Here is a 56,630-nt window from a genome sequence, read left to right as displayed (position 1 = left end):
TAATGGGTGTAGCTGACGAGTACTAATCGGTCGAGGGCTTATCCTACGGTTTGCTTACGAAGCAGACCAAACGGCAAGCCGCACAGGCAATGAGAATTTCTAAGCGCATATGCGTTTCGCATCCGGTTTTCAGGGCGCAAGCTCTGTGAACATACGCTCTCATAGCTCAGTAGGTAGAGTGCATCCATGGTAAGGATGAGGTCACCGGTTCGATCCCGGTTGAGAGCTCCAGTTTTATGGCCCGTTGGTCAAGCGGTTAAGACACCTCCCTTTCACGGAGGTAACGGGGGTTCGATTCCCCCACGGGTCACCATACATACGGAGGCTTAGCTCAGCTGGGAGAGCATCTGCCTTACAAGCAGAGGGTCGGGGGTTCGATCCCCTCAGCCTCCACCATCCTTTATCTTATCCGTTGGGGATTAGCCAAGCGGTAAGGCAACGGACTTTGACTCCGTCATTCCTAGGTTCGATCCCTAGATCCCCAGCCATTTGGTTTTATCAGCCGGCTAGACACTGGCCATCTGCGCGTATGGCGGAATTGGCAGACGCACCAGACTTAGGATCTGGCGGGCAACCGTGGGGGTTCAAGTCCCTCTACGCGCACCAAATTCATAACTTCTCGGAATCCCTTGATGCATAAGGGATTTTTTTATTTGTGGTTTTAAGCGGAGGGTTCATTTGGGGGCTCATTTAGGGGCTTGTATGTTCGCTTATTCTGACCATGGGAGCGGCGTGGGAGCGAACTTAACCTCGCTTCCCCGGTCGCGGGTTAGATCGATCGAACTTTTCAGCGGTAGCCTTGCGCGCCTCCTTTGTGACGTGGGTGTATAGATCGGCGGTCATTAGTATTGGGAGCGTCGAAGCCTGCTTGGATCTTCTTCAGGTCCGTATCACCACTGGGATGGATAAGTAAAATAAATTGGCTTACCGAATCCTACGTGAAAGACCTATCGGCGACCGTTCGTACATTACCACTTATCCTGCGCCTGAAAGAAATTCTCCTTCTATTCACGTTCTTAAATTCTCAGTTCGTCCATGAAGGTCAGTGCAAACAACTCACCGCGAATTGGGGCGCCCTCGGTATATTGACCGGGGCGGTCCGTTTTTCGTCGTGCTATACCACCAAGGTGCTGCTTGATCGATGGCTGCTCGGCCTGCCGACGGACGTTTACGCCATCTTGGTCGGCTGGGCCAGCCTGACGCTTACGCAGATCGCCTTGGGGCTTCACCGTTCGAATAGCGGCTTCTATAATGTTCTATCCGGGGCAAACGGCCTGCTTGTGGCGCTCGCAGCGGGTCAGATGCACAACAAGATATTGAATCCGCCGGGCACCACGGCGACCGAGACGAAGACCGGGGCGCTTATCGTGACAGAGACCAAAACCAAGGGGGATGTCACATGACTGCTACTACAGCCGAGAGGACAAGCGCTGGGCGTCCGTATAGTATACGCGGCGCGGCGATCCTTCGTAGACGATCGGGTCCAGCGCTTGCGTGCCGACGTCGTTTGCGATGGTCGCCAGCGAGTACGAGGGGCGGGGCATCTTGCCGCCTGAGACCGCCGCCCTCGCCGTTTAACGTGGGTGCCAAACGTAAATAGTGGTACCGCCTAAAGCTACTTCAATGTTATCGCTCGCTCTATGGACTGACGTCCAAGCTCACCGGCAGCCTGTCCGATGCGAAGGCGGCGCTCGCGGCTAGCGCGCTCGTAATTGCCACAATGGGGCCTGGACCCTAACCGGCGGCGGCCATACGTTCTGATGGTCGGCATTGACGGGAAATGGATCAAGGACTACGACCCGAACCAGGACAACAAAATACGGCAAGGACGGGCTTATCGATCAAGGCGTCAAGAAGGACGGCAAGATTTGAGTCCTGAATCTGTATACCGTACAGAAGGACGGCAGGATCGGATTTTTCCACGACCGAAGGAGGAACCCGAAAAGTAAAGCGAAAGCCAACCGCTTAGCTAACGTCTTACGTAGAGCGAGTGGTCAGAAGGAGCAATAACAGCAAACCCCCGCCTATCCAACAGTAGGCGGGGGTATAAAGGTGCGCAAAATTTAAAGTGATAGAGCAAGGTCAGACAATACGGGCAGGAGCTTGATGAAATGGGAATAAGACGGCATTCATATTAATTAACAAGCGCTAAATCCAGCGGCTAAAATAATGACCAGCAGTATATAAAGGACAAGCACGAAAGCTGCGCCTCCGCCATAACCTGCTCCACCAACTGCACAACCCATACAACCCACCTCCAACGTTGTTGTTTATTACGCTGTTAGCTTATGCGCGTTAAAATAGATTGCTTAGTCATTCGCACAGAAGACCGAAACTTATTCCCTCTACGCGTATCAACTTTATTATCTAATCGTCGAAGCCTTTGATGGGTTACCGTCAAAGGCTTTTTGCATTGTATGGCGTTTAACATGATCCTCATTAAAGATAAGCTTCATTAATGCTTGCGTGAGAGCTGCATGGATATGAGCCGTAAGAAACACTCCTACGGCTCTGCGGCAATTCTTCATGCGGCTGACGATTTACTTCTGAAGGATTAAGCTGCCGAAGTATTCGCTCCGGTGGAAATCCGGTTCTTCCTCCGTAATAGGGGACCAAGCGCCGTAATGCGGACGCGGCGTGTGGTCTCCGCATTTATAGAAATTACCCTTCATCGCCATGAGATCGGAGGCGGCGAAGCCGGGGAACCAATCCGTAAGAACCGTAAAAGGAATGCGGAAGGAAAGCTGCCAATAAACTTGGCCTTGTTCATCCCGTAGACCCCGCTCAGCATGTGTGCCATACAACTCAGGTTGATGGCCAGGGGTCGGATCCCTGTCATTTCTGTCAACGCCGAGGCCGAGCAGCATAGAGCCAAGCGAGTTGAATTCAAAGTTTAAATAGCGTGCGTCCCGGTTCGGTAAGGGCTGCAGGAAGAATTCTACGCAGCTATCCTGGTAGACGGCGGGATTGAATCCTTCGTTATGTACGGCGACAGGGTCGGCTTCGTACGTCCGAAAACGTGCGAAAATGGCCTCGTCCGTGAAATAAAGACGTACCTGAACCTCTGGCCGGTAGGGATCGTCGGATTCTTCCCATAGGAAGTGAGAAATCCGTAACGAAGGAAGCGCGTCCCATTCCGCGTCGTCAATCTCCTCGGTACGATAAGGGATCGTATAGTTATCTGCCATCTCTAAACGCCTCGCTTCCGTAAGATGAGCTGCATAAGTCAAGTGTACCTTGCGCCTCGTACCCGCACAATGAGAATTCCAGAGACTTCCGGAAATCCAGTCGCCCAAGGCGTCCGACACCCTGTATAATAGACGGCATGGCAGATTCAGGGATTGATTCATGAGGTGAGAGATGAGCCGTACCAAAGAAAACCCAAAGCAAGACCGTCAATATGGCGTCATGATCAAACGTTATTTGCTCCCGGAGTGGCGGCCGTTGGTCTGGCTTGGGGTGCTCCTGCTGTCGTCGATCGCGCTGCAATTGGTCAATCCGCAGATCATCCGTTATTTTATCGACACAGCGCAGGGACAAGGCAGCCTGACACCGCTCTATTACGCGGGGGGATTGTTCATCGCCTTCTCTCTGATCCAGCAAGGGGTATCCGTCGCCGCCTCCTACTTCAGCGAAAATCTGGGCTGGAAGACGACCAACAAGCTCCGCGTCGATCTGGCAGCGCATTGTCTGTCGCTCGACATGTCGTTTCACAAGAAGCACACGTCAGGTTCGCTTATCGAACGCGTGGACGGGGACGTCAATGCGCTTGCGCAATTTTTCTCCAGCTTCATGATCAACTTAGCGGGCAACGGGCTGCTGACGTTGGGAATTCTCGTGCTGCTGTTCCGCGAAAATATCTGGATCGGCATCGTGATGGCCGTGTTCGTCGTCGGGAGCATGTGGGCGATCCAGCGTATCAGACAGTTTGCCGTGCCCATTTGGACGCGGTGGCGGCAGGTCAATGCCGAATATTACGGCTTCATCGGCGAGCAGCTCGAAGGCACCGAGGATACGCGGGCCAACGGCGCGGTCGGCTTCGCGATGAGCCGTTTCTACGAGCTGACCCGGCGGATGCTGCCGATGCGCGTTCGCGCCTTCCTGGGTTACTTCCTCATGTGGAGCACGACGATTCTGGTATTTGCGCTCGGCAATGCCGCGGCCTTCATCGTGTGCGCGTTCCTATGGAAAAGGGGAGAACTTACGATCGGATCGGCGTATCTTGTGTTCTACTACACGGAGCTGCTGGCCAAGCCGATCGAGAAGATCCGTACGCAGCTCGAGGACTTGCAAAAGGCGGACGCAAGTCTCGTACGCATCGGCGAACTGCTGGCTACGCGCTCCGCCGTCCAGGACGGCCCAGGCGCGTCGCTGCCACGCGGACCTGCGACGGTCGATCTGCGCGGCGTAACCTTCGCATATGAGGACGACGGGCCTGCGACGCTGCGAGACGTGAACCTCACGCTCGAGAGCGGCCGAACGCTAGGCCTGCTGGGCCGGACAGGCAGCGGCAAGACGACGATCGCTCGCTTGCTGCTCCGGTTCTACGACCCGCAGCAGGGCGCCGTCCTGCTGTCCGGTACCGACATCCGCAGCTTCAAGCTCAGCGAGCTGCGTTCCCAGGTGGCGATGGTCACGCAGAATATCGAGATACTCGCCGGCACGGTGAGGGATAACCTGACGCTGCTCGACGATCGGATTCCTGACAGCCGCATTCTGGAAGTCATCTCCGATCTGGGATTGGACGCATGGTTCGCAGGTCTGCCGGACGGCTTGGATACGCACCTCTCCTCCGGCGGCGCGGGACTGTCCGCGGGGGAAGGGCAGCTGCTTGCCTTTGCGCGCGTGTTCCTGACCGACCCTCGACTGGTGATCCTGGACGAGGCATCGTCGAGACTGGATCCGCTCACCGAGAGCCGGATCGAGGCAGCCGTGGACCGGCTGCTGAATAACCGGACCTGCATCATCATCGCCCACCGGCTGGCGACGATCCAACGGGCGGACGACATTGCGATTCTGGAGCAAGGGCAGGTCGTCGAGCACGGCAAGCGCGCGCAGCTCGCTGAAGATCCGGCATCCAGATTTAATCGGATGCTGGCCGTCGGCATGGAGGAGGTGCTCGTATGAAGACAAGTACGTTTTTCTGGCGTTTGCTGGGCTACCGGCCCGGCTTGTACCTGCTGAACCTGCTGGCATGGACGCTTATTCATATGGCGCCGCTGGTGCCGGGTTTGCTGACCAAGGCCTTTTTCGACCACCTGGAGGGCACGCATCCGTTCCCCTACGGCGCTACGGCGATTGCGGCGCTCCTCGTAGCCGCCGCGCTGGCGCGGATCGCTCTTATCTATTGCGGGTTCCTGACGGACGTCGCGTTCCGCTTCCGATTGGCCGCGCTGCTCCGTCGCAATCTGCTGGCGCACGTGCTTCGGGCGCCGGGCGCGCGGGCGATCCCCGGGTCTCCTGGCGAGGCCATCAGCAACTTCAGAGACGATGTCGAGCAAGCCGAGGAAGCGACGAGCTGGTCTGTAGATACGCTGGGACTCGTCGGGTTCGTAGTGGCGGCCAGCTGGATACTGCTCTCGATCGACGCCCAATTGACGGTCATCGTGTTCGTACCGCTTATCCTAGTCGTCACCGCTGCGCAGATTGCGACGGCCCGCATACGCAAGTATCGCGAGGCCAGCCGGGAGTCGACGGCTCAAGTAACGGGCGCGATCAGCGAGATGTTCGGCAGTGTGCTGGCCATCCAGGTTGCCGGGGCGGAGCAGCGGATCGTCGACCGGTTCGCGAGACTGGGCGAGAGCAGACGTCAGTCGATGATCCGAGACAAGCTGCTGACTGAGACGCTCTCCTCCGTATTCAATAACTCCGTGAATCTCGGGACGGGCATCATTCTGCTGCTGGCGGGCTTCAAGATGAGGGGCGGCAGCTTCACCATCGGCGACTTTTCATTATTCGTATATTATCTGACCTTCGTGACGCAGCTGATCTCCAACGTGGGCAACTTCATGACCTACTACAAGCAGATGGGCGTCAGCTTCGACCGCCTCAAGGAGATGCTGCGTGGCGCGTCGCCGACGCTGCTCGTAAAGAAGGCCTATATCGGTCTTGGCAAGAAGGAAGGGCGGCGGACAGCGGACGGCGAGAGGGTACGAGAGGAGCGTGCAGCGAGGCGGCATGAGGGTGAACCGCTCGCGCCGTCCATACAGGCAGAGCCCCTGCGCGAGCTTGATGCGTCCGGCCTGACCTACCGGTATCCGGATACGGGACGCGGCATCGAGGAGATCGATCTGACGCTGCCGCGCGGATCGTTCACCGTCGTCACCGGTATGGTCGGCTCCGGCAAGACGACGCTTCTGCGGACGCTGCTCGGATTGCTGCCGGCCGAGCGAGGCACGATCCGATGGAACGGCGAGCCGGTCGCCGAGCCGGCGGACTTCTTCGTGCCGCCGCAGAGCGCGTACACCGCGCAGATCCCCAGGTTGTACAGCGCCACGCTGCGCGACAACATCCTCCTGGGAGCGCTGTCGACTCCCGACGAGCTTGCGCGCGCCCTACATACGGCGGTGCTGGAGGAGGACGTGGCCAGGCTGAGGGACGGCCTCGAGACGATGGTAGGCCCGCGCGGCGTGAAGCTGTCCGGCGGCCAGGCACAGCGTACGGCAGCAGCGCGCATGCTCGCTCGAGACGCGCAGCTGTACGTCTTCGACGACCTGTCCTCGGCGCTTGACGTGGAGACAGAGCGTAAGCTTTGGGAGCGTTTGTTCGAAGCGAAAGGAAATACCACCTGCCTCGTCGTCTCCCATCGCAAAGCGGCCCTCGCGCGCGCAGACCGCATCGTGCTCCTGCGCGAGGGAAGGATCGAGGCACAAGGTACGGCTTCTGAACTGCTCGCGGCCAGCGAGAGCTTTCACAAGCTCTGGCAAGGGGAGAGTCCGGAGGAAGAAGGGTAACCTAAATGGACGAGGAGGCTGGACAGATCATGGAAAACAAAGAGCGCTTTACCGAACGAGTGGAAACGTACGTGAAATACAGGCCGAGCTACCCGGAGGCGGCTATCGACTACTTGTATAAGGAAGCGGGCTTGGCGCGGGAGTCTCAGGTCGTCGACATCGGCGCGGGCACGGGCATCTTCTCGCGGCTGCTGCTCGAGCGGGGCACGTCCGTCACGGCCGTCGAGCCGAACCGGGCCATGCGGGAGGAAGCGGAGCGGGCGCTGGGCGGGTACCCGGGCTTCCGAGCGGTGAACGGGGCGGCGGAGCAGACCGGTTTGCCGGACGCCTCGGCCGACTTTATCGTCTCCGCGCAAGCCTTTCACTGGTTCGATCAGGCTGCGGCGAAACGGGAGTTCGGCCGGCTGCTCCGTACGGACGGCAAGGCTGCCCTGATCTGGAATACGCGGCTGACGAGCGGTTCCCCGTTCCTCGAGGCGTACGAGGCGCTACTGCAGCGCTTGGGTACCGATTATGCGATGGTGAACCATCGCAATATTACGCCGGAACAGCTTGCGGCTTTCTTTAAGCCGGGCACGAAGCGCGAAGCGCGGTTTCCCAACCGTCAGCTGTTCGACTTTGACGGCTTGAGCGGGCGGCTGCGTTCCTCCTCGTACACGCCGGTGCCGGGCGACCCGAACTACGAGCCGATGCTGCGAGACCTGCAGGCCATCTTCGACCGCTACCAGCAGGATGGACACGTGTCTTTCGATTATGAGACCGAGATATATTGGGGCAGCGTATAACCACGGCCGGCACGCGCGACGGGGAAGGGCCAGAGAGATTCGTGGCCCTTCCGGCGGCTGTCGGAGCGAACTGCGAATGCATCCACAGGGGCAAATAAAGCATTTTTCACTTTTTTTAAAATTCCGCTTGCATTTGTTGCGGGGATTTGCTAATATAAAAAAGTCGCTTTTGGGGGAACGCGCTAACGAGGGCGAAGCAATACATCGCCCCCCATCTGACTGCAATGCGCGGAAATAGCTCAGTGGTAGAGCATCTCGTTGCCAACGAGAAGGTCGCGGGTTCGAATCCCGTTTTCCGCTCCATGATATGCGCCCTTAGCTCAGCTGGATAGAGCGTCAGACTACGAATCTGAAGGCCGGGAGTTCGAATCTCTCAGGGCGCGCCATTTTCATAATAACGGGACGTAGCTCAGCTTGGTAGAGCACCTGGTTTGGGACCAGGGGGTCGCATGTTCGAATCGTGTCGTCCCGACCATTTTTTTGCGGGTGTAGTTCAATGGTAGAACCTCAGCCTTCCAAGCTGATGGCGTGGGTTCGATTCCCATCACCCGCTCCAACACCTTTTGCAGGCATTGGCCTTGCCCATCAAGGCTTTTTATTTTGTCTACATATGCGGAAATAGCTCAGTGGTAGAGCATCTCGTTGCCAACGAGAAGGTCGCGGGTTCGAATCCCGTTTTCCGCTCCATATCGAACATCGCATCCGCCTAAGGGCGGATTTTTTGTGTCCACTTACCTCGCTCGGTTATGAGAGGGGCCAGTCGGCGTTTATGATATACTGAATTCCGTTAAAAGGAGGCGTCCAAATGCTGGGACATATTTTTGCGGCCTTGGTGGCTGCGGAGCACGTTTACATTTTGATTCTCGAAATGTTCCTTTGGACCACGCCCCGAGCGATGAAGTCGTTCGGTACGACGCCGGAGACGGCCCAAACGACGAAGTCGCTGGCTGCGAACCAGGGGCTGTACAATGGGTTTCTGGCGGCCGGATTATGCTGGGGGCTGCTGCACCCGAACGGCCAGACCGGGCAGCAGATCGAGGTCTTTTTCCTCGTCTGCGTGTTGGTCGCCGCCGTATTCGGAGGCCTGACGGCGAAGCGCTCGATTCTGCTGGTGCAGGGGCTGCCGGCTCTGGTCGCCTTGGCGCTGGTGCTCTGGACTTAGCGCGGCACCAGCGCCGAAAGGCTTATTCGTAGACGCGGTGCCATACGCCGGCGTACTCGGGCACGATGCGCGAGCCGGCAGCCGCGATCTTGTCCCCGGTCTCGTCGCCGAAGAAGAAGCGCGCCAGGCGCTCGGCCTCGGTTGCGTCCGAGAACGTGTAGTCGAACGGGAAGCACGCATGGGAAAAGCCGTGCGCCTGCTCGAGCGCGGCATAATAGGGGAGCAGGAATGCGGGCGGGTTCGGCGCCGCAAAGCCGGTGCCCATCGTCTCGAAAATGACGAGGGTGCCGCCGGGCCGCAGCACGCGGCGAATCTCGCCCAGAATGCTGGCGAGCGCCGAGCCGTCCTGATCGACTCCCGCGCCGGCCGAATAGGCGATGCTCCAGCCCGAGACGACCAGGTCCGCGCTGGCATCCTCCGCGGGGATGCGCAGGTGGCTGCCCTCGGCGGTGCGCCAGTTGCGGGCGCCGGACGCCGCCAGCTTGGCAGCGGCCACCTCGAGCATGGCTGGCGACAGATCGACGGCTAGCACGCTGCCGGCCCTGGCCGCGAGCGGTACGGTCAGCCGGCCGCTGCCCGCGCCGAGGTCGATGACGTCCAGTCCGGCCAGCGGGCGGATCGCGTCGATGCGCGCGCCGAGCGAAGGCTGGGCGGAGATCAGCCGGTCGTACAGTTCGGCCTGGCTGCGGTAGATCTCAGCGTGATTCGGTTCGGACGGGGATGAAGATGCTGCGGAATTTGATGAAGTCATGTCAGTGGGCCTCCATTATTACATAGTAGGTATATTTTACATGGATAGAGCGTCCGCCGGATAGAGGCGGTCTCAAGCGGCGTAAGCCGCGCCGCCCAAGCTTTTCCTTCGCATCCGAAGCGGGTACATTATTTTTGCGGGCGCGAGCGGAGGGGCAGATTTTATAAGGCTTTTGTAGTATGATGTTTAGAAGATTGTTTAGCGTCGCAAGTCAAGATTTTGAGGTGAATGGGATGACAGAAATGGCTACGCAAAGCCGCTCCTCGACCAACCACTTGCTGCGCCGGGACGTGCGGTTCCTGGGCAACATTCTGGGCGAGGTGCTGGTGCACCAGGGCGGCCGCGAGCTGCTCGACCACGTAGAGAAGATCCGGGAGACGAGCAAGGCGCTCCGCGCGGAATTCGTGCCCGAGCTTTACGAGGAATTCGTCAATACGATTACGGGGCTGGAGCCGGGCGTGCGCCATCAGGTGATCCGCGCGTTCGCGATCTACTTCCAGCTCGTGAATATCGCCGAACAGAACCACCGCATCCGGCGCAAGCGCGACTACGAGCGCTCCGCGGGCGAGGCGGTCCAGCCGGGCTCGATCGAGAGCGCGATCCTGGAGCTGAAGGACAAGAATCTTCCGCTGAACGAGGTGCAGGAGCTGCTGTCCGGCATCTCGCTCGAGCTGGTCATGACCGCGCATCCGACCGAGGCCATGCGCCGTGCGGTGCTCGACGTGCACAAGCGCATCGCGAGCGAGATGATGGAGCTGGACAATCCGTCGCTCACCCACCGCGAGCGCGAGCGCCTGCGGGAGCAGCTTCGCAACGAGGTGCTCACGCTCTGGCAGACCGACGAGCTGCGGGACCGCAAGCCGACGGTCATCGACGAAGTGCGCAACGGCATGTACTTTTTCCACGAAACGCTGTTCAACGTGCTGCCGGACGTCTACGACGAGCTGGAGCGTTGCCTGGCCAAGTACTACCCCGAGCAAAAGTGGCATGTGCCGACTTACCTGCGCTTCGGCACCTGGATCGGCGGCGACCGCGACGGCAACCCGTCCGTCACGGCCGACATTACCTGGCGTACGCTGGGCATGCAGCGCAACCTGGTTATTCACAAGTACGAGACGCTGCTTAAGGCGCTCATGCGCAAGATGAGCTTCAGCACGACGATCGTCGACGTGAACCCGGAGCTGCTCGAGTCGATCGAGCAGGAGCGCGAGCAGGTCGAGCTGCGCACGGTGGACCGCTGGACCAACGACAACGAGCCTTACCGCATCAAGATTACTTATATGATCCAGAAGCTGCAGAACATGCGCGAAGAGAAATTCAAGGGAACGACCCAGCGCTATCACCAAGTGTCGGAATTCATCGCCGACCTGCAGCTGATCGACCGCAGCCTCCGTCACCACTATGCGGACTTCGTCGCCGATACGCACCTGAAGAAGCTGATCCGTCAGGTCGAGCTGTTCGGCTTCTATCTGGCCGCCCTCGACGTGCGTCAGCACTCCCAGGAGCACGAGAACGCGATGACCGAGGTGCTGGCGAAGGCAGGCGTCACGGATCGCTACAACGAGCTCGGCGAGCAAGAGAAGATCGAACTGCTGCACGGCATTCTGTCGGATTCGCGTCCGCTGCTGCACGCGACGGCTTCGCTCAGCGAGGGCACCAAGGAATGCCTGGAGGTATACCGGACGATCTATCGCGCGCAAGAGGAATTCGGCGAGAGCTGCATCACGACGTACCTGATCAGCATGACCCGCGGCGCGAGCGATCTGCTCGAGGTGATGGTGTTCGCGAAGGAAGCGGGCCTCGTGCGCCGTACGCCCGAGGGCAAGCTCATCAGTTCCGTGCAGTCGGCCCCGCTCTTCGAGACGATCGACGACCTGCACGCGGCGCCGGAGATCATGAAGACGCTGTTCGATCTGCCGGTGTACCGCGAGGCCGTGGCGTCCCGCGGGGACATGCACGAGATCATGCTCGGCTACTCCGACAGCAACAAGGACGGCGGCATGGTCACGGCGAACTGGGAGCTGCGCGTCGCGCTCAACAAGATTACCGAGACGGCGGGCGAATACGGCGTGAAGCTGAAGTTCTTCCATGGCCGGGGCGGAGCGCTCGGGCGCGGCGGCATGCCGCTGAACCGCAGCATTCTCGCGCAGCCGCCGCACACGATCGGCGCGGGCATCAAGATCACCGAGCAGGGCGAGGTGCTGACGTCCCGTTATTCAATGGAGGGCATTGCTTACCGCAGCCTGGAGCAGGCGACGAGCGCGCTCGTGAAGGCGGCGTACCTCGCGAAGCATCCTTCGCTGGACCAGACGGCCGACGCGCGCTGGGAGGAGATCCTCCCGTCGATCTCGGAGACGGCGCAGACCAAGTATCAGGACCTGATTTTCCGCGATCCGGGCTTCATGACCTTTTTCAAGGAATCGACGCCGCTGTCGGAGGTCGGAGAGCTCAACATCGGCTCCCGTCCGTCCAAGCGCAAGAACAGCGAGCGGTTCGAGGATCTGCGCGCGATTCCATGGGTATTCGCCTGGACGCAGAGCCGCTATCTTCTTCCTGCCTGGTATGCAGCGGGCACTGCGTTCGAGAAGTACGTGGCCGGCGATCCCGCCAAGCTCGAGACGCTGCGATGGATGTACCGCGACTACTCATTCTTCGCGACGCTGGTCGACAACCTGCAGATGGCGCTGGCCAAGGCGGATCTGCTGATCGCGCGGCAGTACGCCGACATGATCAAGGACGACGAGATCCGCACGCGGATCTTCACGCTCGTCGAGGAAGAGTACGACCGCACCAAGAACATCCTGCTGGAGATCACCGGCCAGGAAGAGATCCTCGACAACGTGCCGGTCATCCAGGAGTCGATCCGGCTGCGCAACCCGTACGTCGATCCCCTCAGCTACCTGCAGGTGCAGCTGCTGAGCGAGCTCAGGCAGCATAGGGACCGGGGCGAGGACGATACGGAGCTGCTCCGCGAGGTGCTCCTCACGATTAACGGCATCGCCGCCGGCCTGCGCAATACGGGCTGATACGCGACAGTCGCGACGATAGGCACGACGGGCCCGGGCACATGCCCGGGTCCTTTTTTCTGCCGCAGGGGAATGCCGGAGCAAGTTTGCCCGAGGATAGCCCAGGGGATGCTATCATCCGTCGCGGTGGCTACGCATGCCGTCGTATGTCCGCGTCTTGCTTTTTTGATACATGTGCATTACCATTTTCTTGATCGCATCATGCGAAGGGTCTTCCCGACCCTGCCAGGCTACGGCGTCCGCTCGCGAGCACGCGATGCCGAAGGGGACGATACGGGCGAGCGCCGGGCGACCGGCGAAGAAGGTGAGGGTTGTAACGGTGAAGCCAATGGAGACGCGACTAGCGAAGCTGGCCCGCAAAGGGGATCAGCGCGCGTTCGCGGAGATCGTGGATTTGTACAAGGACAAGCTGTACCATCTGGCCTACCGGATGATGAATAACCGCCAGGAGGCGGAGGACGTCGTGCAGGAGTGCTTCCTGCGCGTCTATCGCAATCTGGACCGGTACGACGAGAACCAGAAGTTCTCCACGTGGATCTACCGGATCGCGACCAATCTGTGCATCGACCGGCTGCGCAAGCGCCGTCCGATCTACTCGCTGGACGCCGAGTCGTCGGACCACGAGGGTCTCGACGGCTATGCCATGCTGCCGAGCGACGACCGCACGCCGGAGAGCGAGCTGATCCTGTCGGAGACGCAGCGGATTATCCGGGACGCCATCGACACGCTGCCGGTGAAGTACAAGTCGGTGATGGTGCTCCGTTATCTGCAGGACATGTCGCTGCAGGAGATCTCGGACGTGCTGGACATGCCGGTGACGACGATCAAGACGCGGGTTCACCGGGGCCGCGAGTTTATGCGCAAGAAGCTGGAGCACAAGCTGTAACGCCGTTACGCGGCGGTTCTCCCGTCCGATTGGATACGGTCCGTGAGGCTGCCGACGCCGCCCATTTTTCCGCTAAATATGAAACCGCCCCGAGTCGCGGTACGTACAGTATAGAAGCATTCGCAAAGGAGGCTGTATGTTCTCCTGTGCAGAAAGGGATGGCTATCATGAAGTGCAACGATGCCGTTAAGCGGATGCACGATTATCTCGACGGGGACCTGCCCCGGGACGAGTCCGTGCAGCTGCAGCAACATCTTCGCGATTGTCCGGCCTGCGACGCGCGCTACCAGGCGCTCGAGCGGGCGGAAGCTCTGATATATGCCCAGCCGGTCCCGACTGCGCCGGACCATCTGACCGACGCCATCATGGCCTCGCTCCCCAAGAAGCGGAGTCCGCGGGCCTGGACGTCCTGGGTGCAGCGGCATCCGGCTGCCTCGGCGGCGGCGATCTTCCTGGTCGTCATGCTGTCCAGCTTCGTCGCCATGTGGAATCAGGACGATCAGCTCAGCCTGAGCGGAGACCTGTCGCACGTGGTGATCGAGGGCAACAAGGTCATCGTCCCCGCCGGCCAGAAGGTCGAGGGCGATCTGACGATCAAGAACGGCGAGGCCGAGGTGCTCGGCGAGGTCGAGGGCAATCTGACGGTCATCGACGGCAACGTGACGCTGGCGTCGACCGCGCATATCGCAGGCAAGGTGAAGACCGTGGACAGGGCGCTCGACTGGGCATGGTACAAGGTAACGACCTGGTTCGACACGGTGGCTTACGGGACTTGACGGCCGCCGTGGGCGGCCGAAGAGGCGGCCTCCCTGGACATCGGGGAGGTTTTTTTGTATTCTAAACAGGATTTAGAAGATCGTTTATAGAAAACAATATATACATATCCTAAGCGCAATCTGACAAGATTCGGGAAACCCGATCGAGACGCCAGACGGGGGGTGCGTCTTGGATTACTTCGAAAACTTAACGGTGTGGGGCGCCGTCAAGGACGCCGCCGACATCCTCATCGTCAGCTACCTTATATACAGAATGATCCTGCTGGTCCGCGGCACCAAGGCGGTGCAGCTGCTTAAGGGCATCCTGCTGCTCGTACTCACCTGGGCGCTGAGCACCTGGTTGAACCTGTTCACGCTCAAGTGGGTGATGAACCAGCTATTCCCGTTCGGGATCATGACGATCCTGATCATCTTCCAGCCGGAGCTCCGCCGGGCGCTCGAGCAGCTGGGGCGCGGCACGCTCTTCAGCCGTTCCTCCCAGGAGGAGCACGATATCAGCCATCCGATCAACGAGGTCATCAAGTCCGTCCAATATCTGGCGCGGCGCAAGATCGGCGCGCTGATCGTGTTCGAGCGGCGCACGGGACTCGGCGACTATATCGAGACGGGCATCAAGATGAAGTCGGCGATCAGCTCGGAGCTGCTGATCAATATCTTTATTCCAAATACGCCGCTGCACGACGGCGCCGTCATCGTGAGCGGCGGCGAGATCATGGCGGCGGGCTGCTATCTGCCGTTGTCGGAGAACCCGTTCATCTCCAAGGAGCTCGGCACGCGCCATCGCGCGGCGATCGGCATCAGCGAGGTGTGCGACGCGATCTCGATCGTCGTCTCCGAGGAGACGGGCCACGTGTCGCTCGCGCTGAACGGGCAGATCGTGCGGGACATCAAGGAGGAGTCGCTGATCTCCAAGCTGTTCGACGAGCTGCGCCAGAACAATGCGAAGAAGGCGCGGCGGAGCTGGAGCATCCCCTGGAAGTTCTGGGATAGGAAGGGCGGTGACGGCCATGGATAAGTGGCTCAGCCATCCGAACGCCGTGCGTCTCATCTCGCTCGCCCTCGGCATCCTGCTGTGGGCGGTCGTGCACTTCAATCCGGATTCCACGCCGAACAACGTCGCTTCGCTCATCGAGACCCGCACCTTTAACGACGTGAAGGTTCAGGTGCGCGGGCTGGACGAGCAGAGCTACGTCCTGAAGAGCATGGATCCGACCAAGGTCAAGCTGATCGTGCGCGGGACGCCGAGCGACCTGCTGGCCGCCCGCGCGGACGGCGGATATATCGTCGAGGCGGACTTAAGCACCGTCAAGGCGGGCACGCATACGATAACGCTAAGAACGGATCTGCCCAGGAGCATCCAGACCATACAGGTCGAGCCCTCGACCGTGACGGTCGTGCTGGAAGAGCTGCAGACCAAGGAATTCGAGGTCCAGGTGACGCCGACGGGCACGCCCAAGGAAGGGTACAAAGCGGGCGCGCCGATCCTGCGTCCGACCAACCGCGCGCACGTCACGCTGCCGGCGAGCGAGATGGACCGGGTCGACCATGTCGGCGGTTCGATCTCGATCGAGGGCGCGGACGCGACGCTGAAGGACAAGAGCGTGAAGCTGGTCGCCTACGACGGCTCCGGCCAGGAGATTCCGGGCGCCGAGGTCGATCCCGCCGTGCTCGAGGTCGAAGTGCCGATCACCAATCCGTTCAAGCAGGTGCCGATCCAGCTCAAGCTGACCGGACAGCTGCCGGCCGGCCTCAGCATCGCCAACCTCGGCCCGAGCGCGGAGCAGGCGACGATCTACGGGCCGCAGACGGAGCTGGACAAGATCGACTTTATCGAGGCGGACCTTAATCTGTCCGAGGTGACCAAGTCGGGCAAGGTCGAGATTCCGTTGAAAAAGACGGGCGCGATCACGGAAGTGTCGCCGGCTACGATCACGGTCGACGTGCAGGTCGTGCTCACGCAGACCCGATCGATCCAGGGGCTGCCGGTGACCGTGAAGGGACTGGGCAGCGGCTTGGCGATGAAGATCACCGATCCCGCGAGCGGGCAGGTGGACATCACGTTCAAGGGCGCGCCGGCCGTACTCGACAAGCTGCAGCCGGGAGACGTCAGCGTGGAAGCGGATCTCAGCGGGCGCGGACCCGGCACGTATACGATCCCGCTTAACGTGAACTCGCCGCGCTTCGTCGACCAGATCGGCGGCAATACGTCGATCGCGGTCGAGATCTCGAGCGTCGGCACCGAGCCTACGCCGCCGCCCGGCTCGCCGCCGCCGGACGAGGCGGCCTCCGGCGCAGGGATCACGCCGGAGGGCAGCGGATCGCCGGACGCGGAGGAGGAGGGGGCGAGCCCAAGCGCGTCGCCCAGCGGCTCGCCCGCCGGGACGCCTAGCGGCTCTCCGACGCCTACGCCTAATCCGACGCCGACGTCATCTCCTACGGATGGCGGATAGGCCGTGGCCGCGTAGGCAGACACCAGACAGGCGGGAAGACCCGTCTCCGTCAGGCATATGAAATGGGATAGAAGGAGCAACGACAACCATGGGGAAATATTTCGGAACGGACGGCGTGCGGGGCGTAGCCAACTTGGAGCTCACCGCCGAATTAGCCTATAAAATCGGCCGCTGCGGCGGCTATGTGCTCGCGGGGGGCGCGCAGCGGCCCAAGGTCATCATCGGCCTCGACACGCGGGTATCCGGCGCGATGCTGGAGAACGCGCTGGCGGCGGGACTGCTGTCGATCGGCGCGGACGTAATCCGCCTCGGCGTCGTCAGTACGCCGGCGGTCGCTTATCTGACGCGCACGCTCGGCGCCGACGCAGGCGTCATGATCTCGGCCTCGCACAATCCGGTGCAGGATAACGGCATTAAGTTTTTTGGCGGCGACGGCTTCAAGCTGCTCGACGAGAAGGAAGCCGAGATCGAGCGGCTGCTCGACGCCGAGGAGGATACGCTGCCGAGGCCGATCGGCAAGGATCTCGGCACGGTCACGACGGATCTGGCGCTGAAGCGCATGTACGTCGATTACCTGAAGCTGACGGTGAATCACGCGTTCGCGGGTCTCAAGATCGTGCTCGACTGCGCGCACGGGTCCGCTTATGAGCTGGCGCCGACGATTTTCCGCGAGCTGGGTGCCGAGGTAATCACGATGGGCGCCGAGCCGAACGGCCTGAACATCAATGAAGGCGTCGGATCGACGCATCCGGAGAAGCTGGCGGCGAGAGTGAAGGAAGTCGGCGCAGATCTGGGTCTTGCGTTCGACGGCGACGCGGACCGGCTCATCGCGATCGACGAGCGCGGCGAAGAGGTCGACGGCGATTACGTGCTGCTCATCTGCGGCGAGGCGATGCGCGCGAGCGGACGGCTCAAGCACGACACGGTCGTCACGACGGTCATGGCGAACATCGGTTTCTTCAAGGCCGCAGGCCAGCTGGGCTTGACGACCGCGAAGACGGCCGTAGGCGACCGCTACGTGATGGAGGAAATGGTCCGCGGCGGCTTCAACCTGGGCGGCGAGCAATCCGGGCACGTCATTTTTCTCGATCACAATACGACCGGCGACGGCATCCTAACGGGACTGCAGCTCGTCGACACGATCGTCGGCTCGGGCAAGAAGCTCGGGGAGCTCAAGCAGGTCATGCGCAAGTATCCCCAAGTACTCGTCAACGTTCGCGTCGCGGACAAGTCGAAGTACGAAGGCAACGCCGAGATCGCGGCGGCCGTCGAGGCCGCGGAGTCGGCGCTTGGCGACAATGGACGCATTCTCGTACGCCCGTCCGGTACGGAGTCGCTTATCCGCGTCATGGCCGAAGGGCCGGACAAGGCGGAGATCGAAGACCATGTCGAGACGATCGCGGGCGTCATTCGCGCGGAGCTCGTCTAAGCTTTGTCGACTAATGCAGGCTGCCTGCCTTGAATTGACAGCGTTAACGAAGCCCGGTGTCGACGATGCCGGGTGTTGTCATTTCCTGGGCAATACCGTCTTTTTGCGGAAGTTCGCGATTAGAGGTTGCACGTCATTTTCAAAACGAATATGATGGGGTAGATTATCTGCGATTGACGTAGGTCGATGCATGTCATTCAAGAAGGAAAGGCAGGATAGAGGTACTCGGCTTTACAAGCGCCAGAACTTGCCGCGGACGTGCGGCGAGTTGACGAGGTGGAGGTGTTCGGATGATCGGCGGGGACCTCCCGGCCCAATCGGGGCCGTCAGCCGGAAGACAAATCGCTCAGGGCAACCGGGCGCACAATACGCCGGCACGATAAGAATGAACATACGGAATCATACTATAGCGGAATGTCCGGCGAACCGGAGCACGGTGACCTCGACATGTCGTGGATATAGGGTACTGCTGTCCGGCTCATCGCTTCAGGCAGCCGGGACTCCTGCGGGGAGTCTCGGGCCGAAGGGACGGCCAGGCTGATGCAGGCATACCCTCTGGTTGTCCGCGGTCTGCTATAGGCATGCGGCAGCCCGACCGGCTCCGGCGCATCGCACGGACGATGGCCGAAGCGGAGGATATATTAAATGTGCGGAATTGTTGGATACATCGGATTTAGAGAGTCCCAGCCGATCTTGATCGAAGGGCTCAAGAAACTGGAATACCGCGGGTACGACTCGGCGGGTATCGCCGTGCATACGGAGCGCGGCCTTGAAGTGACCAAGGCGGTCGGACGCCTGGTCAACTTGGAGAATCGCCTCACGGGCGAGCCGCTGTGCGGCACGATCGGCATCGGGCACACCCGCTGGGCGACGCACGGCAAGCCATCGGACGCGAACTCGCATCCGCACACGGATAACTCGCTCAAGTTCTCGGTCGTGCACAACGGCATTATCGAGAACTACCTGGAGCTGAAGGAAGAGCTGATGCTTGCCGGACACCGGTTCCTGTCTGAGACGGACACGGAGGTCATCTCGCATCTGATCTCCGTCGAGTATGAAGGCGATATCGTGAAGGCCGTACAGAAAGCCGTCCGCAAGATGCGCGGCGCCTTCGCGCTCGGCGTGCTGACGGAGCACGAGCCGGACCGTCTGGTGGCGGTACGCTACGCCAGCCCGCTCATCATCGGCGTCGGCGAAGGCGAGAAGTTCATCGCGTCGGATATCCCGGCGATCCTCGAGTATACGCGGGATATCTATATCCTCGAGGATGGAGAGATGGCGGTGCTCACGCGCGAAGGCGTCGAGCTGCTGACGGTCGAGGGGAATCCGGTGGCGAAGGATGTCTTCCGCGTGAACTGGGATCTGATGACCGCCGAGAAGGGCGGCTACGATCACTTCATGCTGAAGGAGATCTACGAGCAGCCGCGCGCGTACCGCGACACGATGCGCGGACGCGTCAGCGAGGACGGACGTTCGGTCGTGCTGCCCGAGCTCTCGATTACCGCCGAACAGCTCCGCGCCGTGAGCCGCGTGCATATCGTCGCCTGCGGCACGGCGATGCATGCCGGCATGGTCGGCAAGACCGTCATCGAGCAGCTCGCGCGCATACCGGTGGAGGTGGACGTCGCCTCGGAGTACCGGTATCGCTCGCCGATCATCACGAAGGATACGCTGGTCATCGTCGTGAGCCAGTCCGGCGAGACGGCCGACACGCTGGCCGCGCTGCGCGAAGCCAAGCGCTGCGGCGCGCGCGTGCTGGCGATCACCAACGTCGTCGGCAGCTCGGTCGCCCGCGAGGCGGACGACGTTATCATTACGCTGGCGGGCCCGGAGATCGCCGTCGCGTCGACCAAGGCGTACTCCACGATGCTGATCGCGTTCTTCCTGCTGGGGCTGTACATGGCCCAGACGCTGGGTACGCAAGAAGAAGCGGAGATCGCCCGCGTGCTGGCCGCGATGGACTCGCTGCCGGAGCAGGTCGAGAGCATTCTCGGCCAGGCAGAGACGGTCAAAGGGATCGCCGAGTCGATCGCGAAGTCGAGCAGCCTGTTCTTCATCGGCCGCGGCATCGATTATGCCGTCGCGCTGGAGGGTTCGCTCAAGCTGAAGGAGATCTCGTACATCCACTCCGAAGCGTACGCGGCCGGCGAGCTCAAGCACGGCACGTTGGCGCTGATCGAAGACGGCGTCCCGGTCATCGCACTGCTCACGCAGGAGGATCTGTTCGAGAAGACCGTCAGCAACATCAAGGAAGTGAAGGCTCGCGGCGCCGAGGTGCTCGGCCTTGTCAACGAAGGCCACGAGGAAGCATCGGCGAAGACCGTCGACCGCCAGTTCGCCATCCCGCGCACGCTGCCGCTGCTCACGCCTGCGCTGTCGGTCATCCCGCTGCAGCTGCTGTCGTACTACGCCTCGCTGGCGTTGGGTCATGACGTGGATAAGCCGCGGAATTTGGCGAAGAGCGTGACGGTCGAATAATCACTATAAGAGGAGAAACAAAACAAACATTAAACGGGTTGACTCCATAAAAAAGTATTGTTCTAAACAATAAAGTTTTGTTCTAACGTCATGGGCCCTCCTTCGAAACAAGGACGGCCCAATTTTATTTTAGGTGGGAGAACTTTAAATGAATACTATAGGGGAGGAAGTTAAGGCAATTCGAAAGAAGCAATTTACGTCAGCAGAAACGCTTAATGAACTAAGAAAGAAGCTAAGTGTTGATTTGAATGGCTTTTTGACGAGTTGCTATTAAAAAAACTGTAACTGATCAATAGGGTATGTAACTGAATAGAATCCATTAGAGGACAACCAAAGATAAAACGGTTATCCTCTTTTTCATAGAGAGTTACCGTATGGCAGAGGCCGCTGACCAAAAGATAAAGAAATTAAGGATAGCGAAAAACTTGAAGCAAATTGAGTTTTCTTCAAAGCGCGACATATATCTCACGACCGATTAAAGTGAGATTGAGAAAGATGACCTAAGGGCTTGAGAACGTGGATCTCAATTGGCTTTTAAGTGAATAAATCACTAGGTGAATTACCCAGTGATAACAATATTAAAAGAAGGGAAAAATTAAAATGATTTCATATCATCCTCTTCCTCATGTCAATTATTCGTTCCTATGTCGTCTATATCAGAAGTGAGTTATTAAGCTGGTTGGGTAGCGCGATCTGAATAAATTCCACATCGATCTAAGTTCCGTCTCCTGTTGCGTCCCAAAGCCCTCTGCTACACTTGAAAACGTATTCAATATACGCAATAACGAAAGGGGAAACGGAAGATGGGCGGGAATAAAAAATTAAGCCTAGTCCTGGCCAGCACGCTGGCGGTCTCCACGCTGGCGGGATGCGGGAGCGGCGGCGACAACGCGGCTTCGAACAACGGCGGTTCCGCCGGCGGAACGCAGTCCGCATCGCAAGGATCCGGATCATCGCAGGAGCAAGTCACCCTTCAGTATTGGAATGCGGACGATCCGTCGATCCAAGAATCGAAAGACGCGGAAAAACTCATTAAAGAATTCGAATCGAGCCACCCGAACATCAAAATCAAAATGCAATACATCAGCTACGAAATGCTTCACGACAAGCTGGTCACCGCGATCAACGCCGGCGATGCGCCGGACGTCAGCTGGGGACTGCCGGAATGGGTCGGCGAATTCGCGGCGATCGATTCGCTGCAGGACTTGACGCCATACTTCGACAAGTGGACCGATAAAGACAAAATTTATCCAAACGTCGTCGACGCGCTCAAAGTCAACGGCAAATTGGTCGGCATGCCGAACTATCTGGGCATCCGCGCGCTGGAATACCACGAGGACATGCTGAAGAAAGCCGGGATCGGCGCGCCTCCGAAAACGTGGGACGAGCTGATCGCCATGGGACCGAAAATCAAGGAAGCTACCGGCGTCGACGCGTTCGGCATCACGGGTACGGGCGTCCGCGTGCCGCAGGAGCTCATCGTATATCTGGCCCAGAACGACCTCGAAATCGCAAAGAAGATGGACGACGGCAAGTACAAAAACACGTGGAACGACGATCCCGAGCAGCTGAGGCGCGCCGCTGAAGTGTTCCAGTTCTACAAGGATCTGGCGGACAAGGGCGTCATCGGCAGCAAAACGTGGGGCTATCAGGAATTGGACACGAACCTGGCGCTTGGACAATACGCGATGAGCGTCAACGGCGCTTGGCAGGAGCAGCGGGCGAAAGAAAACCCGGACGGCATGAAAGACGTCAAGATCGCTCCGATTCCATACAAACTCAAGCCGGCGACGTACATGGAAGTGGTGCCGTTCTTCATTTACAAGCAGACCAAACATCCCGAAGAAGCGTGGGAATTCCTCTCCTTCATGATGGGCAAGCCGTATCAGGATCTCGTCCACCCGACGAACTCCGCGCGTAACGACGTGGTGAGCGACAGCCAGTGGGGTAAGGATTTCATGGCCCTGAGCCCGACGGGCGTCGTGTTCCCGCCGATATCGCTGGGTGGAGTCACGCAGGCCATGATCGATTCGCTGGCCCGTCTCTACCTGAAGAAGGACTCGCCCGATGACATCGCAAAATGGTTGTCCGGCACGATCAACGAGAGTCTGAAAAAGTCCGGAGACTTAAGCTCGAAATAATCCGATCGAAACGAGCGCAAACCCGGAACAGGTGAGCAAGCATGCCGCGAGGCTAACGATCGTCATGCTTGCTCTTCCCATCTGAAGGGAAGAAGGTGAAGATAATGAACGCGAAAGTGGAGAAAAGAAACCATACTGCTCCGCTGCCCGAAATCACGGCGGGCAAAACCCCGGCTCCCCGGCGGACGATAAGCCGCGAGGGACGGGCCCGTCGTTATGCTTTGCTGTTTGTGCTGCCCGCTTTTCTATTCCTGCTGCTGCTCAATGCTTTTCCGCTCGGCCAAGTCGTCTGGGACAGCTTTCATTACCGGAACATGGTCAACACGGCCCAGCAGGGCTGGGCGGGTTTATCCAACTTCGCCGGCGTGCTGCACAGCGAGATTATCGTAAAAACGTTATGGAATACGGTCCTGTGGACGGTGCTGTCCGTCGCGGGCGAGTATATCGCCGGCCTCGTATCGGCGATGGCGCTGAATCAGCCGGTGCGCGGCAGAGCGATCTTCAGGGGCATCATTATCGTGCCCTGGGTCGTCCCCATCGTCGTCGCCGGCATGATGTGGACCTGGATGCTGACGCCGGAATACGGAGTCATCAACGTCTGGCTCGTTAAGCTGGGGATTATCGAAAAACCGTATTACTGGCTGGGCGAAATGAACACCGCGCTGCTGGCCATTACCTTCGTGAATATCTGGAGAAGTTTTCCTTTCTTTACGATCAGCCTGCTTGCCGGTTTGCAGTCGGTGTCCAGAGAGGTCGTCGAAGCGGCGGCCATCGACGGAGCGGGCGTCCTGACCCGTTTCCGGAAGATCGTCATGCCCCAATTGAAAACCGTATCGCTGACGCTGATTTTCATGCACATCATCTGGACGGCCATCAACTTCGACTTCATCTGGATCATGACGGAGGGCGGACCGTTCCACGCATCGGAGACGCTGCCGATCACGATATACCGTTATGCGATGAAAGAGTTCGACATGGGCGCGGCTTCTTCGTTGTCCACCCTCATGCTGGGCTTTATGATCGTCGTGTTCTCGCTGTTCTATTTCACCACCATGAAGAAAAAACAAGAGGCATAAAGGCAAAGGAGTGACGCATATGGTGGCGAGCCGGGGCGAGAAAAGGTTCTGGATGCTCCTGACCTACGCGGTGTTGATCTTGTTTTCCGTGTACTGCCTGTTTCCCTTCCTGTGGATGCTGGTCACTTCCCTGAAGCCGACCGAACAGATCCGCTCGGTGAATCCGACGTTCTGGATCGACCATCCGACATTTAAGCATTTCGCCAATGTGCTGTACCATTCGAAATTCGGCACCTACTTTGCCAACAGCGTCAAAGTGGCGCTGTCCACAACGGTGATCGCGATTGCCGTTTCCATTTTCGCCGGTTATGCGCTGAGCCGCTACGGACAATTCCGCGGCGTGAAAAGCGTGGGTGTGGCGATGCTGCTCTCGCAAATGATTCCCGGCGTGCTGCTCATGATCCCGCTGTATCTTATCATGAAGCATCTGGGGCTGATCAATACGCCGGGCTCGCTTATCATTGCTTATACGACCTTCATGATTCCGCTTTGCACGTTCATGATGAAAAGCTTTTTCGATTCCGTTCCGATGGAAATCGAAGAGTCCGCGGAGATGGACGGCTGCGGCAAACTCGGCACGATTTTCCGGATCGTGCTCCCCGTCTCCATTCCGAGCCTGATCGCCACGTCGCTGTTCGCCTTCGTCAACGCCTGGAACGAGTTCATGTTCGGCTACGTCTTCATCAACGCAGACGAGAACCGAACGCTGACGCCGGGCATCATGCTTTTCAAAGGGCTGTACTTGACCGACTGGGGCAGCATCTCGGCGGCTTCCGTGCTCAGCGTGCTTCCGGTCATCATCATGTTCGCTTATATGCAGCGCTTCCTCGTGGAAGGCATGACGGCGGGCGCCGTCAAAGGATGATCGGCACGCGCAAACCATAAACCAACCAAACCCGTGCAGGAGTGATCAAAGTGCTGAATAAGAAACTGAACGTCGCGGTAGTCGGCTTGCAATTCGGGGGACAATTCGCCCCCATTTACCAAATTCATCCGGATATCGATCAAGTGGGCATTTGCGACACGGACGCGGCGCTGCTGAACGAATACGGCGATAAATTCGGCATCGCGGACCGTTATTCGAGCCTCGCGGACGTGTTGAAATCGGGCAAATACGATGCCGTGCATCTAGTCACGCCGATCCATTCCCACGCCCAGCAAACGCTGGAGGTACTGAACGCCGGGCTGCACTGCGCCTGCACCGTGCCCATGGCGACGACAATCGAGGAACTGAAAGCGATCGTGGCCGCGCAAAAAGCGAGCGGAAAAAACTTCATGATGATGGAGACGGCCGTCTATACCTATCAGTATCTGCATGCCGAGGCGATGAAGGCGAAGGGAGAATTCGGCCGCATCCAATTTCTCCGGGGCGCCCATTACCAGGACATGGAGAATTGGCCGTCGTACTGGATGGGCCTGCCTCCGATGCATTACGCCACGCACGCCATCGCGCCGCTTCTTGCCATCAGCGAGGCGCGCGCCACGAAGGTGCACTGCTTCGGTTCAGGCGTGATGCGCGAAGAACTGCACCGTCAATTCGGCAATCCCTACCCGGTGGAAACGGCGATTTATCAGCTAGACAAACCGGATCTGTCCGCCGAAGTGACACGGACCCTGTTCCATACGGCGCGCGATTATATGGAAAGCTTCAATATTTACGGCGAGAATGCCTCGCTCGAGTGGCATATGGAGAAGGAGCCGTTGATGCTCTTCCGCATGGGGCCGCTCACCGAGGGCCGCGGCCGCGACGTCCAGTACGAGCGAATTGCGCCCGTTGCCCGTCCGGAAACGCTGCCTGAGGAAGTCGCCCGCTATATGTATCACCAGGATCATCTAGACGAAAACAACCCTCACCTTTCCGTCCTTCAAGGCGGCGCGCACCACGGGTCGCATCCACATCTCGTCCATGAGTTCGTCAGAAGCATCGTGGAGGAACGCAAACCGCGCGTGGATGCGGTAACGGCGGCGAACTGGACGGCAGCGGGCATCTGCGCCCATGAATCCGCGTTAAAGGGCGGAGCGGAAGTGATTATTCCGAGCTTCGACGACTGAACGGGGTCATCGAGAGGAGGTTTATCCCTACTGCGCATGTCATAGGGATAAATCTTCTTTTCTTACAATTATCTATCATTGGCCCCGCCGGATGCCTGGTATATGATCGAATGAAAGAGATTGTGAACCGACATCTTAGAGCAGGTGAGCGCCACGAAACGTTTACGATTGAAAAATATACGCATCAAAATCGTTCTGGCCATGCTGACGGCGGCTTGTATTCCGCTTGGGATTCTGGCCGGCATATTGCTGTATCAAGTCAAACAACAGATTCAGGGGGACATGCATTTCGCCCAGGATCGGGCAGATCAGGACATCAAAGAAAAAATCGAGCAATTTGACGAGGATTTCTATGAAACGGCTTACCGGATCTATTCCAACACCGAATTGCTGCTGAGCCTGAAAAACGATACGCAGTATGAGCCGGACAACAGCAGGACCTATGACGCGGCGAAAGACATGAATCAATTCTTCATGAACATCTACAATTATCGCGTACAGGATATCGTAGGCCTTTATCTGATCAACTCGCATGCGCACCCTGTCGGCTATTTCATCCCCGAGCTGTCGCGAATGGGCGGCAAGCACGGGAAGTACATCCAGGCGCTGACGACCGATCTGCAAGTGCCGGAGGGCGCCCGTTCCGAAACGCGTTTCGTTTCCGACCGGATCTACGGCGAGCCGGTGATTCAGTATCTGTTCCCGATTCATTTCCGGGGCCAGTATGTCGGCACCCTGATCATCGACGCCAAGGCTTCCCATTTCCGCGAGATGGTCGAACGGTACAACACGTTTTACAAAGGCAAAGTAGTGATTACCGACGCGTCCTATCGGGTTTTATACCACACGGACGCGAGCCGGACCGGCACGATCGTTCAGCCGTCGGCGGAGCCGCGGGCCAGCGTTGTGATCGAGACGCCGCTGAGCGTACCGGATTGGAAGCTCATTTACATTTACGCCATCAGTCCGAAGCTGCTCGTGATTCGGAATCTGGCTTTTCTTATGGTGGCGCTTTCCTTCTTGCTGGCGATCGGGTTTTCCCTGTATTTGGGCTACAGCATCACGAGGCCGATCATTCAATTGCACCGGAAAATGAAGCTGATCGAAATCGGCGATTACAACGCCCGGGCATCCATCAAATCGCATGACGAGATCGGCTTTCTCGGCGACCAGTTCAACCGGATGGCAGGAACGATCCAACAGCTGATCGAGAACGATTTGCGGCTTCAACTCATCAACAAGGAGACGCAAATTCGAGCTTTGCAGGCGCAGATCTCTCCCCATTTTCTATACAACACGCTGCAGACCATTTCCAGCATCGCGATGGTCCGCCAGGTGCCGGAAATCAAAACCGTCAGCCAAAGCCTGGGCAACATGTATCGCTACAACATGAAAATCACCAACGAAGGGGTATCGATCCAGGAGGAAATCATGCATGTCCGGAACTACCTGACGATCATCAACAAAAGATTTCCGGAGCAAATTCGTATCCACGTGCATACCGACCCGTCCGTGCGGGAGCTCCAGGTGCCCAAGCTGATCCTGCAGCCGATCGTGGAGAACGCGGTGGAGCACAGTCTGATTCCGTCGCGGCGGGAACGAAAGCTGATCAAGATTACGGCGAAGGCGGACGTCGAGAGCGGCAGCCTCTATCTCACCGTGCTGGACAACGGGAAAGGGATGACGGCGCATCAGGCGGCGGAGCTGAACGCAATTCTGCAAAACGCGGCGAGCCGCAAGGATCCGGGCTTGCGGGACGGCTTCTCGATCGGCCTGAGCAACGTGCAAATGAGAATTCAATTGCTATGCGGCAGGGAATATGGGCTCCGGCTTTACGGCAAACCGGAAAAAGGGACGTGCGTCACATTCCGGCTGCCACTGGACAGGCAAGGAGGGGAACTCGGATGAAAATTCTCATCGTCGATGACGAGAGGGGCGTCCACGATCATTTGCGGAGCGCCGTGCCGTGGACGACGCTGGGCTGGGAGATCGTCGGGGACGCGTATGACGGAGAACAAGCCTGCCATTTGGTACAGGCGTGCCAGCCGGATATTATTCTTACGGATATCAAGATGCCGCTCATGGACGGTCTCATGTTCATGGAATGGCTCAAAGCCGGTCATTTTCCTGGAAAGGTCATCGTGCTCAGCGGGTACGGCGATTTCGAATATTCCCGTTCCGCCTTTCTGCTCGACGGGTTCGATTATTTGCTGAAGCCGATTAACGAAGCGCAACTGCTGGGTGTCTTAAGCAAAGCCGCCGAGGAGCTCGAGCGGCAATCCCGCACGATCATCGACCAGATCGACCAGCGCGCCGTGCTGAACAAAGGAATCGTGCTGATGCAGGACGAGTTTCTGACCAATATCATCTCCGGCGCGATTCGGGACGAGAACGAAATGTTCGTCGGCGTGGAGTCCCTTCCGGTCTCCTTGCCGGAGGGGAAGTTTACGGTCGTCGTCGTGCAGATCGTGGATTCGGAAATGAAAGTGCAGGTGACCTACGGGGGCAATCGGAACGTCTTCTATTTTGCCGTGCGCAATATTTTGCAGGAATGTCTCGGACAGCAAGCCGGCGCCGTGTTCCGCAATCTCACCAAGAAACATGAATTTATTCTGTTGTTTCCGGATGAAAGCCGCAATGCGGAGCGGTCGCAATGGCTCGTACAAAGCATCCATGCCGGACTTTCGTCTTTCCTGCGCATCAACGCCCGATATGGAATCAGTTCCGTGAAGCAGCGTCTGAGGGCGATTCCCGACGCGTATTTGGAAGCTCATCAATCGGTCGAGGGACTTCTACTCCGCAACGGGCCTCGCTGGGCCCAGTACGTTTCCGGCCAACCGACCGCCGCAGCAGCCATGCCGGATGTATGGGGGGAGCTTCAACGCTTGTTTGAATCGCTGCTTGAGACCGGAACGGTGCCCGCGAACGTCAACCTGCCGCAAAAGCTGGACCAGGCGTTGTCCGACGAGGTATTGGGGCAAATGAGCGGCACGATGGTGAAACAGGCGGTATTGTCGCTGCTGGCCGCGATCGAGAAAGGGTTCCGGAAGCCGCTGGATTCTCTGATCGTTTCCATTCACCAGGTCAGGAGCGAGCTGAACGACTGGAACCTTCAGGAGGCCGGGCGGCTCCTTCGGGACGTCGTCAACGTTGTCATCGAGGAATGGACCGGCGACACGATGATGAAGAACGGGCGGCAAATCATCGAGATCGTGAAAAAGCATGTCTTCGAGCATTATCAAAACGTTTCGCTCGAGGAGATTTCCCAGCGTTTCTATTTGAACAAAAATTACTTCTGCTCTTTGTTCAAATCCGCCACGGGAGAGAACTTCACGGAATTCGTAACGCGCGTCCGGATGGAACGGGCCAAATGGCTGCTCGTCCATACGGACCGGAAAAACTATGAAATCGCAGGGCTTGTCGGGTACGGCGATCAGCGGTATTTCAGCAAGGTGTTCAAGAAGCACACCGGCAAACAGCCCACCGAATTCCGCATAGACAACCAGGACGAAGGCGTAGGTTGAAACAGAACCCTATGGAAGAATAAAGAGCGACCGGCTGCCGGACGCTCTTTTTCTTTTGCTCAGGGTGTTCGGAAATATTTTTGCTGAAGCCATTTGGGCGAGATTCCGAGCTTGCGCTTGAAGCATTTCAGAAAATAGAAGTAGTCCGAAAATCCGGTCTTGGCGGCGACGTCGGCGATGCTTTCTCCGTTGACCAGCAGGTTGAAGGCATGCTGGATGCGGATATCGATCAATTTTTGCCGGATGGTCGTCTGGAACCGCCTGTGGAATATACTGTTCAGCTGCCGGTACGTGAGATGGAAATGTTTCTCGAGGACCGCCGCGCCCAGTTGATCGCCGTAGCGGTCCGACAGGAAGAGGAAAATCTCGTCGGCCAGGCTGCCGCGATCGTAACCCATTTGCTTGTTTTGCATGAACGCGCTGAGTTGATACAAGAGGGCTTTCACGTGGGCGGCCAGAAAATGCGCTCCAGCGTAATCGAGTTGGCTCTGCTTGTCGAGGTAGTCGACGAAGCGGAACAGGTCCAAGTCCTTGGGGAGCTGCCCGGACACGGGCAGGAGGATCTGATCTTTTCCCAACCGGGAAGGCGGAGCCAGCCTCTTGCCGGCCATATGGAAATGAACGAAAAACACTTCGTGCGTATCCGTTTCGACGCCGTTGTGTTCGATGAAAGGCGGGAGCAGGAAGTAATCCCCCGGCGTGAACGCAAACCGGCGGTCTCCGATTTGGATCGTTCTTCGCCCCGCGTGGACGATTCCCAGTACCCAGAAAGCCACGTTTCTCGCCGGATGGACATTGGATGCCGCGATGCGGCCCATCGTCTCGACGGACGGCTCCCCCTCCAGTTGGTACCAATCCGTATTTTTCTTCATACGGCGTTTCTCTCCGATCCTGCGGTTGATATTCTCTGAAGCCCTTTATTCTGTTTATCTCACGTTTTGAAATGCCTGTACAGAAAAAAACGGGAGAGCGACAACACTTCCCTTTTTTCCATATATGCATCGTGAATCTGCATGGCGCGTTCCCTGCGTTCTGCGCTAACCTAGCGATAGAAGGATTTCATCTATGAATCGATAGAGGAGATGCGCATATGACGAAAAAAATCAAAGTCGCTCTTGCCGGTCTCGGATTCGGCGCCGAGTTCGTTCCGATCTACAAGCATCATCCGATGGTCGAGGACATCGCGATCGTCGACGGCAATGAAGATGTGTTGAAAGAAACCGGAGACAAATTTTCCATCACGCATCGGTACACGGACATCGCGGAGGTTCTTCAGAGCGACGCCTGGGACGCGGTCCACCTGGTCACGCCCATTCAGTATCACGCCCCGCAGTCGATTGAGGTCCTGAATGCCGGCAAACACTGCGCCTGCACCATACCGATGGGCTTGTCCCTGCAGGAACTGCGTGACGTGGTCGCCGCGCAGCGGGCATCCGGGAAAAACTACATGATGATGGAAACGGCCGTCTATACCCGGGAGTATCTCATGGTCAAAGAGATGTACGAGAAAGGCGAGTTCGGCAGAATCCAGTTTCTGCGGGGCGCCCACTATCAGGATATGGACGGCTGGCCGGATTATTGGAAGGGGTTCCCGCCGCTGATGCATCCGACGCACGCCATCGCGCCGCTGCTCGATCTGATCGGCAAACGCCCGGTGAAGGTGAGCTGTCTGGGCTCCGGCTCGATGCGCGAGGAGCTGGTGCGGCAATACAACAATCCGTTTCCGGTCGAAAGCGCGCTGTTCCAATTGGAGAATTCGGATGTCGCGCTCGAATTGACCCGTACGATGTTCCATACGGCCCGCGACTACTCCGAATGTTTTAACGTCTACGGGGAGAAGGCGACCTTCGAGTGGCAGCAGCTGGAGCACGAACGGCCCGTTATTTTCCGTATGGGAGAAATGGACGGGAGCCGCGGACGCCCCTTCACGGTCGAACGCGTGACGGCGCCCGACCGGCAGGGCCTGCTGCCCGAAGCGATCCGCCGTTTTACGCAGAAAGGCGTCTACGACGAGACGAACGAGCATCTCTCGTTCATTCAGGGCGGCGGACACGGCGGCTCTCATCCGCATCTGGTGCATGAATTCGTCAGCAGCATCGTGGAGGGGCGCGAGCCGGGCATCGGCGCGATTACGGCCGCGAATTGGACGGCCGCCGGCATTTGCGCGCATCAGTCCGCCATGAACGGCGGCATACCCGTGGACATTCCGGCGTTTGAATAAAATAACGCCAGCGCAGACCGGGCGTGACGGCCCGGTCTGTATTTTTTGCACATCGAACTGAATTTCTTCTCCTGTGTCCGTCCAAAAACCGGTGCTAGAATCAAGGGTGAAACCGCTTTAAGGGGAGGAATTCGGAAGTGAAGCTAGGATACCAAACCAACACTTGGGGAGGCGTTGTCGGCCATCCCGCAGGCGTCACCTCGGTGAAAGACCTGTATTACTTGGCCAACGGTTCGACCGAGGAGGCGGTGCGCGACATCGCGAAGGCAGGATATCGCGGAATCGAGCTGTTCGACGGCAACCTGATGCAGTATCAAAACCGCGGGGACGCCTTCGCCGAGCTGCTGAAGAGTCATGATTTGTCTCTTGTCGGCGTTTATACCGGCGCTAATTTCATCTATCGCGATATTCGCGGGGACGAGTTCCACAAAATCGAAAAGGTGGCCAAATTCGCGTCCGCATGCGGCGCCGAACATCTCGTATTGGGCGGCGGCGCCGTCCGGGCTTCGGGCATCGCGGAGTCTGATTATACGGAGCTGGCGGAAGCTTTGGAAGCGGCGGCGGCGATCGTGCGCGAATACGGCCTGATTCCAAGTTATCATCCGCATATGGGCACGATGGTGCAGGCGCCGGACCAACTGGATCGCTTGATGGCCTTGACCTCGATCGCGTTATGTCCGGATACGGCGCACGTGGAAGCCGGCGGAGGCGACCCTGTCGCCGTCGTCAGAAAATACGCCGACCGGATCTCTTACATTCATTTCAAAGATTACGGTTCGGGTTCCTTTTTGCCGCTTGGAGAGGGACGGCAGGATTTCGAGACGATGGTCTCCTTGCTCCGCGAACAGGCGTATGAAGGCTGGATCACCGTGGAGCTGGACAACTATGCCGACCCGCTGAAAGGCGCCCAAATGAGCAAGGGCTACCTGAAAAACCGGTTGAATCTCGGATAAAAATACAAGAAAGCCAAGTTGAAGGAGCGAGTGAACATGCGTAAATTAAACGTAGCCATGATTGGCGGAGGCTTCATGGGCAAGGCTCATTCGATCGCCTACGCCGGCATGCCGATGTTTTTCTGGCCGGCGCCGGCCATACCGGAGCGCAAGCTGGTCGTGGACATGAATGACGACCTGGCGAAAAATGCCGCAGCCCGCTACGGCTTCGCGTCCTATTCGTCCGACTGGCGCCGCGCCGTGGAGGACCCGTCGATCGATATCGTGGATATCGTCACCCCGAACGATTCCCATGCGGAGATTGCGATCGCGGCTGCCAAGGCGGGCAAGCACATCATCTGCGAGAAGCCGTTGGCACGAACCGCGGAAGAGTCGAAGCGGATGCTGGATGCGGTCACGGAAGCGGGCGTCAAGCACATGGTCGCCTTCAATTACCGCCGTACGCCGGCGATCGCACTCGCCAAGAAGTACATCGAAGAAGGTGCGATCGGCAAGATCCTGAATTTCCGGGGCACCTACCTGCAGGACTGGTCGGCGGACCCGAGCTCCCCGCTGTCCTGGCGATTCCGCAAGGACGTTGCCGGCTCCGGTGCGCTTGGCGATATTGCGACGCACGTGATCGACATCGCGCGTTACCTGGCCGGCGAGATCAGCGAAGTGATGGGGACGGCCACGACGTGGATCAAGGAGCGTCCCGTACAGTCCGGCGGACTCGACAAGCTGGGAACGGTGAAGGCGTCGGGAGACGTCAAGAAGGAACCGGTCGATGTCGAAGACGAGGTCAGCACGCTGCTCCGCTTCGAAAGCGGCGCTGTCGGCAGCATCGAAGCGACGCGCAACGCCTGGGGGCGCAATAACTACATCACCTTCGAGATCCACGGCGACCAGGGTTCCCTCTTTTTTAACTACGAGCGGCGGGACGAGCTGCAGGTGTGCTTTGCGAGCGATCCCGGCGACCGGCGCGGGTTCCGCACGGTCTACACAGGTCCCGCCCACCCTTACGGCGAGGCGCTGTGGCCGATTCCGGCGCTCGGCATCGGGTATACCGAAACGAAGATCGTGGAAGCGCACGACTTCATCTCTGCCATTGTCAACGATACGGACGTATCTCCGAACTTCCTTGACGGGTACCGGATTGCGCTCATCTCCGACGCCATTCTCCAATCGGCGGAAACGGGAAGCTGGACAAAGGTCGGCTGAACGGCCGGGTTAAAATACGCCATATAAAATATACGTTCGATACAAGCCTCCGGGGAGCACAGCGACCGCGAGGCTGTTTTCTTTGCTTCGCGGATACTGGGGGCGCGAAACGACCGACGCTAAAAATATCCGCGCTTCCGGCTAATTTATTCCGCTTATGCCGATTCGAGATGCCTTTTATACTTAGCTCAGCAGCCGTGCCTATCACGATGCAGGAGTTGAAGGCGCTGTCATGAAGAAGGGGATGAGGACGAAACATGAAAATCGGCTATCAGACGAATACATGGGGGGGCGTTGTCGGCCATCCGGCCGGGGTGACGTCGGTCAAAGATCTGCATTATCTGGCGGGCGGCTCCACGGAGCAGGCTGTCCGCGACATCGCGGCCGCCGGCTACCGGGGGATCGAACTGTTCGACGGCAATCTCGTTCAGTACGAGAACCGGATGGACGAATTCCGCCGGCTGCTGAGCGGCAGCGGCTTGTCCCTGATCGGCGTGTACACCGGCGCCAACTTCATCTATGAGGACATCCTGCCGGACGAAATGGCCAAGATCGAGAAGACGGCCGAGCTTGCCGCCGCAGCCGGCGCGGAGCATCTGGTGCTCGGCGGGGGAGCCGTGCGGGCAGCCGGTATCCGGGACGAGGACTTTGCCGCGCTGGCCAGAGGGCTCGACATGGCTGCCGGGATCGCGCGGCGACACGGCCTGCGGGCCAGCTATCACCCGCATCTGGGCACCATGGTGGAGCGCCCCGACCAGCTGGACCGGCTCATGCCGCTGACGGACATTCCGCTATGCCCCGATACGGCGCATATCGAGGCGGGAGGCGGCGATCCGCTGGGGGTCATCCGGAAATACGGCAGCCGGATTATATACATTCACTTCAAGGATTACCTATCAGGCGCATTCGTGCCGCTCGGCGAAGGCGGACAGCCGTTCGGCGAGATGCTGAGGCTGCTGCGGGAGCAGGGCTACGACGGATGGATAACAATCGAACTGGACAGCCACGACGATCCGGCGAAGGCTGCTGGTCTAAGCAGGGCCTACCTGAGAGATACGCTGCAATTGCGATAAAAAGTTACTACAAACCAATTTTGGGGGGCCATTAGCCATGAAAAGATCGACGCTGCTTTCCATTATGACCGTCTGCCTGCTGCTGCTGCTCGCAGCCTGCGGCAACGGCGGCTCGAATGCGAATACGAATACGGACGGCGAGGCGTCGGCCAACACGGCTTCCGGCGCTGCGGCCAACGCAACGTCGAATACCGGGACGGCGGATGCGGCCGGCGCTGCCGACGGCCCGATCACCATCAACCAGGACCTGCCGGACAAGGACATCCTAAGCAAGGGTCCCGACGGCGAAAGCGCCGTCTCCGCCAAGACGCTGTCGCTCTCGCCGGAGGATCTGGCCAAGGTCAAGGCAGGCAACTACACGGCGGCGATCTCGATGCACTATGCCGGCAACGACTGGTCGGCCGCGCAGCTCAAGGGACTTAAGGATACGTTCGCCAAGATGAACATCGAGATCGTCGCGACGACCGACGCGAACTTCAAGGCGGAGACGCAGGTGGCGAATATCGAGACGATTCTGGCCAAGAAGCCGAATATCCTCGTCAGCATACCGGTCGACGCCGTGTCCACCGCCAGCGCGTACAAGAAAGCGGCCGCCCAGGGCGTTAAGCTGGTGTTCATGGACAATAAAGCCGCAGGTCTTGCGGCCGGCAAGGATTATGTCAGCGTCGTGTCCGCCGATAACTACGGCAACGGCGTGGAGGCCGCAGGCATCCTCGCCAAGGCGATCGGCGGAGAAGGCGATATCGGCGTGATCTACCACGATGCGGACTTCTTCGTGACGAAGCAGCGCACCGAAGCATTCGAGAAGACGATCAAGGAGTCCTACCCGAATATCCGCATCGTCGAGCGCGGGGGCATCGCAGGCCCGAACGACGGAGAGAAAGTAGCCGCGGCGATGCTGACCAAGCATCCCAAGCTGAAGGGCATGTTCGTCGTATGGGACGTGCCGGCTGAAGGCGCCATGGCCGCCGCCCGTTCGGCTGGCCGCACCGATCTCGCCATTTCCACGATCGATCTCGGCACGAACGTGGCCCTGGAAATCGCCAAGGGCGGCATGATCAAGGGTCTCGGCGCCCAGCTGCCGTACGACCAGGGCGTAGCGGAGGCCATTCTGGCCGCATATGCGCTGCTCGGCAAGGAGACGCCTCCGTACGTTGCGGTTCCGGCGCTGCCCGTGAATCAGGAAAACATCCTGGATTCGTGGAAGACCGTGTACCATGCGGATGCGCCCAAAACGATTCAGGATGCGGCCAAGAAGTAAGGCGTGCAAGCAGACGGGAAAGTTCCGTTCCGAACGAACAGGTACAGACAGAAAAGGAGAGAATGTCTTATGCGTACGTTAAATGTTGGAATGATCGGCGGCGGCTTTATGGGTAAGGCCCACTCGCTCGCCTATGCGGGGATGCCGATGTTCTTCTGGCCGGCGCCGGCCATTCCGTTCCGCAAGACGGTCGTCGATATCCGCGACGACCTGGCGCAGGAAGCGGCAGCCCGTTACGGCTTCGAATCCTACGCCTCCGACTGGAGAAAGGTTGTCGAGGATCCTGCCATCGACATTATCGACATCGTGACGCCGAATCATACGCACGCCGAAATCGCGATCGCGGCGGCCAAGGCGGGAAAGCACATCATCTCCGAGAAGCCGCTCGCCCGCACGACCGAGGAAGCCAAGCAGATGCTGGATGCCGTCACCGCAGCCGGCGTGAAGCATATGGTCGCATTCAACTACCGCCGGACGCCGGCCGTCGCGCTGGCGAAGAAATACATCGAGGAAGGCGCGATCGGCCGCGTGCTGAACTTCCGCGGGACCTACCTGCAGGACTGGTCGGCCGATCCGAATTCGCCGCTGTCCTGGCGGTTCCGGAAGGAAATCGCGGGATCGGGCACGCTGGGCGACATCGGCACCCACGTCATCGATTTTGCCCGCTATCTGGTGGGCGAAATTACGGAGGTCATGGGCACGGCCCAGACCTGGATCAAGGAGCGTCCGGTATCGTCCGGTCCGGTCGACAAGCTGGGAACCGTGAAGGCTTCCGGAGAATTCAAGAAGGCAGCCGTCGACGTCGACGACGAGATCAGCACGCTGCTCCGGTTCGAGAACGGCGCGGTCGGCAGCATTGAAGCGACGCGCAACGCGTGGGGACGCAACAACTTCCTGACGTTCGAGATCCGCGGCGAAAAAGGCTCAATCGCATTCAACTACGAGCGCCGCGACGAGCTGCAGGTGTGCTTTGCCGACGATCCGGACGACCGCCGCGGATTCCGGACGATCTATACGGGTCCGGCGCATCCGAACGGAGCGGCGCTTTGGCCGATTCCGGCGCTCGGCATCGGTTACGGCGAGACGAAGATCATCGAAGCGCACGACTTCATCTCCGCCATTGTCAACGGTACCGACGTATCGCCGAACTTCCACGACGGCTACCGCATCCATGTGATTTCCGACGCCATCATGGCTTCGGCGGAGAGCGGGACTTGGGTCAAGACCGTCGATTAACCCTCCCGGAACACCCGAAACATGAGAGAGAGACAGTCCCGAACGGATCGCCGTTTCGGGACTGCCTCTTTTGTCGTTCCGTTAGCGAAGGGGACTTAACGGTCCGGTCGTCCGGCGGGAATCCGGAACCGGAACCGCGTTCCCGCGCCGGGCTCGCTGTCGACGAAGACCTCCGCTTCGCCGCCGTAAACGAGGAACAGCCGGCGGAAGGTGTTGCGTACGCCGGTATGCGACCGGAAATAGGGGTCCTTCGAATCGCCTTGCTCCGCGATCAACTGCCGGATGCGGCGAAGCACGTCCGGCGTCATGCCGGTGCCCGTATCCAGGATGTCGACTTCCAGGCGATTCCCCTGCAGGGACACCTTCACGGTGAGCTGGAATTCGTCCGCCGTCATGTGGGGGCTCCAGCCGTATTTGATCGCGTTCTCGATATACGGTTGAATGCTCAGCTTCATGACCGGCATGTCCAGGGCCGCCGGATCGATGTCAAACCGAGCGCGTACGTCCCGGCCGTTCCGGTAGTAATGAATGGTCAGGAAATTCCGGATGTAATCCAGCTCCTCGCGAAGCGGCGCCCATCCGTCATCGTTGCGGACCGTAAAGCGCATCATGCGCGAGACCGACTGCACCATGTCGCCGACCGCCTCGCCGTTGTTCCCGGAAGCATAGGAATCGATCGTTTCGAGCGTATTGAACAGGAAATGCGGATTGATCTGAGCCTGCAGCTGCAGCAGCTCGCGCTCCTTTTCGCGCAGGTTGGCCTGGTACACCTCGCGCTCCATCCACTGCAGCTTCTCCAGCGTCTGGTTGAAGCTGCGGATCAGGTAACCGATCTCGTCGTACCGTCCGCCCTGCGGGATCGGCACGTACTTGCCGAGTCCCAGGTTCAGCATGCCGGTCTTAAGCTTGTACAGCGGGCGCAGAATGACGCTCATGACCGGAAAGGCGACGATCAGCGCCGTCAGTAGGCTGAGGACCGAGATCAGAAGCGACAGTTGGACCGTCTGACGCACCGCCTTATTGATCGTATTGAGGGGCGCGGACCAGACGACCAGCCATTCGCTGTCGGGAAGCGCGGCGTAGCTGGCCTGGTATTCGGTAAGGCCCGAGCGGAAAAGGAACGGCTGCTTCGACCCCGCGTGATCGACCAGCGCGGTCTTAAAATCGCGCATGACGCCGGAATCGACCGGCGTCTCCGACACGGTGGCGCCGGTTCGGGTATGCATCAGGATCACCTGACCCGGGCGGCCGGTCTGCTCGCCTCGGAGCATGCTCTTGATCCGGTTCACCTGGATCTCCACGACGAAGACGGCCCGCGTTACGCCCGTATCCGTGTCCAGAATGGGCCGGATATAGGACAACGTCGTATCTTTGCTGTAGAGCACGTACGGCATGGCGTGAGGCTCGCTCAGCGCATTCCGGTTAATCTGGAACGATCTCCGATACCACGGGTCCTCGCCGAACGCAAAGGCGGGATCCAACTGCCGCTGGTAGGAGTCGAAGTATACCTTGCCCAGGCGGTCCAGATAGAGCACGCCGATCACTTCGGGGTGAAATTGCAGCGAGCTGCGGACGAGCGGCCGGAACCTCATCAGATCCTCGCCCTGATCCTTCAGCCAGCTGTCCGGCGTGCCCATAAAATGAAGAAAGGCAGGCGTGCTGAAGAGAGGGTCGAAGGATTGGTTCAGGCTCTGCAGGTAGGCGTTCAGCTCCGTCGACACGAAGTCGACGTATTGCGAAGAGATGGAGCCGGAATACGCCGTTCCGGAGCGGAACATGAACGTATTGGAGTTATAACCGACCAAGGTTATTGGGATGATGGATATCAGGATGAGCAAGACAAACAGTTTGAATTTCAAGCTGAGCCGGTTTACGATACGCATGACAAGGGCGGGCAGGGCCACGTGAGGCAACCTCCTGGATGTGAAGTACACTAGCTCAGGTTGGCCGGAAGGAGCAAGTTCGATTATGAAAATTTGCGTGGTCGACGACGAACGGCAGGTCCGGATGAGCATCCTCCAGAAGCTGAATGCGTTATTTCCGGACGACGAAATATTCGACGCCGAATTCGGCCATCAGGCGTTGGAGCGAATTGAGATGGTACGCCCGGATCTGGCCTTCCTTGATATTCGTATGCCGGAGATCGGGGGGCTCGACATTCTCAAAAGGCTGAAGGCCAGTTACCCGGCCATGCATGTGGTCATTATATCAGGGTACGATGATTTTGAATATGCGAGGCAGGCGCTGCAATACGGGGCATCGGACTATCTGCTGAAGCCCGCGGACCGCGTACAGCTCAAGGAGATCGTCGACAAGGTCCAAGGCTCCCTGCAGACGTTGCTGCTCCAGGAGGTTCGGCAGCGAATCGACGCCGCGAGCATTCCCTTGCTCGCCGGTTGCCGGATCGTGCCGCAGGATGCGGGGCTTTGGTTCGATGAGCGGCAGTGGAAGGAGATCCGCTTCTGGCCGGAGGAAGCTGAATCGGCGAGCCCGGAAGACCGACCCACAGGCCTGCTGTTTACCTTCGCCTTGGAGGACGGTACGGAAGGCGCCGTCGTCGGAGCGACGGTGGAGCCGGCGTCCGGCGGCTTCCGGGAAAAGGCGGCTTTCCTCCCGTCCTTACTGGCGGAATACCGGAAGCGCCGGGCCCGAATGTTTTTCCATTCGCGTCCGACGGCATCGGACAGAGGCGGCCGCGCGGGCAAAGAATGGACGCGCCGGGCCGTCGACTGCCGGGAGCGGATCGTCCTTCATGCGCGCGGCGGCGATTACGCGGAACTGGAACTTGCCTTCGACGAATGGCTGGATAGCCTCGGCCATCTGGATTATAACGCCCTGGAGCACCAGTGTGCCTATCTGATGGCGCTTCTGGACGAAGGGCTGACGAAGAAGGAAATGCTCATCGTCGATGAGGATTTGCTGCGCTACTGGCAGCAATGGGTGGCGAACCACGCATCCTGGGAGGCGCTTCAGCAGCGCCTGCGGCGGGTCGTTCTCGGCGGCGTAAAGGCATTCCAGGACGTGGAGCGGCAGCGCACGGAGCGGGAGCAGCCGGCCGGCAGCTGGTTTCAGCAGGCCTTGGCGCTCATCGAGAGTTCCGCCGACATGAACGTCAGTCTGGAGGCGGTCGCGGAGGCGGTGAACGTTCATCCCGTCACGCTGAGCCGGATGTTCAAGCAGCAGATGGGCGAAAATTTCGTCCGCTACCTGACGCGCAAACGGCTGACGCATGCGAGGGACCGCCTGCTGCGCACCCATAAAAAAATCAATGAAATCGCCGAGGAGACCGGTTACGCGGATCATGCCTATTTCAGAGGGCTATTCAAACGGGAATTCGGCTATTCGCCCTCCGAATTTCGCAAGCAGCACGGGATCGACGGCGTGCCGGAGGATCATGAATAGGATGCCGTGCGGAAGAGGGACAGCCGGAATGAAACGATGGAGAGTCGGATGGATAACGCAGCTGGTTGCTTCGTTGCTGCTCGCCGGGTGCAGCCAGGCGGGCGGCGGCAAGCCCGAGGAGCAGCCTGCTGCGGCGCGTCCGCTGCGGGTGCTGTATGCGACGGTCGAAGCCGGCTCGGAGGCCGTGATTGCGGCGATCGAGCGCTATCAGGCCATCACCGGCCAACCCGTCGAAGTCGACACGTTTCCGTACAACAGTCTGCAGGAAAAGGTGTTTTCGGAGCTTGCGCGGAAGAGCGGCCATTATGACCTGATGGCCGTCGATACGCCCTGGATGCCGCGGATTCTTCCTCATCTGGAGCCGCTGTCCGCCTACATCCGGAGCGCGGATCCGTCGATCCGCGTCGACGATTTTATTACCAAGGTGTTTATGGATACGTCCGTCTTCGATTCGATTCAGCCGCGCCAGCAGCCGCCTGCCATGGACGTCGTCGATGTGGACCGCATCCAGAACGCCGGCTTCGATATTTGGAGCCTGCCCATCCAGTCTAATGTGCTGACCGTCAGCTATCGGAAGGATCTGTTCCTCGACCCGGCCAACCGCGCCGCCTTCCGGGACCGTTACGGCCGTGAGCTCGAGGTGCCGCAGACGCTCGACGCGTACCTGGACATCGCCCGGTTTTTCACGCGCGACACAGACGGGGACGGAACGATCGATCTGTACGGCACGACGCTGATGGCAGGCAAGAGCGAAGCCACTTTCGTCGATTTCAAGTCGTTCCTGAACGTGTACGGCGGGGAGATGTTCGACCGCAATCTACGGCCGGTCTTCAATTCGCAGGCGGGGGTCGAGGCGTTGGAGACATACGGCGATTGGATCCTCAAGGACAAGGTGACGCCTCCGGGCGTAACGGGGTACACCTGGGACGAGGTCGAGATCGCCTTCGGCTACGGGCAGACGGCAATGGGCATGAATTATCACGACATGAAGCTGAACCCTATGGTGCAGGGTCAGGTCGGCTCGTTCATGTTTCCCGGCGTGGAACGCAGCGGTACGATCGTCCGGGGACCCCATTTCGGCTCGTGGGGCTTGGCCGTCAACAAGTACGCCCAGCAGCGGCAGGCGGCCTTCGACCTGGCCGCCTACCTGACGGGGGCTGAAGCCCAGCAGGGCTACCTGAAATACCGCCATCATGTGACGCGCATGTCGGCCTACGAGGCTGCGCAGCATCTTCCGGACATTTCGCAGCGGGAGTATTACGATGTGCTGGGCGCGTCGCTTCGGGTCGGCGTGGGCCGGCCGAGGATCAAGAACTACAGTCAGCTGTCGGAAGCGGTACAGACCGCCGTCCAGCGTTATTTGACTGGCAGGCAGTCGGCGAAAGCTGCGCTGGATCAGGCGGTGGATACCGTCTCGCAATTCATGATCATGGAAGGCTACTGAATGGGAAGCCGGGTTTCGCGGATCGCACGCGGACCCGGCTTTTTTGTCAGGATTTCCCGGCTAAAAATTTCCCCCCGTGCGGTTAAAATCGTCGGCTACAGCCGTTCCCGCCATCCCGATATACTTAGGTTACGAATCGTTGCGAACGTCCGGTTCGACTAACTGGCGAAAGAGCGGGGGAAGCAGAATGAAGAGAAAGACGTGGACAACCGCTGTCGCGGTTCTGCTCGTAAGCGGGCTGGCGCTTGCCGGCTGCGGTACGGCAAATACGAATACGGAGGCGACGGAGGCCACCTCGAAAAACTACAGTGCGGCTGTATCCGGACCGCTTACGATTAATCCGAACATCCCGGACCTGCCGGTGCAGGACATCGGTCCGAACGGCGAGAAGGCGGTGTCCGCCAAGGATCTGAAGCTTACCGAGGACGAGCTCAAGAAGATCAAAGACGGCCATTACACGGCCGCCATCGTCATGCATTACTCCGGCACCGATTATATGAATGCGGCCGTCGGCGCCATGAAGAACACCTTTGAACGGATGGGCATCAAGGTGGTTGCGGTAACGGACGCCCAATTCAAAGCGGAGAAACAGGTGAACGACATCGAGACGGTGCTGGCGAAGAAGCCGAACGTCATGATCTCGGTTCCGGTCGATGCGGTATCGACGGCCGGCGCCTACAAGAAAGCCGTTCAGCAGGGCGTCAAGCTGGTGTTCATGGACGGCGCGGCGCAAGGCATGAAGCCCGGCAAGGATTACATCAGCATCGTATCGGGCGACAACTATGGCAACGGCGCGCTCGCGGCGGACATCATGGCCGAGAAGCTCGGCGGCAAGGGCAAGGTCGGCGTGGTTTTCCATGACGTCAACTTCTTCGTCACGAAGAACCGCTCGGATGCCTTCGAGAAGCGCATGAAGGAGAAATACCCGAACATCGAAATCGTAGCCCGCGGCGGCATCACGGATCCGAACAAAGGCGAGGAGGTCGCTTCGGCGATGCTGACGCGCAACCCCGACATCCAGGGGATCTTCGCGCCGTGGGACGTGCCGGCCGAAGGGGTTATGGCGGCCTCCCGGACGGCAGGCCGGGAAGACCTGATCGTCACGACGGTCGACCTCGGCACGAACGTCGCGATCTCGATCGCGTCCGACGGCATCGTCCGCGGTCTCGGCGCCCAGCTGCCTTACGATCAGGGCGTAGCGCAGGCGATTTTGGCGGGCTACGCGCTGCTGGGCAAGCAGGCGCCCGCGTACGTCGCATCCCCGGCGATCAAGGTGACCAAAGAGAATGTGCTCGACAACTGGAAGCTGATTTACGGCCAGGACGCACCGGACAGCGTGAAGAACGCGCTGAAGCAATAACGAGCACAATCAGGCTGAAGGCCGCTCTCGGGCGGCCTTCGGTCATCCCATAAAGAAGGTGAGTGCGAATGAATCAACCCGTGCTGGAGATGACGAACATTTCCAAGGCGTTTAACGGCATTACGGTTCTCGACGATGTCAGCTTCTCGGTGAACAAAGGCGAGGTTCATGCGCTGATGGGCGGCAACGGGGCGGGCAAATCGACGCTCATGAAAATACTCACCGGCGTGTATTCCGCCGACAAGGGCGAAATCCGGATCGAAGGTCGGTCTGTTACGATACAGAGTTATGAAGACGCGAGGATGAACAACATCTCGATGATCTTCCAGGAGTTCAGCCTGATTCCGACGCTCACGGTCGCGCAGAACATCTTTCTGACCCGCGAGACCAAGACCGCGATGGGTCTGCTGAACGACAAAGACAACAAAGTCCGGACCGCCAAGCTCCTGGATGACCTCGGCGTCGACATCAAACCGGACGATGTCGTGCAGAACCTCGGCGTCGGCTACTGGCAGATGACCGAAATTGCGAAAGCGCTGTCGCAGGAAGCGAAAGTGTTGATCATGGACGAGCCGACCTCGTCGCTGACGAAGACGGAGACGGAAGTGCTGTTCTCGTTCATCGAAAAGCTGAAAGCCAAAGGCTACGCCATCATTTATATTTCCCACCGGATGGATGAAATTTTCAAAATTTGCGACCGGATCACCATTCTCCGGGACGGACGCAAAATCACGACGGAAACGATCAAGGAGACGAATCTGGAGACGGTGATCCAGCATATCGTCGGCCAGTCCTTCAATAAGGCCTTCGAGTGGGTGGAGCGCGATTACGCGAAGGAGGCGGCGCCTGTACTGGAGCTGCGCGACGTGTCCTCGGGCGAGCGCGTCCGAAACGTGAGCCTGAGCGTCCGTCCCGGCGAAATCGTCGGTATTGCCGGCTTGATGGGAAGCGGGCGGACGGAGCTGCTTCGCACGATTTTCGGCATTGATCCGATGGACGGCGGCGAAGTCCGCATCCACGGCGAGCGCCGCACGATTCGCAGCGCGACCGACGCGATCGGTGCAGGCATCGCGCTCATCCCGGAGGACCGCCGTGTCCAGGGTTTGGTGCTGCAGCACAGCGTCCGGGACAACATGATCCTGCCGATCATCCGGAAGATGAAGAAAGGCCCCTGGCTGGACGACCGCAAGGCGAACGACATCAGCAGGCGGATGGTCGAACGGCTGAATATCAAGACGGACAGCATTTTCAAGACGAGCAATCTGCTGTCGGGCGGCAACCAGCAAAAGATCGTTCTCGCCAAATGGCTCGCGAACGAGCCGGACGTTCTTCTGCTCGACGAGCCGACCATCGGCGTCGACATCGGCGCCAAGACCGAGATCATCGACATTGTCCGAGAAATGGCGGAGAGCGGCAAAGCGGTGCTGGTCGTGTCCTCGGAATTGCCTGAACTTCTGGCGCTCAGCGACCGGGTGCTGATCATGCACGAGGGCCGGCTCACCAAGGAATTGCAGCGGCAGGACATCCACGCAGAGGAGGAGCTTCAATATGCAATCCAAGGGTATTAATCCGGCGAAGCCGGTCTCGTTCGCGGGGCTCAAGGGCTTCGAATGGCGCAATTATATCGTCTATATCGCTTTTATCGGGGTGCTCATTTACTTCTCCGTCACGCTGTATTCGGACGGCTTCCTGACGTCTGGCAACCTGCTTAACATCGTGCGTCAGACGGCGACGATCTCCCTGATGGGTCTGGCGATGACGTTCGTTATCAGCACGGGGGAGATCGACCTCTCCGTCGGCTCCATCGCCGCCTTGTCTTCGCTGACGGGCGCCCTGGCGGTATCGCATGGCTTCGGCGTCATCGGCGGTCTGGTCGCCGGACTCGCAACCGGCATGCTTGTCGGTCTGGTCAACGGCATGCTGGTAACGAAGGCGGCCATCCCGTCGTTCCTCGTAACGCTGGGCACGATGGGCGCGGTCAAGGGCCTAGCGATGTGGGTCACGGACACGGCGCCGGTACCGATCGTCAACGATACGTTTAACTTCATCTTCGGTTCGGGCGATATCGGACCTATTCCGGTGCTGCTGATCTGGACGCTGGTATTTACGGTTATCGCGCACGTGCTGCTGCGCAAAACGTCGTTCGGCCGGCAGACGCTGGCCACGGGCGGCAATGAGACCGCGGCCCGCTTCTCCGGCGTCAAGACGATGAGGATCAAGCTGCTCGTCTTCCTCGGCACCGGCCTGATGGCCGGACTGGCCGGACTGCTGTATGCGGGCCGGATGAACGCCGGCCGGTTCTCCTTCGGCGAAGGCGACGAGCTCTCGGTCATCGCCGCGGTTATTCTTGGCGGCACCAGTCTGTTCGGCGGCGTCGGCACGATCATCGGCACCGTCGTCGGCGCCATCATGATCGGCACGATCAACAACGGCTTGATTATCATGGGCCTCGACGTTTCCCAGCAGATGATGATCAAGGGACTTATCATTATCCTCGCCGTAATGTTCGGCAAAAAGGCGATCAAGAAATGACGATCCCCAAAATTCGAGTGGGCGTCATCGGCACCGGTTTTATCGGACCGGCGCATATCGAGGCGATGCGTCGGCTCGGATTCGTCGAGGTCGTGGCGCTGGCCCAGAACGGCGAAGAGAAGGCGCGGGAGAAAGCTGCGAAGCTCGGCGTGCCGCTGGCTTATGGCGATTACCGGGAGCTGCTGCTCAATCCGGACATCGACGCGGTGCATAACTGCACGCCGAACCATCTTCATTTCGAGATCAACAAAGCGATCATCGCAGCGGGCAAGCATGTGCTGTCCGAGAAGCCGCTGGCGATAACGAGCCGCGAGTCGGCGGAACTGCTCCGCCTGGCGCGAGAACGCGGCATCGTGCACGGCGTCCATTTTAACTACCGGCAGTTTCCGATGATGAAGCAGCTGGCCCAGATGGTGAAACAGGGCGAGTTTGGCCCGATCCATCTCGTGCACGGCGGCTATCTGCAGGACTGGCTGCTGTTCGATACGGACTTTAACTGGCGGCTCGACCAGGCGGCCGGCGGGCGGTCGCGGGCGGTCGCGGATATCGGATCGCACTGGTGCGACACGGTACAGTATGTGACGGGCAAGCGGATCGCAGCCGTTTTCGCGGATTTGCGGACGATTCATCCGATCCGGAAAAAGCCGGTCGCGGGCGGCGTGACGTTCGGCCTGCAGACGGACGGCGGCGAGACGGCCTACGAAGAATTGCCTGTCATTACGGAGGACCATGCATCGGTGCTCGTGCGTTTCGAGGATGGGAGCAAGGGCTCCTTTACCGTTTCCCAAGTCAGCGCGGGCCGCAAAAATGCGCTAAGCTTCGAACTGAACGGCAGCCGCAAGTCTGCGCATTGGAAGCAGGAAGAGCCCGCCAGCCTGTGGATCGGGCATCGGGACAAACCGAACGAGGTGCTGATGGCGGACCCTTCCCTATTTCTGGAGGAAGCCCGTGCGTCCATCCACCATCCGGGCGGCCACACGGAAGGCTGGCCGGATTCGCTGAAGAACATGATGCTTCAATATTATACGTTCATCCGTGACGGCAAGGACCCAAGCAAGGACACGCCGAGCTTCGCCACATTCGAGGACGGGCACCTGTCCATGTGCATAACCGAAGCCATCCTTCAGAGCCACGAAGAGGAACGATGGATTAACATAACAACCTAAGGCCCAAGGAGGGACTCAACATGATGAAGGCGGTTGTATTTCCGGGAGACAAAAAGGTCGAAATTAGGGAAGTGCCGATTCCGTCGCCGGGCGGCGGCGAAGTGCTGATCAAGATGAGGGCGTCTGCGATCTGCCGCAGCGACATGAGCCTGTACTACGGCAGCGATGCGGTGGTTGGAGGCGAAGCGACCAAATCCGGATGCATCCACCCCGGCCATGAACCGGCGGGTGAAATCGTGCAAGTAGGCGAAGGCGTATCCCGCTTCAAGGAAGGCGACCGCGTGGCGGTGTATCTCGCCGTCGGCTGCGGCGAATGCGCGCACTGCAAGAGCGGCTACCGGATGTTCTGCCCCGAGTGGAAATGCATCGGCTTCGACCAGCATGGAGGCGACGCGGACTACATGGTCGTGCCGGCCGAGAACTGCATGCGCATCCCCGACGGCATGAGCTACCTGGTGGCTGCGGTATCCACCGATGCGGTAGGCACGCTGTACCACGCGCAGAAGCGGCTGGCCATCGGCGGCCGCGATACCCTGGTCATCTTCGGCATGGGCCCGATGGGCGGCGCCGGCGTCATGGTCGCCAAGGGACTCGGCGCGACCGTCATCGCCGTCGACATGCTGGACGAACGGCTGGAGGTCGCCAAGGAACTGGGCGCCGATTATGTGATTAACGGCAAGGAAGACGTGCTGGCCCGCGTAATGGAGATCACGGGCGGCCGCGGCGCAGATGCCGCGATCGACTGCTCCGGCAGCCCGCACGCGGAAAATACGGCGCTAAACGTCCTAAGGCCGCACGGCCGCGCCGCGTTCATCGGCGAATGCCGCGAGCTGACGATCCATCCCAGCAATCAGCTGATCCGCAAGCAGGTCACCGTGATGGGCTCCTGGTATTTCCCGATCTTCGAATACGACGAGATCACGCGGTTCATCATGGAGAAAAGTCTTCCGGTAGAGAAGCTCGTCTCCCATACGTTCCGGATCGGGGAAGCGGAGACCGCGTTCCGGATGTTCGACGAGCGCAAGACGGAGAAAGCGGTCTTTGTTTGGGATTGACCCTATGATACAAGCAGAAAGATTACCCATCCGAGAGGACGTGTACCAATGAAAGGACTTTCGTTCAATACCTGGGTGTACAGCAGCTTCCCCGTTTGGGTTCCGTCGTATCCGCTCGAGGAGACGATCCGGCGCATTGCGGGCTTCGGCTATGACGCGATCGAGATCGGCTGCGCCAGCCCTCATGCCTGGCCCCCGCATCTGACCGTCGAGCGCCGCCGCGACATCCTTGCCCTGCTGCGCAGGGAAAACCTCGCCGTCTCGTCGATGCTCCCGGCGCCGGGCGGCGGACCGGGCAACAACCCGAGCTCGCCGATTGCGGAGGAGCGCGCCTGGGTCGTGGACCATTACAAAGACATTCTCCGGCTGGCCCACGATTGGGAGTGCCCGACCGTCATCTATCTGGCCGGCTGGGCCGTGTTCGGTACGTCGCAAACGGAGGCCTGGCATTACGGTCTCGAGGCGCTCGACAAGATTGCGCCCTATGCGAAGGAGCTGGGCATCACGCTCGTGATCGAGCCGACGCCGACGGACGGCAACCTGATCGAATCCGCCGACGACGCGATCCTGCTCGCCGAACAATCCGGCCACGACAACGTGAAGCTGATGTTCGATACGATTCACGCCTTGTACCGCAACGAGGTGCCGAGCGATTATGTGTACAGGATGGGCGACAAGCTGCACCACGTCCATATCTCGGACAGCGACCGTCTGCCGCCGGGACACGGCCGCGGCGATTTTGAAGCGGTGCTGCAAGCGCTGAAGGACATCAATTACGGCGGTTACCTCGCCGCCGAGATCGGCTTCCACAGCCGCCAGTCCGAGCCGGATTGGTATGCAAAGGAGAATATCCGGTCGTTGAAGGCCATCATGGAGAAAATCGACTGGAAAATCGGATAAGGACAAGCGGTCTGTAAACGGCCGCCGGTCCGCAGCGCACGACCAAGCCAAGCCTTTTACGGGCTTGGCTATTTTTCTGTCGGCGGCTAATCCGCATTCCGGGATAATGAAAGGTTCGTGAGATGCCATTGCTGTGGCGTTCAGCAGTCCTGCGAATATCGTTCAAATTCCAAACCGAAGCCGGACGTCGTGAGCAAGGACGGATTGGGTCGAGTTACAAACTATATTATCCTGGCCGCAAATATCGCAATGGAAATCAATTATTGGTACATACGCTTTATTACGTAATGATTTGATCCTCGCCAAGATTTATTTCCATGGCTTGCCTGCTTATATGTTTCCACAGATCAAAGAAAGAGGATAATTGGATCACTTTTAATGAAGCATGCTCATAAAGAAACTGAAAAAAGGGTCACAACAAACTTTATCTTTGTACAGATTTGAACGGATATTATGAAAAATACGGCTGGGCTCATATCACTGATGCGTTCATCTTTACTGGTGATGAGACAAAGGTATATGAAGCCTCGACGCTGAACTAACGGTGAACGATAGCCCAATCATACAAAACAGAGAATACGTCGAGTTTACGCTGACTTCTCCGGCCAACGCGTTCGTCCTGCGTAACGCCGTGATGGGCTTCTCATGAGCGGGTCATTTCTTGAGTTCAGACAACATGCCCGTTATTGTCAATTCGTTTCCGTCCGGATCCATGATCGTAAAATAAATCATATGGCCGCGCAGCTCAATTCTCCCTACCGCAGCGCCGTCGCTAACCATCGACTGGTACGAGCGATAGATCGCATAAGGATCTGAACGGCGGAAGCCGTCTATGAATGCTTCAAACACTTCGATTCTAAGCCCGCGACGGGGGACCGTCAGCACAGCGTCATGCCAATACTCAGGGTTCCGCTCTACGGCCGACTTCAACCTTGCCCTCGCCCGGTGGAGCGCAGCTTTCACCGCACCTTCAGTTTGGCTGAACAGACTTGCTGCTTCTTTGACGGTGAAGGCGAATACGTCGATCAGCAAAATGAGCACGACCTGTTTCGGTTCCAGCCGATCCGACAACAGCTCTAGCGCTTCTCGAACATCCCAGTAGTTCCATTCATTATAAGAGCCGAACTGATCTTCCTTCAGATGTCCGGGCTGCGGCTGCAGTTTATGACTGCGGCAATAATCAATCCAAACGTTGGCCGCTATCCGAAATAGGAACGGCTTTGTGATCTCCCTTTCCGGAAATCGGACATGCCATCGATACGCTTTAACCAGCGTCTCCTGGAACAAATCGTCCGTATCCCACGCCGATCCTGACTTGGACATACAATAGCGCTTAAGGTCGGCATGCATCGGAACCGTCATTTCCGTAAACGAATCATACCCTTCGTCCGATCTTTCAACCTTCATTCGCTAAATCCGTCTTTGCTTCTTTCCAAAATTTCATCTTATGTGCATAGTAAGGCGAATCCTCAAACGTTTCGACTATATTGACCACGTTACCGTCCGGATCGTATGTTTCGAAATACCGAATCCCGTCATGTTCGTGAATTTCGCTCAATGTCGCTCCTTTTGCCGCAAGCTCCCGATAGGATCGGTTAATATCGTACGAAGTAAAATTGTAATAGTGCAGCTTTAATTCTCCCGTATCGAAATGTACAGGCTGCGGCTTCGCTACCTTCCATAAGACAATGAACGTTTCCCTGTTTGGAAATGCGATTCCCGCCTTTCGCTCTCCAAACTCGATCATTTCCATCTCGAACATCCCGATATACCAGTCCGACGACCTCTTCAGATCCGTTACCGGTATGAAGATGTTGCTGATTTTGGCAATGATTTTTTCCACTGTCGTTCACTCCTTATCATGATTTTAACCTAATAACGTTTGAAATTCGCGAATAGATACGGGTATACGAAAAAAACGGGGGGACCACAAGTCAATTTGATAGGCCAGTTTTTTTTCCATGCGCGAAGTCGCTTTCCCTATCGACGTTTACCGGTCATGGAAAGGTACTGCCCCATGATTCTCCTCTTATACAGCAAAAAGACGCCAATAGGTGTCTGAGGTTTCCTATGCATCGGTGGTTATGAGAAAGGACATATAGAACGACTATAAGCGGAATTGGCTAACGGGAAATGTTAATTCCATCAAAAAACCAAAACGAAGCTGCCGGCATGATCGGGCAGCTTCATTGCGTTAACTAGGCGGTTTTGCACAATACCGTAGAGTGATAAAATATCTGGAAGATGACCCGAAGAGGTGTTGACCACGTTGAACACACCATTATTTGATGAAGTTATCAATGAAAGTAGGCTCGATTTAGCAAGCCAAGTTGAAAATTTGCGAATGTCCGATATTATTTAAACCGCTGCGGAGAGAATGGCGTAACATCGAGACCCGGATCCCTGCCGCTCATTAAATCCGATAGAATGCGACCCGTCGAAAGCGACATCAATAACCCGTTCCCGCCATGTCCTGCGGCTACGAATACATTATTGAAGTTCGGCAGTCCCCCTAGAACAGGCAAGCTGTCCGGCGTCATCGGTCTCATCCCGGACAAGATCATTTCCCCCGATCCAACAATCTCTTTAGACAGTAATTTTGCGACCGAGCTTTTGATGCCGTTCACGCGGTCCAGCATCAACTCATCGTTAATGCCGGATAACTCCATTGTACCGCCTATACGCAGAGCGCCGTCGAATGGAGTTATAGCCGTTTTGTCCTTGGCAAAGTAAATCGGATGATTAAACTCCACATTCGGCGACTGATACGTGATACTGTACCCTTTCCCCGCAATGATCGGAAGAGAATAATTTAACTTTTTCATAAGTGGGGAAGACCACGCGCCCGCCGCGAATAAAAACATATCGGCTTCTACCCAGCCGGAATTGCATCTTACCCTTTCCACTCGAGCATGGTTATGGACGATATCCGTTACCGCGTCGTTGGTTTTCATTTCGACTCCATTGACCTGCAGCCAATCGATCAGTCCGTTCACCATACTCTCGGGACGAACATGCCGCTCTTTAGGCAGGAATAACGCTCCGGCCAATTTCGCATTCAGATGAGGCTCCATCTTTAGCAATTCGGCCCCGGTAACGAACTCCGGACGCGGCAAGCCGATGCGTTCGACTTGTTTCAAGTCGTCGTACTTATGCTGCAAATCCGATTCGTCCGAGCCTAGGACGAGGAGTCCTTTCCGGTGCATTTCGAATTCGACGCCGTCGTCCACAAGCTCGTCATACAACTGAAACATATCCTTGCTTATATCGAAACCGGCATCGCAAGCCAATTGATACTTTTGTTCGTTGCAATAACGCATAAACTGAATTAACCAGGGCGCCAAAAAAGGGACTGCCCTGGGTTTAATGTATAAGGGGCTGTCTTTCTTGAACAGCCACTTCATGGACGTTCTTATCATTCCAGGCCCGGGCAACGGTCCCGATAATGTCGGGGAAACCCACCCCATATTGCATCTGGAAGGGCCTTCGCCCGGATTGCCTTTATCGATAAGGACGACTTCATGATTTTGTTTGCGCCAATAATATGCGCAAGCAAGGCCAATAATTCCACCGCCGATAATTGCCAACTTTGCCATGATGCTCCCCCATTCAATTCTCGGCTATGGGGGGTTAGATCTGTTATGATCCCCCTTAACCTTTCCCATAGCCGGGCCTTTCGCCCTGATCGATAAATCACTGCAGAACCTCTCAAGCCGAAGCTTCGTCGCTAGAAGAAACGCCACCAAATTCCGTAGGAACATGCCAGTAAGATTCATGCTACTGATTTTATTCCAATCTGAAAAGCTAATTTCGCTAATAAATTTGGCTTGTCGATAATACCATAGGTTGTAATCGCTTACCAACACACTATCAATTTTTTTGTCGAAATAGAAGTAGGTCCGTGAAATTATTTTCAATGTCGAATAGGCTCCCCTTCTCTTTCTTGGACCTTATTCATCTTTTGTAGTTGAGGACTCATCATGGGTGAGAAATGGATAATGTAACCTAGCTTGATCCTGGGCAGTTAATAAATTCAGAAAAGTTCTTAACAGAACGAACTACATCGACATAAACATGGCCATCGTAGGGAAGACTACCGCCAGTATAACCTGTGGGGCGAACCGACTCTAAAATTATTCATTCTATAGAAACTGTGATAAAATTCATTTGTCGCCCTTCAACCGGTTAGGCAGATACTGGACTCAAGCAAAAGATATCATAAAGGGTGTGTCGAATTGTCGAAACTCCAAGATATTATTACCATATCCAGAAAAATTATTTATTATAAAGGCTACCAAGCTACGTCGATCAGCGATATTATGGACGAGGCTCAAATCGGAAAAGGCCAGTTCTATCACTACTTTTCGTCCAAGCACGACCTCGGCCTGGCCGTCGTCGATGATCTGGTCAAGGAATGGGACAGGGATGTATTCGAGGGCATTTTCGCAGCCGATCTTGATCCTATCATGAAATTAAATAAGATGCTTGACAGGACGTTGACCATCCATACGGGCGAAGAAGGGAAATCTGGTTGTCCCGCGGGGAACTTGGCCATTGAGATGAGCGAACACGATGAAACGTTTCGGCTAAAAGTTCACTATATATTCGATCGGTGGATTTTGTCGATTGAGGGCGCGCTGAACGAGTTGAAAGCACAGGGGCATCTAGCGCCGGACATCAATGCCAAACAGCATTCGCAAGCCATCGTATCTATGATCGAAGGCGCCATTTTATTAATGAAAAGCCAAAAAGAAGTCAGCTTTCTCACGAACGCCATCGCGATCATTCGCTCGCAATATCGCCTTTCTTGAGCTCGCGCTCCATTTCTCCATCGTTTTCCATTGCGCAAGAAAAGCGAATTTGGTATGATCGGCCTGTACCGAACGGTAGGTACAAATTTAAAAGCTTTGCTCATGAAGGAAGGGGTACCCAGATGATTGGCGATTATTTTTTGTGCCGATTCTGTACCGACAGGTAGGTACAAAGAATGCTTAAGGAAACAAATGTCCGGCAAGTGATGCCGTTTATCCTATTTGATGTAGAATGTGGCACTTCCAATAACAATTAAACTTACTAGAAGAATGGAGCGAATGAAAGTGAAAACACTAGTCATCGTTACCCACCCGAATATCGAAGCGTCCGTCTGGAATAAAGCATGGGTGAATGAATTGAAAAAGCATGATGAAGTCACGATTCATGAACTGTACCAAGAATATCCGAACGAAAACATTGATGTCCATAGGGAGCAGCAATTAGTCTTAGCCCATGACCGGATCATTTTCCAATACCCGCTTTATTGGTACAGCGCTCCTCCGCTGCTAAAAAAATGGTTCGATGCCGTGCTGCTCTACAACTGGGCATACGGTCCGGAAGGGACGAAGACAACCGGCAAAGAAATCGGGGTCGCGTTCTCGTATGGCGCGCCAGAGGATGCGTATCAACCGACCGGTTCCAACCGCTTCACGCTGGAAGAAATTTTGGTGCCTTTCCAAGCGCTTGCCAATTATATCAGCGCCGTGTACCTGCCTCACTTTGCGCAAAACACGCTCGACGAAACGCGCTTGGCGCAAAGCAGCGAAGATTATGTACGGCATATTACGACGGTTAAACCTTCGGTTGTTTGAAACGAACGGCTAAACAAACCGCTGCGCATTTCGGTCTTCGATCTCACAGTTGCTGATCTCTCTTAGGCTCCGGATTCATACCTGCAACAATATGTAACAGGGGGATGCTTGACATTGGGTAATAAGAGTAGGAATGCATGGCTTGCTATTATTGCAATTGCATTAGGTGCTTTCTCAATTTCTCTTGCCGAGTTTTTGCCAGTTGGTCTACTTTATGAAATTAGCCGAAGCTTTGATGTATCGGAGGGTACTGCCGGAATTACAGTGACGTCCACTTCTATACTGGCGGCCATTGCGGGTCCGATTCTTACGATAGCTATCGGACGTCTGGATCGCCGGGTGGTGGTTCTCGGACTGTCGTTGCTGCTTATTGTATCTAATGTACTTTCAATGAGTACAACCCATTTCTTTGTGCTAGTCATTGCGCGAATCATCCTAGGATTAAGTGTTGGAGGATTCTGGGCTGTGGCTATGACTGCTCAAGCAAAGTTAGTTCCGCAAGAGAAGGTAGCAAAAGCAACCTCGATTGTCCTCGGAGGATTTGGGATTGGCACGGTCATAAGTGTTCCATTAGCGTCTTTTATGGCCGCACATTTTGATTTGAGAAACGTTTTCATGGTAGGATGCATACTTGCGATTGCTGTTTTTATCATCCAGCTCATACTGCAACCGAGAATTCCGATGGAACAGGGGGTTCGTGGAAAAGATTTTTTGGAGCTGTTGAAAATGAGGAAAGTAATAACGGTCTTTGTTATTGCGATTCTCGTTGTGGGTGGTCAATTTGCAGCCTACACGTATATAACACCCTTTTTCCAGCAAGTGACTGGAACCGGCCCGAGTCTGCTCAGTGCGATACTGCTTGTCTACGGGATTGTTTCCTTCCTAAGCAATTTTGCCGCTGGTTTCATTGCCGAACGCAGCCTCAAGGGATTGTTAGTGGGAACAGTAGTTATTTTCCTTATTTCATTGCTGGGCATTTCACTGTTTGGACATAACGTTGTCATTTCAATCATTGCTTTCATTATTTGGGCAATCGCCTGGGGAATGGCTCCCTTGGGCCTGCAGCTATTGGTTTTTTCAACTGCTGGGAATGCTATAGAAGCCATGAGTCCGATCTATGTAGGTATTTATCAGTTGTCTGTCAGCTTGGGAGCTTTAATAGGCGGTTTGGCAGTCGATACGATCAATGTAACCAGCGCGATGTGGCTGGGAGCGTTCTCGTTCGCTTTGGTACTCATCCTTCTTACGGTTACCTCGACAGTCAATAACCGTTCTCTAGTCAGTCAAACCGAATAACGCAATAATTGTTGAAGGCGATCGTGCTTAAATCCCTTAGGGAAGCGCGATCGCCTTTACTAACATTTACTACACAGGGCAAGCTATCGAAGTATGCATGCGATGGCCGCTTTTCATTTTTGGCTTCACCAGCTAAAGTGCTTTTTGCCGCCCAACGTATCGGTAACGTCGATCGTCAGGTGGCGGATGCTCCACCGGTCGCGCTTGTAGCCATGGCCTTGATCGTCTACGAATCCGGCTAACGGCATGCTGGATTTGCCGTTGGGCATGATCGGCGCTTCATAGGTGTACTTGTCGTCAATCGTAAGCTTCGCGCCGAACCATACGAATCCGGTTTCGTTCTGGACGATCAGATGGGTATTCGTCACGGCAATGTCGGCCATCGGAATCGAGCTTTTCGGAGCTGGGACGCAGCCGG

At 57.6% G+C, this 56,630-nt stretch carries 44 protein-coding genes and 10 tRNA genes; 45 read left to right on the top strand and 9 right to left on the bottom strand.

Going from position 1 to position 56,630, the window contains the following annotated elements; all coding sequences use genetic code 11:
* Positions 1–155 precede the first annotated feature (155 nt).
* The 6 genes from PQG80_RS19970 (at position 156) to PQG80_RS19945 (ending at position 1,403) form a co-directional block, all read left to right on the top strand.
* Positions 156–231 (top strand) — tRNA-Thr (locus tag PQG80_RS19970).
* A gap of 7 nt (positions 232–238) precedes the next feature.
* Positions 239–313: transfer RNA gene (locus PQG80_RS19965), tRNA-Glu, on the top strand.
* A 7-nt stretch (positions 314–320) separates the two neighbouring features.
* Positions 321–396 (top strand) — tRNA-Val (locus tag PQG80_RS19960).
* Between the two features lie 17 nt (positions 397–413).
* Positions 414–488: transfer RNA gene (locus PQG80_RS19955), tRNA-Gln, on the top strand.
* Between the two features lie 35 nt (positions 489–523).
* Positions 524–606, top strand: a tRNA-Leu gene (locus PQG80_RS19950).
* Between the two features lie 242 nt (positions 607–848).
* Positions 849–1,403, top strand: coding sequence for a hypothetical protein (locus tag PQG80_RS19945; protein WP_271753264.1), 555 nt, complete (start codon positions 849–851; stop codon positions 1,401–1,403).
* Between the two features lie 6 nt (positions 1,404–1,409).
* On the opposite strand, the gene PQG80_RS19940 is transcribed toward PQG80_RS19945, so the two are convergent.
* Complete coding sequence (locus tag PQG80_RS19940) at positions 1,410–1,544, bottom strand: hypothetical protein (protein ID WP_271753263.1); 135 nt, start codon at positions 1,542–1,544, stop codon at positions 1,410–1,412.
* A 996-nt stretch (positions 1,545–2,540) separates the two neighbouring features.
* Positions 2,541–3,188 (bottom strand): carbohydrate-binding family 9-like protein, encoded by a 648-nt coding sequence (locus PQG80_RS19930; RefSeq protein ID WP_271753261.1) that lies wholly within the window; start codon positions 3,186–3,188, stop codon positions 2,541–2,543.
* Positions 3,189–3,360: 172 nt separating this feature from the next.
* Between PQG80_RS19930 and PQG80_RS19925 the strand changes: the two genes are divergently transcribed.
* From PQG80_RS19925 to PQG80_RS19885, 9 genes are all read left to right on the top strand, one after another.
* Entirely contained in the window at positions 3,361–5,127 is a 1,767-nt protein-coding gene (locus PQG80_RS19925) for an ABC transporter ATP-binding protein (protein ID WP_271753260.1), read from the top strand.
* Positions 5,124–6,953, top strand: a complete 1,830-nt coding sequence (locus tag PQG80_RS19920; protein ID WP_271753259.1) for an ABC transporter ATP-binding protein — start codon at positions 5,124–5,126, stop codon at positions 6,951–6,953. Before PQG80_RS19925 ends, PQG80_RS19920 begins: the two co-directional genes overlap by 4 nt.
* A gap of 29 nt (positions 6,954–6,982) precedes the next feature.
* The gene (locus PQG80_RS19915) at positions 6,983–7,738 is read left to right on the top strand and encodes a class I SAM-dependent methyltransferase (RefSeq protein ID WP_271753258.1); all 756 of its coding nucleotides are present in this window, start codon (positions 6,983–6,985) and stop codon (positions 7,736–7,738) included.
* A 228-nt stretch (positions 7,739–7,966) separates the two neighbouring features.
* Positions 7,967–8,041, top strand: a tRNA-Gly gene (locus PQG80_RS19910).
* 6 nt (positions 8,042–8,047) lie between these two features.
* Positions 8,048–8,124: transfer RNA gene (locus PQG80_RS19905), tRNA-Arg, on the top strand.
* A 12-nt stretch (positions 8,125–8,136) separates the two neighbouring features.
* Positions 8,137–8,213: transfer RNA gene (locus tag PQG80_RS19900), tRNA-Pro, on the top strand.
* Positions 8,214–8,220: 7 nt separating this feature from the next.
* Positions 8,221–8,294 (top strand) — tRNA-Gly (locus PQG80_RS19895).
* Between the two features lie 56 nt (positions 8,295–8,350).
* Positions 8,351–8,425 (top strand) — tRNA-Gly (locus PQG80_RS19890).
* 118 nt (positions 8,426–8,543) lie between these two features.
* Entirely contained in the window at positions 8,544–8,900 is a 357-nt protein-coding gene (locus PQG80_RS19885) for a DUF1304 domain-containing protein (RefSeq protein WP_271753256.1), read from the top strand.
* A 22-nt stretch (positions 8,901–8,922) separates the two neighbouring features.
* Here the strand turns inward: PQG80_RS19885 and PQG80_RS19880 are convergent, their stop codons facing one another.
* The gene (locus tag PQG80_RS19880) at positions 8,923–9,651 is read right to left on the bottom strand and encodes a class I SAM-dependent methyltransferase (RefSeq protein ID WP_271753255.1); all 729 of its coding nucleotides are present in this window, start codon (positions 9,649–9,651) and stop codon (positions 8,923–8,925) included.
* A gap of 233 nt (positions 9,652–9,884) precedes the next feature.
* On the opposite strand from PQG80_RS19880, the gene ppc reads away from it, so the two are divergent.
* From ppc to PQG80_RS19815, 13 genes are all read left to right on the top strand, one after another.
* Positions 9,885–12,677: a phosphoenolpyruvate carboxylase gene (ppc, locus tag PQG80_RS19875; protein ID WP_271753254.1), complete on the top strand. Its 2,793-nt coding sequence runs from the start codon at positions 9,885–9,887 to the stop codon at positions 12,675–12,677.
* Positions 12,678–13,005: 328 nt separating this feature from the next.
* Positions 13,006–13,563: an RNA polymerase sigma factor SigW gene (gene sigW, locus PQG80_RS19870; protein WP_432432781.1), complete on the top strand. Its 558-nt coding sequence runs from the start codon at positions 13,006–13,008 to the stop codon at positions 13,561–13,563.
* A gap of 167 nt (positions 13,564–13,730) precedes the next feature.
* Positions 13,731–14,339, top strand: coding sequence for a zf-HC2 domain-containing protein (locus tag PQG80_RS19865; RefSeq protein WP_271753252.1), 609 nt, complete (start codon positions 13,731–13,733; stop codon positions 14,337–14,339).
* 169 nt (positions 14,340–14,508) lie between these two features.
* Positions 14,509–15,354 (top strand): diadenylate cyclase CdaA, encoded by an 846-nt coding sequence (gene cdaA / locus PQG80_RS19860; protein WP_271753251.1) that lies wholly within the window; start codon positions 14,509–14,511, stop codon positions 15,352–15,354.
* Positions 15,347–16,789 (top strand): CdaR family protein, encoded by a 1,443-nt coding sequence (locus tag PQG80_RS19855; protein ID WP_271753249.1) that lies wholly within the window; start codon positions 15,347–15,349, stop codon positions 16,787–16,789. The genes cdaA and PQG80_RS19855 overlap by 8 nt, the downstream gene beginning before the upstream one ends.
* Before the next feature lie 88 nt (positions 16,790–16,877).
* Entirely contained in the window at positions 16,878–18,218 is a 1,341-nt protein-coding gene (gene glmM / locus PQG80_RS19850; RefSeq protein ID WP_271753247.1) for a phosphoglucosamine mutase, read from the top strand.
* Between the two features lie 645 nt (positions 18,219–18,863).
* The gene (glmS, locus tag PQG80_RS19845; RefSeq protein WP_271753246.1) at positions 18,864–20,696 is read left to right on the top strand and encodes a glutamine--fructose-6-phosphate transaminase (isomerizing); all 1,833 of its coding nucleotides are present in this window, start codon (positions 18,864–18,866) and stop codon (positions 20,694–20,696) included.
* 803 nt (positions 20,697–21,499) lie between these two features.
* Positions 21,500–22,837 (top strand): ABC transporter substrate-binding protein, encoded by a 1,338-nt coding sequence (locus PQG80_RS19840; RefSeq protein ID WP_271753244.1) that lies wholly within the window; start codon positions 21,500–21,502, stop codon positions 22,835–22,837.
* A gap of 104 nt (positions 22,838–22,941) precedes the next feature.
* Positions 22,942–23,913 carry a carbohydrate ABC transporter permease gene (locus PQG80_RS19835; RefSeq protein ID WP_271753243.1) on the top strand — a complete coding sequence of 324 codons (972 nt, stop codon included), beginning with the start codon at positions 22,942–22,944 and terminating at the stop codon, positions 23,911–23,913.
* Between the two features lie 19 nt (positions 23,914–23,932).
* Entirely contained in the window at positions 23,933–24,778 is an 846-nt protein-coding gene (locus PQG80_RS19830) for a carbohydrate ABC transporter permease (protein WP_271753241.1), read from the top strand.
* Between the two features lie 50 nt (positions 24,779–24,828).
* Positions 24,829–25,965, top strand: a complete 1,137-nt coding sequence (locus PQG80_RS19825; RefSeq protein ID WP_271753240.1) for a Gfo/Idh/MocA family protein — start codon at positions 24,829–24,831, stop codon at positions 25,963–25,965.
* Positions 25,966–26,133: 168 nt separating this feature from the next.
* On the top strand, positions 26,134–27,873 hold the full coding sequence (locus PQG80_RS19820; RefSeq protein WP_271753239.1) for a sensor histidine kinase: 1,740 nt from the start codon (positions 26,134–26,136) through the stop codon (positions 27,871–27,873).
* Positions 27,870–29,489: a helix-turn-helix domain-containing protein gene (locus tag PQG80_RS19815; protein ID WP_271753238.1), complete on the top strand. Its 1,620-nt coding sequence runs from the start codon at positions 27,870–27,872 to the stop codon at positions 29,487–29,489. The genes PQG80_RS19820 and PQG80_RS19815 overlap by 4 nt, the downstream gene beginning before the upstream one ends.
* A 59-nt stretch (positions 29,490–29,548) precedes the next feature.
* On the opposite strand, the gene PQG80_RS19810 is transcribed toward PQG80_RS19815, so the two are convergent.
* Entirely contained in the window at positions 29,549–30,361 is an 813-nt protein-coding gene (locus PQG80_RS19810; RefSeq protein WP_271753237.1) for a helix-turn-helix transcriptional regulator, read from the bottom strand.
* A gap of 218 nt (positions 30,362–30,579) precedes the next feature.
* On the opposite strand from PQG80_RS19810, the gene PQG80_RS19805 reads away from it, so the two are divergent.
* The 6 genes from PQG80_RS19805 to PQG80_RS19780 all read left to right on the top strand — a co-directional run bounded on the left by PQG80_RS19805 (position 30,580) and on the right by PQG80_RS19780 (position 37,433).
* Entirely contained in the window at positions 30,580–31,710 is a 1,131-nt protein-coding gene (locus tag PQG80_RS19805; RefSeq protein WP_271753236.1) for a Gfo/Idh/MocA family protein, read from the top strand.
* Positions 31,711–31,847: 137 nt separating this feature from the next.
* Entirely contained in the window at positions 31,848–32,663 is an 816-nt protein-coding gene (locus tag PQG80_RS19800) for a sugar phosphate isomerase/epimerase family protein (protein WP_271753235.1), read from the top strand.
* 36 nt (positions 32,664–32,699) lie between these two features.
* The gene (locus PQG80_RS19795) at positions 32,700–33,863 is read left to right on the top strand and encodes a levoglucosan dehydrogenase (RefSeq protein ID WP_271753234.1); all 1,164 of its coding nucleotides are present in this window, start codon (positions 32,700–32,702) and stop codon (positions 33,861–33,863) included.
* A gap of 257 nt (positions 33,864–34,120) precedes the next feature.
* Positions 34,121–34,936, top strand: a complete 816-nt coding sequence (locus tag PQG80_RS19790; RefSeq protein ID WP_271753233.1) for a sugar phosphate isomerase/epimerase family protein — start codon at positions 34,121–34,123, stop codon at positions 34,934–34,936.
* A gap of 37 nt (positions 34,937–34,973) precedes the next feature.
* Positions 34,974–36,197 (top strand): substrate-binding domain-containing protein, encoded by a 1,224-nt coding sequence (locus tag PQG80_RS19785; protein ID WP_271753232.1) that lies wholly within the window; start codon positions 34,974–34,976, stop codon positions 36,195–36,197.
* A gap of 69 nt (positions 36,198–36,266) precedes the next feature.
* On the top strand, positions 36,267–37,433 hold the full coding sequence (locus PQG80_RS19780; RefSeq protein WP_271753231.1) for a levoglucosan dehydrogenase: 1,167 nt from the start codon (positions 36,267–36,269) through the stop codon (positions 37,431–37,433).
* 95 nt (positions 37,434–37,528) lie between these two features.
* On the opposite strand, the gene PQG80_RS19775 is transcribed toward PQG80_RS19780, so the two are convergent.
* Complete coding sequence (locus PQG80_RS19775) at positions 37,529–39,337, bottom strand: cache domain-containing sensor histidine kinase (protein WP_271753230.1); 1,809 nt, start codon at positions 39,335–39,337, stop codon at positions 37,529–37,531.
* A gap of 64 nt (positions 39,338–39,401) precedes the next feature.
* On the opposite strand from PQG80_RS19775, the gene PQG80_RS19770 reads away from it, so the two are divergent.
* The 8 genes from PQG80_RS19770 to PQG80_RS19735 all read left to right on the top strand — a co-directional run bounded on the left by PQG80_RS19770 (position 39,402) and on the right by PQG80_RS19735 (position 49,292).
* A complete protein-coding gene (locus PQG80_RS19770; protein WP_271753228.1) occupies positions 39,402–40,835 on the top strand; it encodes a response regulator in 1,434 nt (477 codons plus the stop codon).
* 28 nt (positions 40,836–40,863) lie between these two features.
* Positions 40,864–42,279, top strand: coding sequence for an ABC transporter substrate-binding protein (locus PQG80_RS19765; protein ID WP_271753227.1), 1,416 nt, complete (start codon positions 40,864–40,866; stop codon positions 42,277–42,279).
* Positions 42,280–42,466: 187 nt separating this feature from the next.
* Complete coding sequence (locus PQG80_RS19760; protein ID WP_271753225.1) at positions 42,467–43,639, top strand: substrate-binding domain-containing protein; 1,173 nt, start codon at positions 42,467–42,469, stop codon at positions 43,637–43,639.
* Positions 43,640–43,707: 68 nt separating this feature from the next.
* A complete protein-coding gene (locus PQG80_RS19755; RefSeq protein ID WP_271753223.1) occupies positions 43,708–45,207 on the top strand; it encodes a sugar ABC transporter ATP-binding protein in 1,500 nt (499 codons plus the stop codon).
* Positions 45,188–46,171 carry an ABC transporter permease gene (locus PQG80_RS19750; protein WP_271753221.1) on the top strand — a complete coding sequence of 328 codons (984 nt, stop codon included), beginning with the start codon at positions 45,188–45,190 and terminating at the stop codon, positions 46,169–46,171. Before PQG80_RS19755 ends, PQG80_RS19750 begins: the two co-directional genes overlap by 20 nt.
* A 2-nt stretch (positions 46,172–46,173) precedes the next feature.
* The gene (locus PQG80_RS19745) at positions 46,174–47,337 is read left to right on the top strand and encodes a Gfo/Idh/MocA family protein (RefSeq protein ID WP_271753269.1); all 1,164 of its coding nucleotides are present in this window, start codon (positions 46,174–46,176) and stop codon (positions 47,335–47,337) included.
* 20 nt (positions 47,338–47,357) lie between these two features.
* The gene (locus tag PQG80_RS19740; protein ID WP_271753220.1) at positions 47,358–48,392 is read left to right on the top strand and encodes a zinc-dependent alcohol dehydrogenase family protein; all 1,035 of its coding nucleotides are present in this window, start codon (positions 47,358–47,360) and stop codon (positions 48,390–48,392) included.
* A gap of 48 nt (positions 48,393–48,440) precedes the next feature.
* Complete coding sequence (locus PQG80_RS19735; RefSeq protein WP_271753218.1) at positions 48,441–49,292, top strand: sugar phosphate isomerase/epimerase family protein; 852 nt, start codon at positions 48,441–48,443, stop codon at positions 49,290–49,292.
* A 654-nt stretch (positions 49,293–49,946) separates the two neighbouring features.
* Here the strand turns inward: PQG80_RS19735 and PQG80_RS19730 are convergent.
* The 3 genes from PQG80_RS19730 to PQG80_RS19720 all read right to left on the bottom strand — a co-directional run bounded on the left by PQG80_RS19730 (position 49,947) and on the right by PQG80_RS19720 (position 52,888).
* The gene (locus PQG80_RS19730; protein WP_271753216.1) at positions 49,947–50,699 is read right to left on the bottom strand and encodes an RNA polymerase sigma factor; all 753 of its coding nucleotides are present in this window, start codon (positions 50,697–50,699) and stop codon (positions 49,947–49,949) included.
* Positions 50,689–51,135 carry a VOC family protein gene (locus PQG80_RS19725; RefSeq protein WP_271753215.1) on the bottom strand — a complete coding sequence of 149 codons (447 nt, stop codon included), beginning with the start codon at positions 51,133–51,135 and terminating at the stop codon, positions 50,689–50,691. The genes PQG80_RS19730 and PQG80_RS19725 overlap by 11 nt, the downstream gene beginning before the upstream one ends.
* A gap of 511 nt (positions 51,136–51,646) precedes the next feature.
* Positions 51,647–52,888 carry an NAD(P)/FAD-dependent oxidoreductase gene (locus tag PQG80_RS19720; protein ID WP_271753214.1) on the bottom strand — a complete coding sequence of 414 codons (1,242 nt, stop codon included), beginning with the start codon at positions 52,886–52,888 and terminating at the stop codon, positions 51,647–51,649.
* Positions 52,889–53,527: 639 nt separating this feature from the next.
* Between PQG80_RS19720 and PQG80_RS19715 the strand changes: the two genes are divergently transcribed.
* The 3 genes from PQG80_RS19715 to PQG80_RS19705 all read left to right on the top strand — a co-directional run bounded on the left by PQG80_RS19715 (position 53,528) and on the right by PQG80_RS19705 (position 56,212).
* On the top strand, positions 53,528–54,103 hold the full coding sequence (locus tag PQG80_RS19715; RefSeq protein ID WP_271753213.1) for a TetR/AcrR family transcriptional regulator: 576 nt from the start codon (positions 53,528–53,530) through the stop codon (positions 54,101–54,103).
* Positions 54,104–54,382: 279 nt separating this feature from the next.
* Positions 54,383–54,916 carry an NAD(P)H-dependent oxidoreductase gene (locus PQG80_RS19710; RefSeq protein WP_432432779.1) on the top strand — a complete coding sequence of 178 codons (534 nt, stop codon included), beginning with the start codon at positions 54,383–54,385 and terminating at the stop codon, positions 54,914–54,916.
* A 114-nt stretch (positions 54,917–55,030) separates the two neighbouring features.
* Positions 55,031–56,212, top strand: a complete 1,182-nt coding sequence (locus tag PQG80_RS19705; protein ID WP_271753211.1) for an MFS transporter — start codon at positions 55,031–55,033, stop codon at positions 56,210–56,212.
* A gap of 125 nt (positions 56,213–56,337) precedes the next feature.
* Here PQG80_RS19705 and PQG80_RS19700 read toward each other — a convergent pair whose 3' ends face one another.
* Entirely contained in the window at positions 56,338–56,595 is a 258-nt protein-coding gene (locus PQG80_RS19700; protein WP_271753210.1) for a hypothetical protein, read from the bottom strand.
* Positions 56,596–56,630: the final 35 nt, after the last annotated feature.

Origin of the sequence: Cohnella rhizoplanae, from assembly GCF_948329515.1 — a bacterium.
Classification (GTDB): Bacteria; Bacillota; Bacilli; order Paenibacillales; family Paenibacillaceae; genus Cohnella; species Cohnella rhizoplanae.
The sequence above is the reverse complement of the archived record's forward strand: the minus strand, read 5'-3'. Positions and strand labels throughout refer to the sequence as shown.

What these genes read in the sequence shown, in the direction of transcription:
- PQG80_RS19940 (WP_271753263.1), bottom strand. Translation starts at nt 1,544, where the DNA reads ATGCCCCGCCCCTCGTACTCGCTGGCGACCATCGCAAACGACGTCGGC.
- PQG80_RS19930 (WP_271753261.1), bottom strand. Translation starts at nt 3,188, where the DNA reads ATGGCAGATAACTATACGATCCCTTATCGTACCGAGGAGATTGACGAC.
- PQG80_RS19925 (WP_271753260.1), top strand. Translation starts at nt 3,361, where the DNA reads ATGAGCCGTACCAAAGAAAACCCAAAGCAAGACCGTCAATATGGCGTC.
- PQG80_RS19920 (WP_271753259.1), top strand. Translation starts at nt 5,124, where the DNA reads ATGAAGACAAGTACGTTTTTCTGGCGTTTGCTGGGCTACCGGCCCGGC.
- PQG80_RS19915 (WP_271753258.1), top strand. Translation starts at nt 6,983, where the DNA reads ATGGAAAACAAAGAGCGCTTTACCGAACGAGTGGAAACGTACGTGAAA.
- PQG80_RS19885 (WP_271753256.1), top strand. Translation starts at nt 8,544, where the DNA reads ATGCTGGGACATATTTTTGCGGCCTTGGTGGCTGCGGAGCACGTTTAC.
- PQG80_RS19880 (WP_271753255.1), bottom strand. Translation starts at nt 9,651, where the DNA reads ATGACTTCATCAAATTCCGCAGCATCTTCATCCCCGTCCGAACCGAAT.
- ppc (WP_271753254.1), top strand. Translation starts at nt 9,885, where the DNA reads ATGACAGAAATGGCTACGCAAAGCCGCTCCTCGACCAACCACTTGCTG.
- sigW (WP_432432781.1), top strand. Translation starts at nt 13,006, where the DNA reads ATGGAGACGCGACTAGCGAAGCTGGCCCGCAAAGGGGATCAGCGCGCG.
- PQG80_RS19865 (WP_271753252.1), top strand. Translation starts at nt 13,731, where the DNA reads ATGAAGTGCAACGATGCCGTTAAGCGGATGCACGATTATCTCGACGGG.
- PQG80_RS19855 (WP_271753249.1), top strand. Translation starts at nt 15,347, where the DNA reads ATGGATAAGTGGCTCAGCCATCCGAACGCCGTGCGTCTCATCTCGCTC.
- glmM (WP_271753247.1), top strand. Translation starts at nt 16,878, where the DNA reads ATGGGGAAATATTTCGGAACGGACGGCGTGCGGGGCGTAGCCAACTTG.
- glmS (WP_271753246.1), top strand. Translation starts at nt 18,864, where the DNA reads ATGTGCGGAATTGTTGGATACATCGGATTTAGAGAGTCCCAGCCGATC.
- PQG80_RS19840 (WP_271753244.1), top strand. Translation starts at nt 21,500, where the DNA reads ATGGGCGGGAATAAAAAATTAAGCCTAGTCCTGGCCAGCACGCTGGCG.
- PQG80_RS19835 (WP_271753243.1), top strand. Translation starts at nt 22,942, where the DNA reads ATGAACGCGAAAGTGGAGAAAAGAAACCATACTGCTCCGCTGCCCGAA.
- PQG80_RS19830 (WP_271753241.1), top strand. Translation starts at nt 23,933, where the DNA reads ATGGTGGCGAGCCGGGGCGAGAAAAGGTTCTGGATGCTCCTGACCTAC.
- PQG80_RS19815 (WP_271753238.1), top strand. Translation starts at nt 27,870, where the DNA reads ATGAAAATTCTCATCGTCGATGACGAGAGGGGCGTCCACGATCATTTG.
- PQG80_RS19810 (WP_271753237.1), bottom strand. Translation starts at nt 30,361, where the DNA reads ATGAAGAAAAATACGGATTGGTACCAACTGGAGGGGGAGCCGTCCGTC.
- PQG80_RS19805 (WP_271753236.1), top strand. Translation starts at nt 30,580, where the DNA reads ATGACGAAAAAAATCAAAGTCGCTCTTGCCGGTCTCGGATTCGGCGCC.
- PQG80_RS19795 (WP_271753234.1), top strand. Translation starts at nt 32,700, where the DNA reads ATGCGTAAATTAAACGTAGCCATGATTGGCGGAGGCTTCATGGGCAAG.
- PQG80_RS19790 (WP_271753233.1), top strand. Translation starts at nt 34,121, where the DNA reads ATGAAAATCGGCTATCAGACGAATACATGGGGGGGCGTTGTCGGCCAT.
- PQG80_RS19785 (WP_271753232.1), top strand. Translation starts at nt 34,974, where the DNA reads ATGAAAAGATCGACGCTGCTTTCCATTATGACCGTCTGCCTGCTGCTG.
- PQG80_RS19780 (WP_271753231.1), top strand. Translation starts at nt 36,267, where the DNA reads ATGCGTACGTTAAATGTTGGAATGATCGGCGGCGGCTTTATGGGTAAG.
- PQG80_RS19770 (WP_271753228.1), top strand. Translation starts at nt 39,402, where the DNA reads ATGAAAATTTGCGTGGTCGACGACGAACGGCAGGTCCGGATGAGCATC.
- PQG80_RS19765 (WP_271753227.1), top strand. Translation starts at nt 40,864, where the DNA reads ATGAAACGATGGAGAGTCGGATGGATAACGCAGCTGGTTGCTTCGTTG.
- PQG80_RS19760 (WP_271753225.1), top strand. Translation starts at nt 42,467, where the DNA reads ATGAAGAGAAAGACGTGGACAACCGCTGTCGCGGTTCTGCTCGTAAGC.
- PQG80_RS19755 (WP_271753223.1), top strand. Translation starts at nt 43,708, where the DNA reads ATGAATCAACCCGTGCTGGAGATGACGAACATTTCCAAGGCGTTTAAC.
- PQG80_RS19750 (WP_271753221.1), top strand. Translation starts at nt 45,188, where the DNA reads ATGCAATCCAAGGGTATTAATCCGGCGAAGCCGGTCTCGTTCGCGGGG.
- PQG80_RS19740 (WP_271753220.1), top strand. Translation starts at nt 47,358, where the DNA reads ATGATGAAGGCGGTTGTATTTCCGGGAGACAAAAAGGTCGAAATTAGG.
- PQG80_RS19735 (WP_271753218.1), top strand. Translation starts at nt 48,441, where the DNA reads ATGAAAGGACTTTCGTTCAATACCTGGGTGTACAGCAGCTTCCCCGTT.
- PQG80_RS19730 (WP_271753216.1), bottom strand. Translation starts at nt 50,699, where the DNA reads ATGAAGGTTGAAAGATCGGACGAAGGGTATGATTCGTTTACGGAAATG.
- PQG80_RS19720 (WP_271753214.1), bottom strand. Translation starts at nt 52,888, where the DNA reads ATGGCAAAGTTGGCAATTATCGGCGGTGGAATTATTGGCCTTGCTTGC.
- PQG80_RS19710 (WP_432432779.1), top strand. Translation starts at nt 54,383, where the DNA reads ATGAAAGTGAAAACACTAGTCATCGTTACCCACCCGAATATCGAAGCG.
- PQG80_RS19700 (WP_271753210.1), bottom strand. Translation starts at nt 56,595, where the DNA reads ATGGCCGACATTGCCGTGACGAATACCCATCTGATCGTCCAGAACGAA.